The sequence below is a fragment of the Streptomyces sp. MCA2 genome, assembly GCF_023544705.1.
Classification (GTDB): Bacteria; Actinomycetota; Actinomycetes; order Streptomycetales; family Streptomycetaceae; genus Streptomyces; species Streptomyces decoyicus.
Window position 1 is genome coordinate 113633 of the sequence record NZ_JAMJFM010000004.1, and the last position, 55041, is coordinate 168673.

The 55041-nt window shown below is 71.4% G+C and carries 55 protein-coding genes (1 of these 55 running past the window's edge); 21 read left to right on the plus strand and 34 right to left on the minus strand.

Features of this window, described 5'->3' with window-relative positions; genetic code table 11:
* On the plus strand, positions 1-1100 hold the 3' portion of the coding sequence (locus M8I34_RS04895; protein ID WP_250048059.1) for a cytochrome P450. It extends 142 nt beyond the left edge of the window; 1100 of the gene's 1242 nt are visible here — the last part of the coding sequence; its start codon lies beyond the left edge, outside the window; it ends in the stop codon at positions 1098-1100.
* A 257-nt stretch (positions 1101-1357) separates the two neighbouring features.
* Positions 1358-1864, plus strand: coding sequence for a DUF664 domain-containing protein (locus tag M8I34_RS04900; RefSeq protein WP_250048060.1), 507 nt, complete (start codon positions 1358-1360; stop codon positions 1862-1864).
* 33 nt (positions 1865-1897) lie between these two features.
* Here the strand turns inward: M8I34_RS04900 and M8I34_RS04905 are convergent, their stop codons facing one another.
* Complete coding sequence (locus tag M8I34_RS04905) at positions 1898-2401, minus strand: metallophosphoesterase (protein ID WP_250048061.1); 504 nt, start codon at positions 2399-2401, stop codon at positions 1898-1900.
* A gap of 50 nt (positions 2402-2451) precedes the next feature.
* Entirely contained in the window at positions 2452-3279 is an 828-nt protein-coding gene (locus M8I34_RS04910; RefSeq protein ID WP_250048062.1) for an SDR family oxidoreductase, read from the minus strand.
* A 198-nt stretch (positions 3280-3477) separates the two neighbouring features.
* Between M8I34_RS04910 and M8I34_RS04915 the strand changes: the two genes are divergently transcribed.
* Positions 3478-3981, plus strand: coding sequence for a hypothetical protein (locus M8I34_RS04915; protein ID WP_250048063.1), 504 nt, complete (start codon positions 3478-3480; stop codon positions 3979-3981).
* 199 nt (positions 3982-4180) lie between these two features.
* Here M8I34_RS04915 and M8I34_RS04920 read toward each other — a convergent pair whose 3' ends face one another.
* The 4 genes from M8I34_RS04920 to M8I34_RS04935 all read right to left on the minus strand — a co-directional run bounded on the left by M8I34_RS04920 (position 4181) and on the right by M8I34_RS04935 (position 6628).
* Positions 4181-4318, minus strand: a complete 138-nt coding sequence (locus tag M8I34_RS04920) for a hypothetical protein (RefSeq protein WP_250048064.1) — start codon at positions 4316-4318, stop codon at positions 4181-4183.
* Positions 4319-4397: 79 nt separating this feature from the next.
* Positions 4398-4949 (minus strand): GNAT family N-acetyltransferase, encoded by a 552-nt coding sequence (locus M8I34_RS04925; RefSeq protein WP_250048065.1) that lies wholly within the window; start codon positions 4947-4949, stop codon positions 4398-4400.
* 43 nt (positions 4950-4992) lie between these two features.
* On the minus strand, positions 4993-6390 hold the full coding sequence (locus M8I34_RS04930; RefSeq protein WP_250048066.1) for an amidase: 1398 nt from the start codon (positions 6388-6390) through the stop codon (positions 4993-4995).
* Positions 6377-6628, minus strand: coding sequence for a hypothetical protein (locus tag M8I34_RS04935; RefSeq protein WP_250048067.1), 252 nt, complete (start codon positions 6626-6628; stop codon positions 6377-6379). Before M8I34_RS04935 ends, M8I34_RS04930 begins: the two co-directional genes overlap by 14 nt.
* 198 nt (positions 6629-6826) lie before the next feature.
* On the opposite strand from M8I34_RS04935, the gene M8I34_RS04940 reads away from it, so the two are divergent.
* A complete protein-coding gene (locus M8I34_RS04940; protein WP_250048068.1) occupies positions 6827-7039 on the plus strand; it encodes a DUF4287 domain-containing protein in 213 nt (70 codons plus the stop codon).
* Between the two features lie 68 nt (positions 7040-7107).
* Here the strand turns inward: M8I34_RS04940 and M8I34_RS04945 are convergent, their stop codons facing one another.
* On the minus strand, positions 7108-8025 hold the full coding sequence (locus M8I34_RS04945) for a LysR family transcriptional regulator (protein WP_250048069.1): 918 nt from the start codon (positions 8023-8025) through the stop codon (positions 7108-7110).
* 117 nt (positions 8026-8142) lie between these two features.
* Between M8I34_RS04945 and M8I34_RS04950 the strand changes: the two genes are divergently transcribed.
* Positions 8143-8559 (plus strand): tautomerase family protein, encoded by a 417-nt coding sequence (locus tag M8I34_RS04950; protein ID WP_250048070.1) that lies wholly within the window; start codon positions 8143-8145, stop codon positions 8557-8559.
* Positions 8560-8622: 63 nt separating this feature from the next.
* Here M8I34_RS04950 and M8I34_RS04955 read toward each other — a convergent pair whose 3' ends face one another.
* The 6 genes from M8I34_RS04955 to M8I34_RS04980 all read right to left on the minus strand — a co-directional run bounded on the left by M8I34_RS04955 (position 8623) and on the right by M8I34_RS04980 (position 14842).
* On the minus strand, positions 8623-9861 hold the full coding sequence (locus M8I34_RS04955) for an aromatic acid exporter family protein (RefSeq protein WP_250048071.1): 1239 nt from the start codon (positions 9859-9861) through the stop codon (positions 8623-8625).
* Positions 9862-10085: 224 nt separating this feature from the next.
* Positions 10086-10556, minus strand: a complete 471-nt coding sequence (locus M8I34_RS04960; protein ID WP_250048072.1) for an SRPBCC domain-containing protein — start codon at positions 10554-10556, stop codon at positions 10086-10088.
* Complete coding sequence (locus M8I34_RS04965) at positions 10553-10894, minus strand: helix-turn-helix transcriptional regulator (protein ID WP_250048073.1); 342 nt, start codon at positions 10892-10894, stop codon at positions 10553-10555. Before M8I34_RS04965 ends, M8I34_RS04960 begins: the two co-directional genes overlap by 4 nt.
* 4 nt (positions 10895-10898) lie before the next feature.
* Positions 10899-11273, minus strand: coding sequence for a VOC family protein (locus tag M8I34_RS04970; RefSeq protein WP_030982595.1), 375 nt, complete (start codon positions 11271-11273; stop codon positions 10899-10901).
* A gap of 212 nt (positions 11274-11485) precedes the next feature.
* Entirely contained in the window at positions 11486-13957 is a 2472-nt protein-coding gene (locus M8I34_RS04975; protein ID WP_250048074.1) for a hypothetical protein, read from the minus strand.
* A gap of 177 nt (positions 13958-14134) precedes the next feature.
* Positions 14135-14842, minus strand: coding sequence for a TIGR03086 family metal-binding protein (locus tag M8I34_RS04980; RefSeq protein WP_250048075.1), 708 nt, complete (start codon positions 14840-14842; stop codon positions 14135-14137).
* A 52-nt stretch (positions 14843-14894) separates the two neighbouring features.
* On the opposite strand from M8I34_RS04980, the gene M8I34_RS04985 reads away from it, so the two are divergent.
* On the plus strand, positions 14895-15434 hold the full coding sequence (locus M8I34_RS04985) for a MarR family winged helix-turn-helix transcriptional regulator (RefSeq protein WP_250048076.1): 540 nt from the start codon (positions 14895-14897) through the stop codon (positions 15432-15434).
* Between the two features lie 183 nt (positions 15435-15617).
* A complete protein-coding gene (locus M8I34_RS04990) occupies positions 15618-16013 on the plus strand; it encodes a thiol-disulfide oxidoreductase DCC family protein (protein ID WP_250048077.1) in 396 nt (131 codons plus the stop codon).
* A 115-nt stretch (positions 16014-16128) separates the two neighbouring features.
* On the opposite strand, the gene M8I34_RS04995 is transcribed toward M8I34_RS04990, so the two are convergent.
* Positions 16129-16860 carry a L,D-transpeptidase family protein gene (locus M8I34_RS04995; protein WP_250048078.1) on the minus strand — a complete coding sequence of 244 codons (732 nt, stop codon included), beginning with the start codon at positions 16858-16860 and terminating at the stop codon, positions 16129-16131.
* Positions 16861-17003: 143 nt separating this feature from the next.
* The gene (locus M8I34_RS05000; RefSeq protein WP_250048079.1) at positions 17004-17432 is read right to left on the minus strand and encodes a hypothetical protein; all 429 of its coding nucleotides are present in this window, start codon (positions 17430-17432) and stop codon (positions 17004-17006) included.
* Between the two features lie 344 nt (positions 17433-17776).
* Between M8I34_RS05000 and M8I34_RS05005 the strand changes: the two genes are divergently transcribed.
* Positions 17777-18256 carry an EF-hand domain-containing protein gene (locus tag M8I34_RS05005; protein WP_250048080.1) on the plus strand — a complete coding sequence of 160 codons (480 nt, stop codon included), beginning with the start codon at positions 17777-17779 and terminating at the stop codon, positions 18254-18256.
* Positions 18257-18823: 567 nt separating this feature from the next.
* Entirely contained in the window at positions 18824-19516 is a 693-nt protein-coding gene (locus M8I34_RS41205; RefSeq protein WP_284049949.1) for a transglycosylase family protein, read from the plus strand.
* 153 nt (positions 19517-19669) lie between these two features.
* Here the strand turns inward: M8I34_RS41205 and M8I34_RS41210 are convergent, their stop codons facing one another.
* Together M8I34_RS41210 and M8I34_RS05025 are read right to left on the minus strand one after the other, a co-directional pair.
* Positions 19670-20317, minus strand: a complete 648-nt coding sequence (locus tag M8I34_RS41210) for a hypothetical protein (protein WP_284049950.1) — start codon at positions 20315-20317, stop codon at positions 19670-19672.
* Between the two features lie 160 nt (positions 20318-20477).
* Positions 20478-20915 (minus strand): CBS domain-containing protein, encoded by a 438-nt coding sequence (locus M8I34_RS05025; RefSeq protein ID WP_030982579.1) that lies wholly within the window; start codon positions 20913-20915, stop codon positions 20478-20480.
* 284 nt (positions 20916-21199) lie between these two features.
* Here M8I34_RS05025 and M8I34_RS05030 point away from each other — a divergent pair, with 284 nt between their 5' ends.
* Entirely contained in the window at positions 21200-23230 is a 2031-nt protein-coding gene (locus M8I34_RS05030) for a M3 family metallopeptidase (RefSeq protein ID WP_250048163.1), read from the plus strand.
* Positions 23231-23314: 84 nt separating this feature from the next.
* Here the strand turns inward: M8I34_RS05030 and M8I34_RS05035 are convergent, their stop codons facing one another.
* Entirely contained in the window at positions 23315-23941 is a 627-nt protein-coding gene (locus M8I34_RS05035; protein WP_250048081.1) for a maleylpyruvate isomerase family mycothiol-dependent enzyme, read from the minus strand.
* A gap of 119 nt (positions 23942-24060) precedes the next feature.
* On the opposite strand from M8I34_RS05035, the gene M8I34_RS05040 reads away from it, so the two are divergent.
* Entirely contained in the window at positions 24061-25065 is a 1005-nt protein-coding gene (locus M8I34_RS05040) for a LysR family transcriptional regulator (RefSeq protein WP_250048082.1), read from the plus strand.
* Here the strand turns inward: M8I34_RS05040 and M8I34_RS05045 are convergent.
* From M8I34_RS05045 to M8I34_RS05055, 3 genes are all read right to left on the minus strand, one after another.
* Entirely contained in the window at positions 25044-26513 is a 1470-nt protein-coding gene (locus tag M8I34_RS05045; RefSeq protein ID WP_250048083.1) for an SDR family NAD(P)-dependent oxidoreductase, read from the minus strand. The genes M8I34_RS05040 and M8I34_RS05045 overlap by 22 nt on opposite strands.
* Before the next feature lie 228 nt (positions 26514-26741).
* Positions 26742-29363 carry an MFS transporter gene (locus M8I34_RS05050; RefSeq protein ID WP_250048084.1) on the minus strand — a complete coding sequence of 874 codons (2622 nt, stop codon included), beginning with the start codon at positions 29361-29363 and terminating at the stop codon, positions 26742-26744.
* The gene (locus tag M8I34_RS05055; RefSeq protein ID WP_250048085.1) at positions 29360-29911 is read right to left on the minus strand and encodes a MarR family winged helix-turn-helix transcriptional regulator; all 552 of its coding nucleotides are present in this window, start codon (positions 29909-29911) and stop codon (positions 29360-29362) included. Before M8I34_RS05055 ends, M8I34_RS05050 begins: the two co-directional genes overlap by 4 nt.
* A 236-nt stretch (positions 29912-30147) precedes the next feature.
* Between M8I34_RS05055 and M8I34_RS05060 the strand changes: the two genes are divergently transcribed.
* Positions 30148-30540 (plus strand): PPOX class F420-dependent oxidoreductase, encoded by a 393-nt coding sequence (locus M8I34_RS05060; protein ID WP_250048086.1) that lies wholly within the window; start codon positions 30148-30150, stop codon positions 30538-30540.
* 129 nt (positions 30541-30669) lie between these two features.
* Here M8I34_RS05060 and M8I34_RS05065 read toward each other — a convergent pair whose 3' ends face one another.
* The 4 genes from M8I34_RS05065 to M8I34_RS05080 form a co-directional block, all read right to left on the minus strand.
* A complete protein-coding gene (locus M8I34_RS05065; protein ID WP_250048087.1) occupies positions 30670-32046 on the minus strand; it encodes a nucleotidyl transferase AbiEii/AbiGii toxin family protein in 1377 nt (458 codons plus the stop codon).
* Complete coding sequence (locus M8I34_RS05070; RefSeq protein WP_250048088.1) at positions 32043-32762, minus strand: hypothetical protein; 720 nt, start codon at positions 32760-32762, stop codon at positions 32043-32045. The genes M8I34_RS05065 and M8I34_RS05070 overlap by 4 nt, the downstream gene beginning before the upstream one ends.
* A 79-nt stretch (positions 32763-32841) precedes the next feature.
* Entirely contained in the window at positions 32842-34203 is a 1362-nt protein-coding gene (locus M8I34_RS05075; protein ID WP_250048089.1) for an APC family permease, read from the minus strand.
* 52 nt (positions 34204-34255) lie between these two features.
* Positions 34256-35155 carry a carbon-nitrogen hydrolase family protein gene (locus M8I34_RS05080; RefSeq protein ID WP_250048090.1) on the minus strand — a complete coding sequence of 300 codons (900 nt, stop codon included), beginning with the start codon at positions 35153-35155 and terminating at the stop codon, positions 34256-34258.
* 141 nt (positions 35156-35296) lie between these two features.
* Between M8I34_RS05080 and M8I34_RS05085 the strand changes: the two genes are divergently transcribed.
* Positions 35297-36073 (plus strand): FadR/GntR family transcriptional regulator, encoded by a 777-nt coding sequence (locus M8I34_RS05085; protein ID WP_250048091.1) that lies wholly within the window; start codon positions 35297-35299, stop codon positions 36071-36073.
* 78 nt (positions 36074-36151) lie between these two features.
* Entirely contained in the window at positions 36152-37141 is a 990-nt protein-coding gene (locus M8I34_RS05090; RefSeq protein ID WP_250048092.1) for a D-cysteine desulfhydrase family protein, read from the plus strand.
* An 80-nt stretch (positions 37142-37221) separates the two neighbouring features.
* On the opposite strand, the gene M8I34_RS05095 is transcribed toward M8I34_RS05090, so the two are convergent.
* From M8I34_RS05095 to M8I34_RS05130, 8 genes are all read right to left on the minus strand, one after another.
* Positions 37222-37833, minus strand: a complete 612-nt coding sequence (locus M8I34_RS05095; RefSeq protein ID WP_250048093.1) for a TetR/AcrR family transcriptional regulator — start codon at positions 37831-37833, stop codon at positions 37222-37224.
* 103 nt (positions 37834-37936) lie between these two features.
* Positions 37937-38809, minus strand: coding sequence for a 3-hydroxybutyryl-CoA dehydrogenase (locus M8I34_RS05100; RefSeq protein ID WP_250048094.1), 873 nt, complete (start codon positions 38807-38809; stop codon positions 37937-37939).
* Between the two features lie 191 nt (positions 38810-39000).
* Positions 39001-40173, minus strand: a complete 1173-nt coding sequence (locus M8I34_RS05105) for an acyl-CoA dehydrogenase family protein (RefSeq protein WP_244417118.1) — start codon at positions 40171-40173, stop codon at positions 39001-39003.
* Between the two features lie 50 nt (positions 40174-40223).
* Positions 40224-41396 (minus strand): acyl-CoA dehydrogenase family protein, encoded by a 1173-nt coding sequence (locus M8I34_RS05110; RefSeq protein ID WP_244417119.1) that lies wholly within the window; start codon positions 41394-41396, stop codon positions 40224-40226.
* Between the two features lie 39 nt (positions 41397-41435).
* On the minus strand, positions 41436-43523 hold the full coding sequence (locus M8I34_RS05115; protein ID WP_250048095.1) for an acetate--CoA ligase family protein: 2088 nt from the start codon (positions 43521-43523) through the stop codon (positions 41436-41438).
* Between the two features lie 2 nt (positions 43524-43525).
* Positions 43526-43717 carry a ferredoxin gene (locus tag M8I34_RS05120; RefSeq protein ID WP_030982516.1) on the minus strand — a complete coding sequence of 64 codons (192 nt, stop codon included), beginning with the start codon at positions 43715-43717 and terminating at the stop codon, positions 43526-43528.
* 13 nt (positions 43718-43730) lie between these two features.
* A complete protein-coding gene (locus tag M8I34_RS05125; protein WP_250048096.1) occupies positions 43731-45011 on the minus strand; it encodes an NADH-ubiquinone oxidoreductase-F iron-sulfur binding region domain-containing protein in 1281 nt (426 codons plus the stop codon).
* Entirely contained in the window at positions 45008-45418 is a 411-nt protein-coding gene (locus M8I34_RS05130) for a hypothetical protein (protein WP_250048097.1), read from the minus strand. Before M8I34_RS05130 ends, M8I34_RS05125 begins: the two co-directional genes overlap by 4 nt.
* Before the next feature lie 343 nt (positions 45419-45761).
* Here M8I34_RS05130 and M8I34_RS05135 point away from each other — a divergent pair, with 343 nt between their 5' ends.
* The 7 genes from M8I34_RS05135 (at position 45762) to M8I34_RS05165 (ending at position 53894) form a co-directional block, all read left to right on the plus strand.
* Positions 45762-46913, plus strand: coding sequence for an aromatic ring-hydroxylating dioxygenase subunit alpha (locus M8I34_RS05135; protein ID WP_250048098.1), 1152 nt, complete (start codon positions 45762-45764; stop codon positions 46911-46913).
* A 148-nt stretch (positions 46914-47061) separates the two neighbouring features.
* On the plus strand, positions 47062-48195 hold the full coding sequence (locus M8I34_RS05140; RefSeq protein ID WP_250048099.1) for a spermidine/putrescine ABC transporter substrate-binding protein: 1134 nt from the start codon (positions 47062-47064) through the stop codon (positions 48193-48195).
* A 1-nt stretch (position 48196) separates the two neighbouring features.
* Positions 48197-49099 carry an ABC transporter permease gene (locus M8I34_RS05145; protein WP_250048100.1) on the plus strand — a complete coding sequence of 301 codons (903 nt, stop codon included), beginning with the start codon at positions 48197-48199 and terminating at the stop codon, positions 49097-49099.
* Complete coding sequence (locus tag M8I34_RS05150; RefSeq protein WP_244417127.1) at positions 49096-49938, plus strand: ABC transporter permease; 843 nt, start codon at positions 49096-49098, stop codon at positions 49936-49938. The genes M8I34_RS05145 and M8I34_RS05150 overlap by 4 nt, the downstream gene beginning before the upstream one ends.
* Before the next feature lie 5 nt (positions 49939-49943).
* Entirely contained in the window at positions 49944-51053 is a 1110-nt protein-coding gene (locus tag M8I34_RS05155) for an ABC transporter ATP-binding protein (RefSeq protein WP_250048101.1), read from the plus strand.
* Positions 51054-51154: 101 nt separating this feature from the next.
* On the plus strand, positions 51155-52468 hold the full coding sequence (locus tag M8I34_RS05160; protein ID WP_250048102.1) for an NAD(P)/FAD-dependent oxidoreductase: 1314 nt from the start codon (positions 51155-51157) through the stop codon (positions 52466-52468).
* The gene (locus M8I34_RS05165) at positions 52461-53894 is read left to right on the plus strand and encodes an aminobutyraldehyde dehydrogenase (RefSeq protein ID WP_250048103.1); all 1434 of its coding nucleotides are present in this window, start codon (positions 52461-52463) and stop codon (positions 53892-53894) included. Before M8I34_RS05160 ends, M8I34_RS05165 begins: the two co-directional genes overlap by 8 nt.
* Positions 53895-53951: 57 nt before the next feature.
* Here the strand turns inward: M8I34_RS05165 and M8I34_RS05170 are convergent, their stop codons facing one another.
* Entirely contained in the window at positions 53952-54869 is a 918-nt protein-coding gene (locus M8I34_RS05170; RefSeq protein WP_250048104.1) for a DMT family transporter, read from the minus strand.
* Between the last annotated feature and the right edge of the window lie 172 nt (positions 54870-55041).

Sequence of the window (55041 nt, forward strand, 5' to 3'; positions counted from 1 at the left end):
TCAGCCGGTACGAGGACTGCGCCGCGGTACTGCGCGACGGACGGTTCGGGCATGCCGAGGCCGACGATCCGCGGTTCACCGGCGAGCGGGCCCGCCCGGCTTCCAAGGTTCTGGTCGACGACAACGGCCGGCCCGTACGCGGCTTCCTGAGCCTCAACCCGCCCGACCACACCCGGATGCGGGGCCTGGTCTCCCAGGCCTTCACCCGCCGCCGGGTGGACCGCCTCGCGCCGCGCATCGAAGAGCTCGCCGCCGAGCTGTTCACCGGCCTGGAGTCCGCCGAGGGTCCGGTGGACCTGATCGAGGACCTGGCCAGCCCCCTGCCGGTGGCGGTCATCAGCGAACTGCTCGGCGTCCCCACGGCCGATCGCCACCGGATGCTGAAGTGGTCGCACGCGGTCGCCCGCGCCCTGGTCCCCGACTTCCTGCTGCCTCCCGGCGCCGCCGAGGAGGAAGCCCAGGCATGGCGCGAGTTCACCGACTACCTACGGGAACTCGCCGCCGAACGTCGCCGCGTACCCGGCGACGACCTGCTCTCCGCGCTGGTCGCCGTGCACGACGACGGTGACGCGCTGAGCGAGAACGAGCTGCTGGCCACCTGCACCCTGCTGCTGATCGCCGGCCATGAGACCACCGTCAACCTGATCGGCAACGGCACCCTCGCCCTGCTGCGCCACCCCGACCAGCTCGCCCGTCTGCGCAGCGAGCCGGACCTGATCGAGCCCGGGGTCGAGGAGCTGCTGCGCTATGACTCCCCGGTCCAGCTCATCGCCCGCTTCGCCCTCCAGGACGCCGAGGTCGCCGATGTGCCGGTGGCACGCGGCACGACACTCCTGCTCCTGGCCGGTGCCGCGAACCGTGACCCCGCCGCATTCGACCACCCCGACCGGCTCGACCTCGGCCGCACCCCGCTGCGGCACCTGTCCTTCGGCCACGGCATCCACTTCTGTCTGGGCGCCCCGCTCGCCCGCCTCGAAACCCAGATCGTCCTGCGCATGCTGCTGCGGCGCGCCCCGGACGTCCAGCTCGCCGGCGAGCCCCGCTGGAAGGACCACATCACCCTCCGCGGCCTGAGCCGGCTCCCCCTCTCCCTCGGCTGACGCACCGGCCACCGGCCTGGCGGTCCCGTGCGCACCGGCCGCGGCGCCGCGCACTTCCGCGTGCGGCGATCCGGAAAATCCCGCCTCTCGGCCTGCCCCTCGCTGATTCCTGCGCTCGGCTTGCGACGATGGGCGAATTGCCGGAACTGACGCCCTCCGGGTGCCTGACCGCCCCGGAGCGCGACACCTCGGTCCACCGGTACCGGTATCCGCGGAACGTCCGCGCGAAGACCTCCGTCGCCGCAAAGGAGCCCTGTATGAACGCCAGCACGGATCTGCTTGTCGACGCCTTCGGACGTATCCAGGAGGTCGTCGAGGACGTGGTCACCGGGCTCGACCCCGATGAGCTCAGTACCCGCCCCGACGACGCCAATTCGATCGCCTGGCTGGTCTGGCACCTCACCAGGATCCAGGACGATCATCTCGCCGGGGTGGCAGGCACCGAGCAGATCTGGACCTCGGACGGCTGGTACGACCGCTTCGGGCTCCCCTTCGCCGCCGACGACACGGGCTACGGCCACTCCGGCAAGGACGTGGCGGCCGTACAGGACCTGAGCGCACAGCTGTTGAACGACTATCACGGCGCCGTCCACGACAACACCGTGCAGTACCTCGCCGGGGTCGACGACAAGGACATGAAGCGCGTCATCGACCGCGCCTGGACACCGCCCGTCACCCTGGGGGTCCGCCTCGTCAGCGTGATCGCCGACGATCTCCAGCACGCCGGACAGGCGGCTTACGTCCGCGGCCTGCTCGGTCTGTGAGAGCCGCCGGGTCTTTTGGCGGTCCTCGTCGCCTCACCGTCTGCGGGGCAGGCGGTGCAGCTCCACCGCGGTGAGCCGGCCCGCCGTCAGCTCCGCCGTCATGTACGTGCAGTACGGCTGCCGGCGGCGGTCGGTCGGCGAACCCGGGTTCAGCAGGCGCAGCCGGTCGTCCGCCGTGGAGTCCCAGGGGATGTGGCTGTGCCCGAACACCAGCACATCGAGCTCGGGGAAGCGTGCGGCGCAGCGGCGCTCCCGCCCCTGCGCAGGGCCGGTCTCGTGCACCACCCCGAGCCGCACCCCCGCCAGTTCCGCATACGCCACCTCGGGCAGCCGGGCACGCAGCTCCGGACCGTCGTTGTTGCCGTACACCCCGATCAGCCGCCGGGAGCGGGCCTGCAACAGGTCCAGCGTGGCGGTGTCGACCCAGTCGCCGGCATGCACGACGACATCGGCGCGCGGCACTTCGTCGAGCAGCTGCACCGGCAGCGCCTTGGCGCGCTTGGGCACATGGGTGTCGGAGATGAGCAGGAGTCGCACGGAGCCCTCCCTCGGCTGTGCTCGCGGACACGGGGGCGGGGGCGGGGCGGTCAGCGTTCCTGGGCGGTCGGCCGCACGGCGATCTCGTTGATCGCCACATGCGCCGGCTGCGTGACCATGAAGACAATGGAGCGGGCCACGTCCTCGACCGCCAGCCAGGCTTCCGGCGGCATCCCATGGGCCGATGCGGCCTGGCTGGGGGCCCGTGTCAGCTCCGTCGAGGTCATGCCCGGTTCGACGAGCCCGACCCGTACCTGACGTCCGGTCACCTCCTGGCGCAGCGCTTCACTGAAGGAGCACACCGCGTGCTTGGTGGCGGAGTAGACACTGTTGTCCTTGCGCGGCACCCGGCCCGCGACCGAGCTGACATTCACCAGGTCGGCCACGCCCCGCGGCCCCTCGTGCGCCGCGCGCAGCAGATGCGGGAGCGCGGCATGCGACATCCGCAGCAACGCCCTGAGGTTGAGGTCGATCATCCGGTCCCAGTTCTCGGGGTCGCTGTCCTCCACCGAGCCCCGCACCCCGAGACCCGCGTTGTTCACCAGCACGTCCAGCCGCCCGCAGCGGTTCACCGTCTCCTCGACCACCCGACGTGCCTGCGTCACGTCACCGAGATCGGCGGGCAGCGCGAAGGCCGAGCCTCCCTGCTCGCCGATCGCCTCGGTGAGCCGCTCCAGCCGCTCGGTACGGCGGGCGACCAATGCGAGGGAGCAGCCTTCCCGGGCCAGCGCCAGCGCGGTGGCCTCGCCGATGCCGCTGGAGGCGCCGGTCACCAGCGCCACACTGCCCGACAGCACCTTCCGGTCGGCGGCGCCGCCTGCCACCGCCCCGCTCTGACGCCCCGTCACGGCATCTCCGGCCTCTGAGCTGCTGACCATCGTCTTCCCGCTCCTCATGCTCGATCCCGTCGGCTCACCGCAGCCGCATCTCCCGGTCCGGACACCCGTACCCCGACGGGCACCCGCTCTCCCTCCCGCTCTGCCATCTGCTGACACCCGACCCCACGGACGCGGTCCGCACACCCGGACAGCGGGTATTACCCACGGGAACCCCCCTTTTGCTCCCGGGAGCTGCTCATGAAGCACACCCCTCCCCTGCCCGGCGACATCGGACTCACCCAAATATCCGGCGCTACCGGCCAGTTGATCCGCTTCGGACAGTGGATCAACGGCGACGGCTTCGCCGACTACGAGCACGCCTTCCTGGTCCTGCCCGACGACCGGCTGCTGGAGGCCGAACCGGGCGGGGCCCGCATCATGCCCCTCACCACCTACACCGACTCGGACGTGGTCTACGTCTGCCCGGACCGGCTCACCGAGCAGCAGCGCACCGACATCTGCGCGGCCGCCACCCGCTACGTCGGGGTGCCCTACAGCTTCCTCGACTACCTGGCGATCGCCACCCACCGGTTCCACCTGCCCGTTCCGGGACTGCGCCGCTATGTCGCCAGCACCCGGCACATGATCTGCTCCCAACTCGTCGACCAGTGCTATCTGGACGCCGGTGTGCACCTGTTCGCCGACGGCCGCTGGCCCGGCTATGTGACGCCGATGGCCCTGCATCACCTACTGGCCCACTGACCCTGCCGCCCGGCACGGCCGGGTACGGGTCCGGGGTCCGGTACGGGTATGGGGCCCGGTACGGAATTCGGGTACGGGATCCGATGCCGAATCCGGGTACGGTTCGCTCGCCCGGCGGGGCTCGTTGAGAAACGGGCCCCGCCGGGCGAGCCACCGGGTACGGCCGGACATCCCTCTCCCTCTCCCCACCCCCGCCCCCTCACCCCTCCGGGTCCGGCATCCGCATCGGCACCGGCACCAGCACCAGCACCAGCACCAGCACCAGCACCAGCACCAGCACCAGCTGACAACCCCCGTCCGCTCCCGTCCGATTCCCCAGCCGCCGTCCCCCGCGCAACCGTTGCCCTGCTCAGCCGCCGTCCCAGCTCAATCGCTACCTCCTGCCAACCGCCGCCCCCTCTCAACCACCGCCACCCTCAGCCACCTTCCTCTCTCAACTCCCACCTGATCTCGCCTTCCTGTTCCTGGCTCGTGGGCGTGAGCCCGGCAGCGGCGGCGACGGCAGCGGATGCCGCATGATCCGGGTGGATGTGAGCGACGAGAGTCCGCACCTGCTGCCGGCGGAGCCAGGCGACAAGCCCCCGGGCCGCCTCGGTGGCGATGCCGCGCCGCTGCCAGTGCGTCCCCACCACCCAGGCGATCTCAGCGGCCTTTCCGTTCCCCACGGTGGTGACCGTCGCCTGCACCGTGCCGACCAGGCAATCCTGATCGCGGAGCTGGATCACCCAGTTGCACCAGGTGACGGCGGGGTCGGGCGATCCGGCGACCAGTCGTTCATGGCGGGTGCGCAGTGCCTCCGGGGTCGCCGGGGCTCCGCCGATGAAGGTGTGCAGATCCGGATCGGACAGCGCCGCGGCCAGTTCCTCGGCATGCTCGACCAGCAGTGGCAGAAGGGTCAGCCGGCCGGTACGGATGACCTCGGCTTCCACGGCGAGCGGCAGGCGGGTGCTCCGGGGACGGCGCACCACCGCCCCGGATCCCTCGTGGTGGCGATCGTCGTGACGATTCACTTCAGGCCGCCACGGGGGCCGGCGCGCCGCGATGGTTCCGGGCCGCTTCGTAGGCATGGCCGGCACGCAGCACAACCGCTTCCCCCATGGGGGGACCCATCAACTGCATTCCGATGGGCAGGCCCGCGTGGTCACGGCCGACCGGCAGCGTCAGCGCCGGCACTCCGGTGATGTTCGCGGGTGCGGAGAGGCGCACGTAGGCATCGGAGACGCTCTCCTTCGTACCGTCCGGCCACTCGACCACCTCTTGTCCGGTCTTGGCGGCCGTCATCGGCACCGTGGGCGCAGCGATCACATCGACCCGGTCGAGCATCTCCGCCCATGCCTGGCGCATGAGAGTGCGGGCCCGCTGCGCCCGCAGATAGTCACCGGCGGAAACCAGCTCGCCGGCCTCCAGGAGGACCCGGACGTCCGGCGCGTACAGCTCGGGCACCGACCGCAGCGTCTGCTCGTGGTAGGCGGTCGCCTCCGGGACCATCAGACCCCAATGGGTGGCCTGGACGTACTGGGCCATCGGAATCTCGACGTCGACGAGGTCGGCCCCGAGGTCCGACATCTGGGCGAGGGCACTGCGCACGGCGGCTTCGACCTCGGGACTGACGCGGTCGAAGTAGTAGTTGACCGGTACGCCGATCCGCAGGCCCTTCAAGTCCCCGTCGCGAGGGAGGGGATAGTCACGCGGGGCCGTGGGGAGCGAGGCCGGGTCCGCGGGGTCGTGGCCGGTGAGCGCGGAGAGCACGAGCGCCGCGTCCTGCACCGTGCGCGTGAGGGGGCCGACGTGGTCCAGGGACCAGGACAGCGGGATGACGCCGTGCCGGGAGATGAGGCCGTACGTCGGCTTGAGCCCGACGACTCCGTTCAGTGCCGCGGGTACCCGGATGGAACCTCCGGTGTCCGTGCCCAGAGCGAAGGTCGCCGCGCCGGCGGCCACCGCGACCGCGGAACCACCGCTCGACCCGCCCGCGACGCGGCCGGGGTCCCAGGCATTGCGCGTCTGAGGCGTCGTCAGCCCGTAGGCGAATTCGTGCGTCTGCGTCTTGCCCAGGAGGACCGCCCCGGCCTCGAACAGCCGCGTGGCGACGGTACTGTCCGCCTGCGCCACATGCCCCGCCCTGACCCGGGAACTTGCCGTGGTCGGCATGCCGGCGACATCGATGAGGTCCTTCAGGCCGAAAGGGATGCCGTGCAGCGGGCCGCGGTACCGGCCGGCCGCGATGTCGCGTTCCGCTCGCGCGGCCGAGCCACGCGCCGCCTCGCTGGCCACGGTGACATACGCCCCGAGATCTTCTTTGACGGCGTCGATGCGTTCGAGCAGGGAAGAAGTCAGCTCCACCGGGGACAGCTCCCCCTCCCCCAGCGCTGCGGCTGCCTGAGTGAGCGTCAGCTCAAAGGGACGCATCCGCCACCTCCCGTTCGACGACGTGAGCGGCACGAACCGGATGAGCGGCTTGAGCGGCTTGAGCGGCTTGAGCGGCGGGGAGCGTCTCCCCGAAGTCGAGGTCGCGCAAGGTGCTGATGACGGCGTGGATGTGGTTCGCGGTGGCGGCCACGTCGGCGTGACGTTCGCCCGCCAGCGGGAGCCCGGCGCGGAGCGCGCAACGGGCGGCCTCCGCGGCAGTGAGTTCGACGGCGCTCATGGATGCCCTCCGTGTAGGTGCGCGTGACTGCCGAGCCGTGACCCAGCCACCACGCGACAAACGCTAAATATTTGCCTTAGAGCAGAATAGCTCCTCGCTTCACCTAACGCAAACAAATAGCTTTTACTCGTAGCGGGAGGGGAGCCCCATGCAGCCAGGCCGCGCCGCGTTGTCAGTGGCGGGTGCCAGACTGCGGCCATGACTGACACCGTGAAGGGACCGGCCAGCTACTTTCCGTCGATCGAGACGAAGTACGGCCGGCCGATAGCCGAGTGGAAGCACCTCATCCACACCTCACCCCTGACCAAGCACATGGAACTGGTCAGCTGGCTCAAGTCCGAACACGGCCTGGGGCACGGCCACGCCAACGCCCTTGTGGCCCACACCCTCGCGGAGGCCAACGGCAAGTAGACCGCGCCGCCTGGGACTTGGCCCCCGTGGCCAGGAACTGTCCGCCCCCTTGGGGCTCATGGCAGGCGCTACGGCAATGCCGGCGCCGGTCCTTCCACCGCGAAGGGCGACCCGGAATCGGTTCGGGCCAGATAGTGGGCGGCCGACTCTGCCAAGGTGCGGATCGCCGGGTGCCAGGGCCGGGCATCCGGCCCGGTCAGTACGAGGCGGCGCGAGGTCTGGGGCTCCAGCGGCAGCAGGATCAGGTCGGGCGGGATCAACGAGCGGGAGACCTCGGACAGGACGGTCACGCCGATACCGGCCTGCACCATGCTGATCAGGGTCGCCAGGTCCCGCACCCGGTGAGTGGGGGTGAAGCGCAGCCCGGCCAGATGGTGGATCGTACGGATGCGGGCCTCGCAGCCGTTGGGTGAGATCAGGAACTGGTCGTCCTCCAGGTCGCGGATGTCGACCAGCGGCTCAGCCGCCAGGGGGTGGTCCCGTGGCAGCAAGGCCCGGTAGCCGTCCATGGCGAGCTGGATGCCGGGGCCGGGCGGAGGGTCGATCAGTACGGCGGCATCTGCCGTCCCGTTCTCCAGCCAGGCCGAGACTTCGCCGCTGTCGCCCTCGAAGACCCGCACGGTGATCCGCGGCTGGTCCTCGCACCAGTGCCGGAGCAGGCCGGGAATCAGTCCCTGACAGACCGTTGGCGTGGAGGCCAGCCGCACGGTACCGGTCATGGTCTCGGTGGCATCGGCCGCGATCTGCTCCACGGACCGGACCGCCGACAGCGCGATACGGGCGTGCGGCAGAACCTGCTCGCCGAGCACGGTGGTCCGCACGGGGGTGGCCCGGACCAACAGCGGGGCGGTCAACTCACGTTCCAGGGAGGCGACGGCATGCGACACCGCCGACTGGCTCATGCCCAGCTCGGCGGCGGCCGCACTGAAGCCGCCCGCGTCGACGACGGCGAGGAAGGCCCTCAGCTGAGGAAGATTCACGGTCATGCGGCCGCCTCATATACCTATGACATATATGCGTTGGATCTATGGTGCCAGCTCGGCGACGCTTGCTCCGTCCGCCGGCTCCGGCGGAGACACCTTCAGCTCGTACCGAGGAGAGCCATGCCGTATTTCCGGGTCACCGTCACCGACCCCGACCTCTCTGCCGACGTCCAGCGCGCCCTTGCCGAGGGGCTGACCCGGCTGGCGGTCTCGGTCCTGCACAAGTCCAGTGCGAGGACCATCGTCCACCTCAACCTGGTTCCGGCCGGCAGCTACTACGTCGACGGCAGGCCCCTGACCAGCGTCCGCGACGCACATGTGGAGGCCAGTATCACCATGGGCACGAACAGCGCCGCGGAGAAGGCGGCCTTCATCGCCCAGGCCGGTGAGCTGCTGTCGGGCCTCCTCGGCCCGCTTCCCCGGTCCGGCGTCGCGCTGCACGAACTCCACCCCGAGAGCTACGGCTACAACGGAGTGACCCAATTCGACTTCTACCGCCGGGCCGGGGACGTGCCGGCCGCCCCCACCGCCCGCTGAGCCGCCCGCGGCCGACCGAGCTGCACTGGGCCGGTGCCGGTGAGGGTGCCGGTGTGATGCCGCCTAGTGCGCAACGTCCGTGGTGCGGCGCCCCGGCCGCCCCAGGCGCAACCGGCCCCGCAGCTTGTCCACCAACCGGAACTTCTCCCGCTGTTCGCGGGACTGACGGTTCAGCTCCTCCACGAGCCGCTCGGAGCGTTTCGCCACGTCCAGCTCGTCGAGGATCCGGTCGATCTCGGCCAGCAGCGCGCCGTGCAGCTGCCATTGGCGCGGATGGTCCCGCACGGTGTCGAGGAGCAGGTGCGCGACGGTCTCGCGGCTCTCGCGGCTGGCGGCGAGCTCCTCGACGAGCCGGTCCTCGGCTTCCTCCGCATTGGCGCTGACCTGCGTGGTGATCAGAACCGCGAAGCTCTCGATCGCGCGGGCCATATGGCCGAACAGCTCTCGCAGGGCGGTGGCGATGGCCGGAGGGAAGAGCGACTCGTCGGTCCGCGCCTTGGCGAGGTCGGTCAGTGTGCGGCACGCCGTACGGAGCACCACCGCGGAGATCTCCAGGGTGTCCAGCCCGGTGCGCAGGACGACACGGGAGAGCAGGCCCTCCTTGACGCGGGGGTTGAGCCGAAGGCTGTCCTCCGCCTGCCGGAGCGCCTCGTCCACCTGCACGATGTCGTGATCCAGCCGCCGCGCCTCGTGCAGCCGGGCCGCGGCCTCCGCGACGGACGTATGACCCGTCACCTGGTCGCCCAGACTCAGCAGCAACCGGCTCATCCGGGCGGCCAGGCCCTCGATGGCCTCACTGGCAGGCTGCACCCACAGGGGTGGCACGAACAGCATGTTGAAGAGCAGCCCGACGACCGCCCCGATCAGCGTCTCCAGCACCCGGTCCCAGGCCGTCGCGGCCACCCGCGTCGTCGTCACCCCGAGCACCAGCATCGCGCTGATCGCCACCTCGGGCACGAACTCACCGGCCCGCACAAAACGCCCGATCACCAGCGACGCGAGGATGATCAGCCCCAGGCTCCACCAGGTCAGGCCCACCAGGGAGCTGAAGCCGATGGCGATGACCACCCCCACCACGACGGCGTTCACCCTGCGCACACTGGTGGTGAGGGTGGTGTACAGGGTGACCTGGACGACGAGCAGAGCGGTCAGCGGTGCGGTCAGGGGCGCCGGTTCGCTGCTCAGCAGCAGGGCGACGACATAGGAGATCACGGCGGCCACGGTCGAGCGGAACGTCTGGGCGACGATGGGCTCGCTGTGCCAACGGACGAGATCCAGCAAGGGGTCGGTGACTTCGCGCACCCTCTATCCCTTTCCCCTCCTCCCCTCCTTTCGCGCCAGAGGCGCATCGGTCGCCGCGATGGCCCGCACATCTCACCCGACCGTGATCGCGGTCCGCCCGTGCGGCGCGTGCCGGAGAAGCACCCGCCGTATTCGAGAACCGATGCCACCTCACCGTTCGCGGCGGCGGAGACCCTTGCGCCTTCGGGGTCGCGGGGGGTGCGCACCCGAGACACCCCGGGCAGCTACAGCCGCTCCACCACACCCCGGAGCGCGTCCATGACGTGCGAGCGCCAGCCACTCCCCATGATCTTGCGGGCCATCGTCTGTGCCGGGTCGTCCGGGTCGAATCCCTCGTGCACGAGGAAGAGGCGGGTGCCGCGCCCTTCCGGTGCGAGGGTCCAGGTAATCGTCCAGTCGGCGGGATCGGCGGCGACCTCGTCCGTCCACCGGACGCTGAGCATCCGCCCGGTTTCGTAGGCGAGCACCTCGGCCGCCACGGTGCCGGAGAAGCCGGTGTTGGGGCGTGGGAGCGTGGTCATCGTGTAGCGATGGCCGACCTCCAGGCGGAAGTCCGCCGGCATCAGCCACTGGGCGATCAGGTCGGGCTCGGTGAGCGCACGCCAGACCTTGGCCGGCGGATGGGCGAGGAACTGATCGACCCGGACGGTGGTGAGATCTTCCGGATCTCCTGGGTTTTCGACAGCCGAAGTCATCTCTCATCGTCCGGCATGCGGTCGAGAAGTTCCCCCAGGCCCTTGAGCCTGTCGCGCCAGAACCGCTCGTACGGATGGAGCCAGTCCTGCACCTCGGCGAGGGGCGCGGCCTCGAGCCGGTAGATCCGCTGGCGCCCCACTCTCTCCTCCGAGACGAGACCGGCCTCCCGCAGCACCCTCAGGTGCTCCGAGAGGCTGGGGCGGCGCATGTCGAAGTGGTCGGCGAGGGACTGGACGGGCTGCGGGCCGCGCTCGCGCAGCAGCCGCAGCACTTCGCGGCGGGTACCGTTGGCGAGCGCGGCGAACACGCGGTCCTCGTCGGCACCCGTCGTGACCATGGCCTCAGAGCCCTTCCTTCTCCGTGAGCAGCATCAGACCGTTACCGTCGAGGTCACGGAATCCGGCCATCCGCCCCCAGGGAACGTCGTCCGGCCCGTTCACCTCGATCCCGGCCGCGGCCAGGTTCGCGCAGTCGGCGTCGACATCGGCCGTGACCAACATGATCCCCTGCGTGGAGCCGGGCAGGAAATCACCCATCCCGGGGCCGGAGAGCGTGAAGACGGTCTGGGCCCCCTTGGGCGCGACCTGGAGCCAGCGCATGGACCCGACCTGGCGGTCCACCCGGACCTCAAAGCCGAGGACCTCGGTGTAGAACGCCAGGGCCCGGTCCTGGTCGGAGACCGGGAGGGTGAGGAAGGAGGCGTGAGTGATGTTCATGGCACTCACGATAGGTAGGCATCTCCCTACCTGTCAAACGTAGGGAGATCCCTACGTGTGCGTCGGCCTACCGCAGGACGCGGTGTCCGACACGGGACTTGGGCGCGACCGCTCGGCAAGGATGTCCACGGTGGCCGGATCGGCCGGCGAGTTGCCGGGCCGGGCGGAGCGTGGCCGGGCCGGGCAGATCGTTGTGGACGAGCGGTTGATCGTCACCGCGCCATCTCCCCTGCTGCCGCGACGAGTTCGGGAAGAGTTCCGGCAAAGGCCGGCAGCAGCTGGAGGCCGGCGGACCACGCCTCGACGTCCGTGCCCAGATGCTCCCCGGTCAGGGCCGCGGCCCGGTCGCGCACGGACTGCCGGGCCGCGGCATCGGTCCGGTCGTCGGCGTACCGCCGCAGACAGGCGAGAGCGGCACGAGCGGGGGCGGCCCGGTTCACGAGGTCTTCGAGGGTCAGACGGCCGCTCCGCAGAGCGTCACGTATCCAGTCCGCCCCCGACTCGGGAGTGGTCGCCAGGGCGGCCAGCAGCAGTTCGCGGGGGCAGTCCGGGTGCTTCACCAGCTCGTTCACCAGCGGGGCAGGGAGGCCGTCGGCATGGTGGGCCGCCATGAGCCCCTCCCACGGCCGCTGGTACCCCTCGGCGAGGAGCCGGCGCAATCGCGTAGCAGGATCCGTGGTCGCGGTGAGGAACTCGGTGAGCCCGGCCGGGGACTCCTTCTCAGCGAGCCGGGCGCGCAACCGCTCCAGACCGTCCGGGGCGTCGAGGGCCCGCTCGGTCCACCGCTTCAGCCGGGCCGGAAGGCGGTCCATGGCCAGGATCTCCCGTACGGCATCCGGGCCGCCGCGCTCCCATACGGCGATCAGCAGCCGGGTCCGGCAGGCCGGCACATGGAGCCGCAGCCGGCCGACGACCGTACGGGCCACACCGAGGTCGCCGGATACCAGACCCGCGAGGAACCAGTCGCGGTAGTCGTTGACCGTGATGTCCTCCAGCACCGCGAGCAGTTCCTCGGGCACCGGGCGGATGCCGCCGCCCCGCAGCCGTCCGGCGAGCAGCCGCTCCCGTTCAAGCCGGTCGAGGGGGGCGTGGTGGAACAGCTGGGCGTCCACCGTCGGTTCGTCGAGATCCAGGAGGTAGTCCACCTGCTCCTTCGAGAGGTGGTGGGAGGCGGCCATCGCGGCCTGGGCCGGGAGCCCATGGACGGCCACCACCGCGTCGCGGACCGCCGGGGAGGGCTCGCCGAACACCAGCAGATGCTGCACGGCCCGTGCGTCGAGGTGCGGGACGACGGCCTTCTGGACCTCTTCCGTGGCACACCGGAACATGGCGAGGAATGCCGCCCGGGAGTTCCGGGGGTGGCCGACCGGGAACTTCGCCTCCTGGGGCCACGGCCAGCTGGTGCAGCGCTTCCTGCGGGAGTTCGGTGAGGTGACGTCCACGATCAGCTCGGCGACGCTGCCACGGGCGCGCCCCATCCGGGCGTAGCACGTCAGCCAGTTGACGGGATCCTTGCCCAGCCAGGCGATCAGCCCGGCGGCGGCCTTGCGGGTCGGTGCGTGGTCGTACGGCAGCGAGTCGAGCACGTCCACCGCCGGCCCCACTTCGGCCAGTACCCGGTCCACGGAATACCGGCCGCTGCCTATGCCGCGCTCCAGGACAGGCGGGAGGTACATCTCCCTCGTCTGCGCCTCGGGCCCGACGAGCGCCTCGAAGGGCAGCGCGGCGGCGTCCAGCGCGGTCCCGGCGGGGTAGTTGCGCAAGCTCTCCCTCATCAGGTCCGCGGGACAGCCCTCCCACCGGGCGAGCCGGCCCAGCGGGGTGTCGTACCGGAAGCCCGACCCCTGGGAGTTCTCCGGGCCGAAGGAGAGGCGCTGGTGTTCACGGCGGATCAGGTCCCAGGCGAGACCGTCGGGCTTCGCCACGGGGACGTCCCGGATGTCACCGTAACGGACCGCCAGCAGCGCGCGGAGATGCTCCGGGTCTTCCCACTCCCCGGCGGGCCGGTGCTCCCTCAGGAACGATTCCGGATCGGGGGCATCGACGGCCTGCCGCAGGAGATCCGGCAGCCATGGATGCCCGGTGTCCAGGTCCGGCAGGTCATCGAGCAGGCCGAGGAACACGGCGAACGGTTCGGTGCTGCCCCAGATCTCCAGGAGGCCGAGGCAGGTGTCCACGACGACCGGCGGCGGGAGGTGCACCGCGAACACAGCGAGGGACAAGGCGTTCACCCCGGGGAACCCACTGGTCAGGATGGCCACGAGAAGAGGGCCTGAGAGCTCCTCGTAAAAGAGGGGGAAGAGGCCGTCGTCCTCGTACCAGCGCGGGTCCGCGAGGTCGGCGGCGTACAGAAGCGTCGCCAGGAGGCCGGGGATCTCCTCCATGGCGTGCTCCTGGTACCCCGCGTCATTGCGGTACTTCGCATGCCACAACGCGCGGCCGACCACCGGATCGCCGGTCTCCGCCGCCGCCATGAGCCATTCCTTGGGATCTATGGCCAGCGCCGCCCGCATCTGCACGGGGTCCGCACCCAACAGCTCCTCCACCCTCTCCTCCGGAAGCCCGAAGCGGTCGGAGAGAACACCCAGCAGCTGTGGCACCATCCGCTCGGCGAGCGCGTCGGCGGTGTCCGGATCGGCGAGGCTCAGCGCGAAACGGAGCGCGGAGCGGGAGCTGGCGGTCACAGGGGGCGGTTCCCTTCGGGGGGCGGTTGGCAGGCAGCGGTCCGTACGGCATCAGTCCGTACGCAATCGATCGTGACACGGACCACTGACAATGCCCTGGCAGCACCAAACCGCCCCCTGGGTACGGAAGTTCAGCAGGGAAGTTCAGCAGGCCGTCCGCCCGTCCGCGCCCGGACCTCAGGAAGTGGTGTCGCCGCCCGCCGCGCCGCGCTCCGGGCCGGGGTGGTGGTCACGGACGAGGGGGGTGCGCCAGTCCGGCGAACGGCCGAGAGCCGCCAGGATCTGCTCCAGGGTGCCCGTGTCGTCGGCCACGGACAGCCCCGGGCGGAAAGCACTGCCCGGGGCCAGCCGGGAGTCGCCGTCCGGGACCGCGCGGGCTATCGGCAGTGCGGCCCGGAGGAGTTCGGAGCCGGGTGCGTACGCGAGGTCCAGGGTGCGGGCGACATCCCAGCTGTGCACCACGTAGTCGATGAGGTGGAAGCCGATCGCGCGGGCGGCGGTGAACGTCCGCGCGCGGGTGATTTCGGGGAGGGCGAACGCACGGTCGGGGCTCTCCACGGTCGCGAAGGCCGCGATGGCGTGTTCCGCCGCGTCACGGTATTGCGCGACGGGATCCGGGCCGAGCGGTCCGACCGACCAGTGCGACAGATCCTGCCCGTGCCCGAGCGCCGCCGCCGCGAACCCGTGGTGCTGGGCCGTCATATGGGCGAGCAGATCGGCCAGTGTCCACGCCGCGCAGGGGGTTGGCCTGCGGAGGTCGGCGGGCGTCATCCGACGTATCAGGGTCACGCTGTCCCGGACCGCCCGGGCGTTGAGGCGCCGGAAGCGTGCGAAGTCCGCGGGCGGTGTGGGCGCGTCCTCGCGATGCGTATTATTCGTATGCATGCGCTTACGATCAGCGCGAGCACATGAATTGTCAACGGGTATTTTCATGACCATGGCCGAGAACGCAGCCGAGAACGCAGCCGACAGCGGCACCGCACCCGGGGGGCGGCCGCCCCGTCCCGATCTGGCGGCGATGATCGTGCCCCTCGGCCGTGCGCTCATGGCCGCCGAGCAGCCGATCCTCGACGCGCACGGCCTGACGATGTGGGCGTACTCGGTGCTGCTGTACCTCGACGAGACACCGATCCGCACGCAAGCGGCGCTGGCCGAGGCCATCCGGGCGGACAAGACCCGCATCATCGCCGTGCTCGACGACCTGGAGACACGGGAGCTGATCCGCCGTCAGCCGGATCCCGGGGACCGACGGGTACGCCTGCTGTCGCTCACCGCGGCGGGACGGCGGCTGCGGGATGCGGTGCAGACTGCGATCCAGCAGGGCGAGGAGCGGCTGCTCACCCAGCTGCCGGCCGCCGACCGCGCCGGCTTCCTCAAGGGGCTCCAGGCGTTGTCCGCGCTGCCGGAACTGAAGCCTGGACGGGGCTCGCCGCCGGCCTCGTCCGGACCCGACGCCACCCGAAGGCGCAGAACCTAGCGGCCCGCCGGACCTGGTAGCGGGCCTCCGGAAGATCCCTTCACGGGCGGCTGCCGAGCACCGGCCCCGCCGCCGGTTACCGCGTCATGGCCCGCAGCGGACGTCCGCCCCTCTCCGGTCCCGCGGTGCCGCTGCATCTATCATGGTGATCGCCAGGGCACCCGCGCGAGAGGTGACGGAACCATGCAGAGGCAACCCGTACTTGTCTATGACGGCGACTGCGCCTTCTGCACGTCCTCGGTGCGGTTCGCGGAGCGGCGTCTGCGGCCGCGCTGTGACGCAACGCCCTGGCAGTTCACCGATCTCGCCGGGCTCGGCATCGCTCAACAGCGCGCCGAGCACGAAGTGTTGTGGGTGACGCCGGGCGGCGCCGTGCACGGTGGCGCCCAGGCTGTCGCCAAGCTCCTGATGAGCGCACGGGGCGGATGGCCGGTGGTGGGCGCGCTGCTCACGCTCCCGCCCGTGCGGTGGCTCGCCCACGGTGCGTACAGAGTCATCGCCCACAACCGCCAGCGGATGCCGGGCGGTACGGCTGCCTGTGCGATGCCCTCCGCCCCGAGCACGCAGAAGCGGGCGTAGCGGGTTCCGGCCGGACGGGGCTGGCCGGCGTGACGACGGCAGGGCGCCCGGTGGCATTCCCGCCATCGGGCGCTCGGTCTCCCCGCACCGGCGCCCGGCCCACCCGGTCCGGGGCTCAGGTACCGGACTTACGGCCGTAGACGTAGACGTCGTCACCGTTCTTGAGCAGGGACCAGTACTTCTTGGCGTCGTTGCTGCGCATATTGACGCAGCCGTGCGAGCCGGGGGCCGACCAGACGCTGCCGCTGATGGAGTGGAACGCCTGACCGCCGTCGAAGAACTGGCTGTACGGCATGGCCACGTGGTAGATCGTCGAGACATGGTGCAGGTTGCGCCAGTAGATCTTCTTGGCGCCGGTGCGGGTCTCGTAGCCGTCGCGGCCGCTGCGGATCGGAACCGGCCCGAACACCAGCTTCGATCCGTCCTGGATCCAGCTGAGCTGGCGGGTCAGGTCGACACAGGCGATCCGGCCCTTGCCGGTGGGGCACTTACGGGCCTTGTTGGGGTTGCTCCCGGCCGCCTTCTGCTGCGCCACGACGCTCATCACGCCCCATGTGACGGGGCCGGCGTAGCCGATGTTCGGGGTGATGCCGTGGCTGGTCTGGAACGCACGGATCGCCCGGCAGTCGGCCGCCGACTGCCGGCCGTCCACCGGAAGCCCGAGGAACTTCTCGGCCTGCTTCTGGTAGGGGCCGCGGCTCGCGGTGCACGAGGACGCGGTGGCGGCCTGGGCCGTGGAGCCGAAGGCCACCGTCAGCGGGATGGTCAGTGCCGTGAGGGCGAGCGCCGCGCCCGCCCGGCGACCGGCGCCGGACCGGCGTATCCCCGGGTTCAGTTGTCTTTTCATGCCCCGTAGGACTGTTTGCCCGACCCGTCGGTTGCAGGCGTGACCGACCCGAAATATCTGATACGTCGCCACGGGCCGGCCGGGCGTGCCGCCCCGGCGGACGGACGGACATCCGGTCCGGTCCGCCGGGGCGACGGCCGCGCTTACAGCACCACGACGGTCTCCTGGCGCGCGTAGCTGAATCCGTCGTTGTCGAAGTAGAAGACAGCCACCTTCACCTTCTCGCCCTTGTCGAAGTGGGAACCGAGGGCCGTGCGCAGGGTGATCTGGGCCGCGTGACTGTTGTAGTCACAGGTGAGCTTGTCCGTCTTGATGGTGCCGGCGGCGACCGGCTCCTCGGGACCGGGCTGATTGATCTTCATGGCGTTGGCGACCAGCTGATGGTTCATGCCGGGGTCGCAGGAGTAGGTGACCTTCACCTGTAGGTCGGGCGCGTGCATCGCGACCTTGTTGATGGTCAGGAGGTTGGCCTTGGCGACCGCGGACGGCGCGGCGGCCAGTGCACCCGCGCCGACCAGGACGGTGACGGCTGCGGTACCGGCGAGGCGATGCCGGAGACGGGACGACTTCATCGAGGTTTCCTTCCCCCCTGCGCCGTCACCCTGGTCCGGTTCGGCGGAGGAATATCCGCCTGTGGGGGTGACTGCGACAGTTGTTCACTTTGGAGCGTGATCCTACGTGATCTCCCTCACGAAATCGCACGTCTTTTCGCCATAATGGCCCGCCTGAACTCGACCCCACCCCACCTGGACCCGCCCCACCTCCGTCCGGGGTGGGACCCCGGACACGCCACCCTCCGATGACGCTCCGCCATCGCACAGCGACTTACTGTGCTCATGGCGGGTGGTCGCGGCACCCCGCGAACGGCCGCCTCCCCGGGCTCCGCCGGGAGCCACACCTCCGGAAGGGACGACGCATGATCAACGATGCCCTGCGCGCCGAGTACGAGCACCGCTTCTCCCTGTACGACACCGATGGCGACGGCTACCTGACCGCGCAGGACTTCACCGAGCGGGCGCGCGTGCTGACGGAGGCGGTGGGCGAACCGGAGGAGTCCGCCAAGGCACAGGCCTTGCGTGCGGGGATGCGCAACACCTTCGACGAGCTGGCCGCCCTGGCGGAGGTGGACGGTGCGGGGCGCCTGGACCGGGAGCAGTTCGTCGCAGCGTTCGCGCGGGCCGGCGAGTCGGGCGCCCTCGGCAGGGTCGTGGGGCCGTCGGTCGCCGCGACCATCGCCCTGGCCGATGCCGATGGGGACGGTGTGGTCAGTCTGGCGGACTTCGCGACGGTGCACCGCGCGGCAGGGTACTCGGACGCCCAGGCCAAGGCGGCTTTCGCGGCACTGGACCAGGACGGCGACGGGCGGCTGATGGTGGACGCATGGCAGGCAACGTGAGCGTGTAGGCGTCAGCGGGCTCCGCTCCCCGGCCCGACGGCGGGACGAGGCGGCCTCCGCGCCCCTCCCCCGGCGCGGAGGCCGCCGTCAGCCGGGTGGGATCTGCCGCTACGACCAGCGGTACCCGTGCGAAACGCGCCGTTGCACCAAGGCAGAACGGGCCGTCGCACTGCCAAAGGCCCGTGCGCGGTGCATGCGGACCTGCGCAGCGCGTGCATCGAGTGCGCCGGGTGCGCTCGGCGGACACCCCCGGGCCGGGCACATGATCGGCGGACTCGGGGGTGTGATGCGCCCGCGGGGCGAGGGGTGCGCCCCTGCCCGTCTGAACAGGTGCGGATGCACCAAGCACGGCCGCGCTCCGACGGCAAGGGGGCAGGCCGGGCAGCGGCGGCGCTACCGCGCGCTCTGCCGAGGCGAACTCACGGCATGGTTGTCTCTTCCCCGTCAAATTCATGACGCCGCACGGAAATCGCGGTTCGAGCACCATTCGAACGCGAACACCGCAAACGCGTCAGGTTTCTTGAATGACCGCCAGGAAACTGCGCGGCGAGCGACGGGAGTAGACGCATGGAAATTCCGCAGGTTTCGGAATCGCCTGCCCGGAGTGAATTCCGGGGCTATGGTGTCCGGGGCATCACGGCAGCAGCAGTCCTGCTCGCGGCCGGCACGCTGAACCTGGCGTCCGGGCAGCCCGCCGAGGCCCGGGGAGGCGGGACCTGGGAGCGCCTGGCCGGGTGCGAGAGCGGAGGGAACTGGCGTATCGACACCGGGAACGGATTCTCCGGCGGGCTCCAGCTCGCCCACTCCACCTGGCACTCCTTCGGCGGCGGTGCCTACGCGTCACGGGCGGCGCGGGCGAGCCGGTCCCAGCAGATCCAGGTGGCGGAACGGGTACTGGCACGTCAGGGCTGGGGTGCCTGGCCGGCCTGCTCGGCCTCGCTGGGACTCAACTCGGCCACCGCGCACCGCACTCCGCGGACCACCGCCCCGCGCTCCGCGCCGCAGCGGCAGGCGGACCCGTCGGCCCGGTCGCGGGCCCGCCATCCGCAGTCCCATGAGAAGCGATACAAAGTGGGACGCCATCGGAGTACCAACGGCTCGGTCGTCGTCAACGCCGGCGACACGGTCAGCGGCATCGCCTACGCGCACGGCCTCGGCTGGCGGGAATTCTACCGGCTGAACCGACAGGTGATCGGGTCGAATCCGCACCTGATTTTCCCCGGCCTGCGACTGGCCGTGCCTCGTTCCGGCGGTCACTGAACGCGTAACGGAATAGCGGGAATTCTCTGTTCCACCCCGGGGGAATTCCGCTGATACTCCGCCCTTTCACGCTGCGGTGGCCCGTCGGTGGGGACGGGCCACCGCGGGACGTGGCGGCGGGGCCGTACACAGGACGGCCGGTGCACCGCGGACCTACGGTGTGGTGGTCGTCTCGCCGACCCGCGTCATGCAGAGGTTCACTGTCTCGTAATGGCCGTTGAGTTGCCGGTAGCGGGATTCTCCGGGCTTGCATTCGGACTGCGCCTCGGTCTTGACGACCTTGTACTTCGCAGCCGGCTTCGCGCAGTCGATCAGCTCGAGGTCCGGCTCGTCGTCCGTACCGCCGGTCTGCTCCAGACAGTCGCCGACCTTGGCGAGGCCGACGCTGCGCGGGTCGACCTTGGGGCGCTTGTGGGCCTCGGCGTTGTACTCGTCCTGGTGCAGCACCACCCATGCGGCAACCCCACCGAAGATCAGAAGGACGACGAGGGCGCGGACGAAGCCGGGTATGCGCACCTGCCGTGGCGGCCGGCCGCCGGGGCCCCCGGGCACGGGGCCGCCGCCGGACGGCATCGGGCCCCCGGGGTAGCCGCCCTGCTGCGGCATTCCGGGCCCGCCGTACGGGGCCTGCGCCGGCTGGCCGTAAGGAGGCCGGCCCGGCTGCCCGTAGGGCGCCTGAAGCTGCTGCCCATACGGAGCCTGCGGCGGCTGCCCGTACGGCGCCTGGGGCGGCTGGCCGTAAGGGGGGTGACCGCCCTGCGGCGCGTTGTAGCCACCCTGCGGCGGGGAGGGCATGGACACAGAAAAATCCCTTCGTCCTGGCGAATCCGAGGAGGTGCCCAGCGCTGTGGGCGAAAAGTTGATCACCGCAGGTTAACGGGTGGGGCCACCGCCCGCCGCGGTGGCCCATCGGTCGAAGGGTCGTCCTCGGTGCCTGCCTGCCGTCGCCCGGACAGACACCTCAGCCGGCGGTCGCGTACACCCGGCTGACGAATTCCGCGATCTGTGCGTCGCTGAGGTTCTTGGCGAGGTTGGCCTCGGTGATCATGCCCACCAGACGGTGGCCGCCTTTGACGTCGATCACCGGCAGGCGCTTGATGTGCTGCTCCTCCATGGTCCGCAGGACCTCGGAGGCGTCCGCGTCCGCATCGATCCAGTGGACCTTCCCGCCCATGGAACCGGCCTGCACCGTCATCGGGTCGACCCCTTCGGCACAGCAGGTGATGACGATATCGCGATCGGTGATCATGCCCATGAGCCGGTTGTTGTCACCGCAGATGGGCAGGCACCCGACATCCAGATCCCGCATCATCTTCGCCGCATCCATCAACGACTCATGTGCACCCACACAATGCGCTCCGCCGGACATGATGTCTCGGGCTCGCAGCTTGCTGGCCATGGTTCCTCCTGCCACAGGAGTATTTATTGCTTGCCTCGTTTCGATGACACCACGAATGGCCGCACGATGCTCACCGGAAACGGCCCGCAAGGCCGCGCCGTGGCGGGGTCGGGATCACTCATCATGCGGCGGGTGCGCGGGACGGGAGGGCGGAGTGAGGTCACGCCCTCGTGCCCCGGCCCGCCGCCGCACATCCCGGGCGGCAACTGCCCCCGCACACCGGTGTGATGGGGCGACTGCGGGACCCGACGGCGCCCCCGGGCGTAGTGTCGGCCCTTGTGACTGTGACGACGTCCAACCCTTTCTTCGAGCCGAGTGATCTGCCCTACGAGCTGCCGCCTTTCGCGCGGATCCGGAACGATCACTTTCCCGCTGCCTTCGCCCGTGGAATGGCCGACCAGCTGACAGAGGTGGCGGCGATCGGCGCCTGCGCCGAGCCGGCGACCTTCGAGAACACGGTGGAGGCGCTGGAACGCAGCGGCGCGGTTCTCGGCCGGGTGCGCCGGGTGTTCTTCAACAAGGCCGCGACGGACACCGACGAGGAGATCCAGGCGCTCGAGGTCGAGATCGCTCCGCTGCTGGCCGCCCATGACGATGCGCTGTTGCTCGACTCCGCCCTGTTCGCCCGGCTGGACACGCTCTTCGAGCGGCGCGGGCAACTCGGCCTGGACACGGAGCAGTTGCAGCTGCTGGAGCGCCACCACACCCAACGGGTCCGGGCCGGTGCGCGGCTCGGCCCGCAGGAGCAGCGGCGCCTGCGCGAGCTGAATGCCGAGATCGCCGCCCTGAGCACCGAGTTCGGGCAGAACCTTCGGACGGCCACCGCGGCCGCGGCGCTCGTACTGGAGCGTGCCGAGGAGCTGGCCGGCCTGCCCGAGGACCAGATCGCGGCCGCTGCCGCGAACGCCCGGGCGCTGGGGCACGAAGGCAAGTTCGTGCTCAGCCTGAAGAACTTCTCCTGCCAGACCGAGCTCGCCGCGCTCGACGACCCCGCGCTGCGCGAGCGGCTGCTCGCCGCCTCCCTCGGGCGCGGCATCGACAGCAACGGGCCGGTCGCCGTCGGCCTGGCCACCCTGCGTGCCGAGCGCGCCGCCCTGCTCGGCTACCCGAGCCATGCCGCCTGGGAGGTCGCGGACCGGACGGCCGGCACCACGGACGCGGTCGAGGAGCTGCTCGGCCGGCTGGTCGCCCCCGCCGTCGCCAACGCCGAGCGGGAGGGTGCGGCCCTGGCCGAGGCGGCCGGGGTGGCCGAGATCCGCGCGGCGGACTGGCAGTACTACTCCGAGCGGGTGCGCAAGGAGCGGTTCGACCTCGACGCGGCGGCGCTGCGGCCCTATCTGGAGCTGGAGACCGTGCTGCACGACGGTGTCTTCCACGCCGCCGGGCTGGTCTACGGGATCACCTTCACCCGGCGCCCCGACCTGGTGTCGTACCACCCGGACGCCCGCATCTACGAGGTGCACGACGCCGACGGCAGCCCGCTCGGCCTGTACATCGGTGACTTCCACGCCCGCGAGTCCAAGCGGGGCGGGGCCTGGATGGACGCACTGGTGCCGCAGTCCCGTCTGCTCGGCCACCAGCCGGTGGTGGTCAACAACCTGAATGTCGCCAAGCCTCCGGCGGGCGAGCCGGTGCTGCTGACCTGGAGCGAGGTCCACACCCTGTTCCACGAGTTCGGGCATGCGCTGCACGGCCTGTTCTCCGCGGTGCGCTATCCGCTGCTGTCCGGCACCCGAGTGCCGCGCGATTTCGTCGAGTTCCCCTCCCAGGTCAACGAGATGTGGGCGGACTGGCCGGAGGTGCTGGCCCACTACGCCCGGCACCACGTCACCGGTGAGCCGATGCCGCCGGAACTGCCGGCCAGGCTGCGCGAGGCGGAGAACTTCGGGGCGGGCTTCCGGATGGTGGAGCACCAGGCCGCCGCGGTGCTGGACTGGGCCTGGCACACCCTCTCCGCCGACGGCGACGCACCGGGGGCCGACGAGGCCGAGGCGTTCGAGGCGGCCGCGCTGGAGCGCTACGGCCTCGCGTCGGCCGCGATCCCGCCGCGCTATCGCACCGGGTACTTCGCCCATATCTTCAGCGGCGGCTATGCGGCCGGGTACTACGGCTACCGCTGGGCCGAGGTGCTGGACGCCGACACCGTGCGCTGGTTCCGCGAGAACGGGAAGACGATCCGCGAGAGCGGGGAGATCTTCCGCCGGGAACTCCTCAGCAAGGGCGGCAGCGTCGACCCGCTCGGGGCGTTTCGCGCGGTGATCGGGCGGGACCCGGAGCTCGCGCCGCTGCTGGCACGCCACGGGCTGGACGGCTGATCCTCGCGGGCGGCGCCGGGCCCGAGAGCGCAGGGCCGGCGCCGCTCCGGGCCGGCTGAACCCCGGTGGTCGTGCCGTCGGGGTTCAGCCGGTGACGAACCGGTGGTGCCGTTCACCGTGCAGGTGGCCGGGCGGGAGCTTGCGGCCGAACGCGACCAGCAGCAGATCCTGGGCCGCGCCGGACAGCGGCGTTCCGGTGCCGAAGGACCAGTCGAGGTCGTCGGCCCGGAGCTCGGTACCGCTCAGGTCGGCTCCGAAGAACGCGGCGGACTTGCGGGTGACCTTCTCCAGGAGGATGCGCACCCGGTCCTCGGGAACCCGCCGGTCGAGGCCGAGGGCGACGGTGATGTCCAGGCCGTGGACCACGTCGTGCCCCAGCGCCGACGTGATGCCACCGACCGGCGGCTTCCAGGGGTGGTGCGCATTGTCGCGGAGGTGGCCGGCGAGCTCACCGGTCGAGGCGGCGGCCGCGTCCCTGCGGGCACACCGGTCGGCCATCCGGTGAATATTTCCCCTCGCTCTGAAGAGTTCGGCGGCCATCTTGGGGAGCGAGTAACGGAACCCCATCGACATATGGGCCGCGACATCCCGCACCCGCCACCCCGCGCACAGTGTCGGCGCCTCCCACTGCTCGGCCGTCAGGCCGTCCAACAGGTCCGCCAGTTCCCGGCGTTCGGCCGCGATCGCCGCTTCGACAGTCCTCTGCGTCATCCGAGTCCCCCTCCCCCAGGCAGGGGAGCCGGCTCTCGAACTTCCCCTGACTGCAAGGATCTTGCTCCCTTTGCCATAAGTCCAAGAGCTGGCTGTTCTCCTCTTTAGAATCAGGAGTTATGGAGCTTCGGCAGTTGCAGTACTTCGTCGCCGTGGTGGAGGAGGCCAACTTCACCCGTGCCGCCGCCCGGCTGCATCTGGCGCAGCCGGGGGTCAGCGCTCAGATCCGGCAGCTGGAGCGGGAGTTGGGGCAGCCACTCCTGGACCGCTCCGGCCGTTCGGTGACCATGACGGAGGTGGGCGAGGCCGTCCTCACGTATGCGCGGGCCGCGCTCGCCGCCGTCGAGGAGATACGGCAGACCGTGGACGAGTTCAGCGGGCTGCTCCGCGGTCGCGTCCGGGTCGGCCTGGTCTCGGGGGCCAGCACCCGCAGATTCGATCTGGCTTCCCTGCTGGCCGATTTCCACGATGCGCACCCGCAGGTCGAGATCTCCCTCTCCGAAGACACCTCGGAGCGGATGCTCGCCGCACTGCACGGCGGTGACCTCGACATCGCCGTGCTCGGCCTCGCGGACGAGGAACCGCCGCCGGGCGTCTCCTGCCAGGTCGTGGTCGACGAGCCCCTGGTCGCCGCCGTCGCGCCGGGCGACCCCCTGCTGGCGGCGCACGCGGACCGTACGAGCGTCCCGCTGGCCGCCCTGCGCGAGCGCCCGTTGATCAGCCTGCCGCGCGGTACGGGGCTGCGCGGGGTGCTCGAACGTGCCTGCGCGGAAGCGGGAATCCGGCCCCGTATCGCCTTCGAGGCGGCCGCCCCTCATGTGCTGGCGCGGCTCGCGGCCCGGGGCCTCGGCGTGGCCGTCATCCCGGCGCTGCCGGCGGCCGAGGCGTCAGCGGCCGGTCTGCGGATGCTGGAGATCACCGCGCCGCGGCCACGCGGCCGGGTCGCCCTGACCTGGCGGACGGAGGGACCCGCCGGCCCCGCCGCCAGAGCCCTCCTGGGAAGGCTGCGTACCAGTCTTCCCGTACCGGGAACCGGCGAGGAACCACCGGTCGGACCGCATACCGGGCACCCTCGCCGGCCCGCGGCGAGGGGCGGTCCTGATCACCAGGCCGCGGGGGCGTAGTCCTTCAGGAAGCAGCCGTACAGATCCTCGCCCAGCTCGCCGCGGACGATCGGGTCGTACACCCGGGCCGCGCCGTCGACCAGGTCGAGGGGAGCGTGGAAGCCCTCTTCGGCCAGGCGCATCTTGTCGGGGTGCGGGCGCTCGTCGGTGATCCAGCCGGTGTCCACGGCCGTCATGAGGATGCCGTCGCTCTCCAGCATCTCCCGGGCGCTGGTGCGGGTGAGCATGTTCAGCGCCGCCTTGGCCATGTTGGTGTGCGGATGGCCCGCGCCCTTGTAGCCGCGGCTGAACTGGCCTTCCATCGCCGAGACGTTGACCACGTACTTACGGCGCGCGGCGGCCGCGGCCATCGCCGGGCGCAGCCTGCTCACCAGCAGGAAGGGTGCGGTCATATTGCACAGCTGGACTTCCAGGAGCTCGACCGGGTCGACCTCGTCCACCTTCTGGATCCAGGTGTTGGTCGCGTGCAGATCCGGCACCAGGCCGCCGGCGTCGATCGCGGTACCCGCCTCGATCCGGGCGGGCGAGGTGGAGCCGGTGGTCAGGGCGAGGGCGGTGATGTCCTCGGCGCTCAGCGTGCTGTGTGTGGCGGATGCGGCGGTGAGGGCGGCTGGGGCGGCGGGAGCACCGCTGCCGAAGTGGCCGAGGACGAGGGAGGCGGGCAGTTCCCCGGCGGGCAGCGGGGCGGACTCGGCGGCGATCAGCTGTCCGTACGCCTCGGGCGACCGGCGGACGGTCTGGGCGGCGTTGTTGATCAGGATGTCCAGGGGGCCCTCGGCGCTCACCGCGTCGGCGAGGCCGATGACCTGGGCCGGGTCACGGAGATCGATGCCGACGATCTTCAGCCGGTGCAGCCACTCCGCGCTGTCCGGCATCGCCTTGAAGCGGCGGACGGCGTCGCTCGGGAAGCGGGTGGTGATGGTGGTGTGGGCGCCGTCGCGCAGCAGGCGCAGGGCGATGTACATGCCGATCTTCGCCCGGCCGCCGGTGAGCAGCGCGCGCCTGCCGGTGAGGTCCGTGCGGGCGTCGCGGCGGAACCGGTTCTCCTTGGCGCAGGGCGGGCAGAGCTGGTGGTAGAACGCGTCGACCTCGACGTAGCGGGACTTGCAGGTGTAGCAGGACCTGGGCCGCTTCAGGATGCCGGCGATCTCCGTGGTCACGGAGCTGGTGAGGGCCAGTCCCTGTGTCTCGTCGTCGATCCGGTCGGGCGCGCCGGTGGCCGTGGCCGCGGTCACGGCCCTGTCGTTGGCGGTCTTGGCCGCCCGGCGTTCCTGGCGGCGGCGCTGCTTCACCGAGCGGTAGATACCGGCGGTGGCGCGCCGTATGGCGATCGCGTCCGGGTGGTCGACGGGCAGCGCGTCGAGCTCCTCCAGCACGCTCAGGCAGACCGCCATCCGCTCCGAGTCGATACCCGTGCCATCGGCCCGGCCTGTTTCGGTCACCGTCATTGCCGCTGCCGCTTCCCTGGGATCGTGTGTTCTATTCAAGCTTCGGCGGAACTTTACGTAGGCCGGGGCGGCAGCGCCAAACCCGGTGGGGAGCGCCCGGCCCGGGAGCGGGGCGCCCGGGGGTGCTCCGACGCCCCCTGCGCACGGCCCCGCGTCCTGGCCGGTCACGGGTGAGGGGCCCGCCGTTCCTTCCCCGCCGGGCCCCTCACCCGCATCGTTCGCCGTGCGTCAGCTCGCCGGGTCGTGGCCGAGTTCGATGTCGAACTCGCTCTGTCCGGCAGCGCCCACATGCAGCGGGGCGGCGACCGGCGGATAGCCGGCGGCGAGCAGGGTGTACTCCCCGCTGTCGAGGTCGGTGAAGACGTACTCACCGTCCTGACCGCTGGTGGCGGTGGCGACCACATTGCCCGCCGGGTCCAGCAGGGTCACCCGGGCGTCGTCCACCGGTCCGCCGCGTACCGTCCGGACGGTGCCACGGACCTGGGCACCGAGCGTCAGCCGCACCTCGTACCAGTTGCGGCTGCCGGTGGTGACCTCCACCTGGAGGGCGGACGGGCGGTGGTGCTCGGCGCTGACGGCCAGGGTGTAGCTGCCCGGGGTCAGTTCCCCGAACGCGAAGCCGCCGTCCTGGCCGGCCACGCCCGAGGCGACGACCTCGCCGCGTACGTCCGTGGCCACGACGAGTGCGCCGGCCACCGGCTCGTCGCCCTTCTCCTCACGGACCTCGCCGGAGAGACCCGCCGCGCCGCTCAGGGTCAGGTCGAACGACACGGGCTCGCCGCCCACCACCACGGTCACGGCCTGCGGCCTGCGGGCCCCCGCGGAGCCGATCAGCACATAGGTGCCGGCACCCGTCGTGGGCAGCGCATAGCCACCGTCGGCCCCGGACGACGTACGGCCGAGCTGCCGGCCGCCGACGCTGATGAGGGTGACCGCGGCCTGCGCCACCGGCCTGCCGTCGCCGTCCCGCACCGTCCCGTGGATCACCGGACCGGTCGCACCGGTTCCGCGGTCCGCGGAGCCCGCGGGGGTCGCGGCGAGGACCGGGACCGCGTCGGCGACCGGGACATCGGCCGGCTCGGCCGCCGTGCGCGGGTCCGCGCCCTCCGCATCAGCTCCGTGCGCCGCACCGTCGGCGGCGGCTGCCGCGTCCTTGGCGGACTCCGCCTCGGCGTCGGCCTGCGCACGGGCCTGTAGACCGGAGATCTGCCGCAGCGGCACCTCCTTGATGAACCACATCAGCAGGAAGGCCACGGCCACGACGATCGCGCCCATGAGGAACACGGTGTGCATCGAGTCGGCGAAGCCGCGCTTGAACGGCTCGGCCAGCCGCGGATCGAGGTGCTGGATGAACGACGAATCGCTGAGCACACCCGAGGAGTTGCCGTTGCCGGGGTGCTTGAGCATGTCCAGCACGGGCTTGTTGGCGGGGTCGTGCAGCACCGCGGGGTCGCGCAGCGCGGCCTGGAAACGCTCGGTGGAGGCGGCGTCCTTGAACGCCGAGGAGATCTTGTCACCGACCGTGCTGAACAGCACCGACAGGAAGATCGCGGTACCCGCGGTGGCACCCATCTGACGGAAGAACGTGGACGAGGCGGTCGCCACACCCATGTCCCGCGGGGGCACCGCGTTCTGTACGGCCAGCACCAGGGTCTGCATACAGCCGCCCAGGCCGAGGCCGAAGACCAGCATGTACGCCATGGTCTCCCACAGCGGCGTGTCCCACTGGACCCTGAAGTGGAAGAGCAGCATCGCCACGATCATCAGCGCGGTGCCGATGATCGGGAAGATCTTGTAGCGGCCGGTCTTGGAGGTGATCTGGCCCGACGCGATGGAGGCGATGAACATGCCCGCCATCAACGGCAGCATTTCCAGACCCGACTTGGTGGGGCTGGCGCCCTTCACGATCTGGAGGTACTGCGGGATCATCAGCATCCCGCCGAACATGCCCATACCGATCAGCACGGACAGCAGACTGGTCTTGCTGAAGGTGCCGTTGCGGAACAGCCGCATCGGGATCAGCGCGTCATCGCCGATCCACCGCTCGACGAAGATCCAGGCGATGATGCCGACGACACCGATGGCATAACAGGCGATCGACCGGGACGAGTCCCAGCCCCACTCCCTGCCCTGCTCCGCGACGAGCAGCAGCGGAACGACGCCGAGGGAGATGGTGAACGCTCCCCACCAGTCGATGCGGTGATCGCGCCGGGTGTGCGGGATGTTGAGCACCTTCGCGACCACGAACAGCGCGACGATGCCGATCGGCACGTTGACCAGGAAGACCCAACGCCAGCCGGTGATGCCCAGCAGCTGGTCCTGTCCGGCGAGCGCCCCGCCGATCAGCGGCCCGGCCACGCTGGAGGTGGCGAAGGTGCCCAGCATGTAGCCCTGGTAGCGGGCGCGTTCCCGCGGCGGGACGATGTCACCGATGATCGCCAGTGCCAGCGACATCAGACCACCGGCACCCAGGCCCTGAATCGCCCGGAACGCGGCGAGTTCGGTCATCGAGGTGGAGAACGTGCACAGCACCGAACCCGCGACGAAGATGGTGATCGCGGCCAGGTAGTACGGCTTGCGGCCGTACAGGTCGGACAGCTTGCCGTACAGCGGCGTGGCGATCGTCGAGGTGATCAGGTAGGCGGTGGTCGCCCAGGCCTGCTGGCTGAGGCCGTGCAGATCGTCGGCGATGGTCCGGATGGAGGTGCTGACGATGGTCTGGTCGAGCGCGGCGAGGAACATCCCCAGCATCAATCCGCTGAGGATGGTGAGGATCTGACGGTGGCTCAGGATTCCTGGTTCGGGTATCGCCTCGGCTCCCGCGGCGGGCGGGGAGGTGGCTGTGCTCATGTACGTATGTCTCCCTGCTCCACGGCGTCTCCCTGGTCTCCCCCGGTCGTCAGCCGTGTGTGTTGTCGTTCTGCCATGTCCTCGTTGAGACGGCCCAGCAGCCGGATCAGGTCGGCCCGGTCCTGGGGCGACCACGGTTCGAGGAGCCCGGCCAGTTCGGCGTCGCGCTGGGCGCGGTAGTGCGCAAAAGCGGCACGCCCCGCATCGGTCGCCGCCAGCAAGGACCCGCGGCGGTCTTCCGGGTCGGGGCGACGGGTCACCAGACCTCGCTCGACCAGCGAACGCACCTGACGGCTGACGGTCGACAGGTCGAGGAACGCGTCGGCGGCCAGATCGGTCGCCCGCTGGTCCCCGCCGACCACCAGCCTGGCCAGCAGCACCCGGTCGGCGGCGCCGCCGTCGGTCTTGGCCCGCTGCTTCCATGCCGCGATCAGCCGGGAGAAGCGGACGATCTCCGTCCCCAGCCCGGCGGCAGCCTCATCCAGCCTCGACGAGGCGGTGACCTGCGAGGCAGCCCGGTCGCAGTCATGGACCGTGCCCTTACTCATCGTCGTGATCCTTCGCGGTGATGTCGTCGTTCCGCTGAATACATTGCTTGTATCCAGCAAGCATAGCGGCTGGAATCAACTGATCCACACCGGCTCACGGGAGAGGGGATGGGCGTGCGGGGGCAACGGACCGCCCCGTATATGCTCCGCCACGCCCCGCGCGAGCGGGGCGCGTCCCACCAGCGGCGGGAGGTGACCGAACCGCCCCCGCCCCTCCGACCGGCCGGGAGAACGTTGTGCACCTTCCCTCTGAACTTCTCGCGCTGCTGCGCAGGCCGAGCACCTGCTTTCTGGCCACCTCGATGCCCGACGGTTCCCCTCAGGTGACCCAGACCTGGGTCGACACCGACGGCGCCCATGTGCTGATCAACAGCGTCCGGGGCCATGTGAAGACCCGGAACATCGGGCGCGACCCGCGGGTGGCCGTCGCCGTCTCCGACCCTGACCACCCCTCGCGCTACTTCCAGGTGCGCGGCCGGGTCGTCGAGACCACGACCGAGGGCGCGGTCGAGCACGTCGAGCAGCTCGCCCAGAAGTACCTCGGCGGGCCCTACCCCTGGTACGGGGGCCGCGACGAGGAACGCGTGCTCTTCGTCATCGAGCCGGAGAGCATCAGCAGCATGGGATAGGGCGCGTCGCGCGGAGCAGCCGGGGCCGCGGTGTCGCGGTCTCGTGATGTCGCGGTGCCGCGGTGCCGCGGTGCCGCGGTGCCGCAGCAATGCTCCGGTTTCCACGGGCCCCCGGCGGCGGGCGCCCGCTCAGCCCTCCGTGCCGGTCTCGCCCCCGCTCAGCTCCCGCACCGCCTCGTCCGGGTCGGCGAGCAGCCAGGTCCACCGGGCGACCGCCGGATGGTCCCTGCGGAACTCCGCCACCACGGCGGCCGCGTCCCACAGCGTGCACCCGTCGCGGCCGGACAGCTCCCGGGTGATGACGACCGTGTTCTCGAACCTCATCCGCCGCTCCAGCAGCAGGTCCTGCACCGCGTCCATACCGCGCTCGGCGAGAACCCCCGCGCATTCCGCGGTCAGCGACGCGAACCAGGCGGCCCGCTGCCGGTATTCGGCGGTGACGCCGCTGCCGTCGTCGCCGGCGAAGGTGGGCTCCAGAGCCGTCACGAGACGAGGGACGTACCGGTGCTCACCGTACGGATCCGCCGCCACGGTTCCGGTCCGCGGCGGGTACTCCTTGCGGAACTCGGACCAGTCGTGTTCGATCCCGGCGATGGTCCGCAGCAGCACCGGATGGAGGTCGTAGTTGCCGTCGTCCGCACCCCGGAACACCTCGCGCAGCAGGGCGAACGGCAACGCGGTGCTCTCCGCGAGCAGGACGGCGTCGTAGAGGTCCTTGCCCTCGGGATGCATGTCGCTCACCAGCCAGAGCACCTTCCAGGCGAGCGACAGCCCACGGCTCGCCGCATGGACCACCACCGGCGCGGCGCCCTGCGGCCCGCAGATCTCGGCGGGCTCCGCGGGCGCGGGGAGGTGCTCGGTGAAGACGAAGTCGAGCTGCACGCTGCCCGCCGGGACGCCGTCGGCTTCGGCCGTCCACGGGATGACCAGCCGCCGGCCCGGCACCCGGTCGTACGACCAGATCTCGTCGCCGACGGCGGCGCGCGCGTCGAGGCGTACCGGGCCGCCGCGGCGGGACAGCGCCTCGGCCGCGGCGGCGAGGCCGTCGAGCATCCGGTCCGTACGGTCGTCCTCCAGCTGCCAGGTCTCCGGTACCACGACGAAGTCGAGGTCGCCCGGCTCGCGTGCCGCGTCCCCGAACCACTCCTTCAGCAGCATGCTGCCGCGGAGCACGAGATGGCCGGCCCACGGTGACTGCGCGAGCGCGGTCAGTACGTGATGCAGGGCATGCCGCCGCGCCTCGTACCACCGCTCACCGACCGCCGTGTCCGCGAAGGCGGGCTCACCCAGCCGCATGCCGAAGACGTGGTGGGTCGCCGCGGGGTCGAAGACCGGGCGCTGCACCACCCCGTCATCCGGTACGGGAAGCAGGGTGGTGGGCAGATCCCTCTCGGCCCGCGTCGCCTCGTCGGGCCTGGCCCGCGGCACGACCTCGGTGTCCGCCCACGGTCCGTACCGGAACGCCTGCCACTGCGCCGCCGCACCCGTCTCGTCGGTCCCTGTCATGAGCCGATCCCCTCCCCCGCCCTCGCGTACTCCCCGTCCAGCCAGCCGGCGTCGAGCGCCAGATTCCCGTCGTGCACCACGAACTCCCGCTCGACGGAGGTGAGTTGGTGGCCCGCGGCGCGCAGTTGCGCGGACAGGGCGTCCAGCCGCTGTCCCGCGGTCGTCAGGCCCACCCTCCGGCACCGTTGCGTCACAAACCGCTCCGCCCTGCCGTCGGACCGCACCCGGCGTGCGTTCCGCGAGAGGTGCGCACCGTGCCCGACGACGAGGGCGAGCAGGGGGCCGAGGGGAGCGGAGCGCGCCAGCACCAGCTTGAGGTGATGCTCGAAGTAGTAGCCGGGGCCGAGCCCTGCGGCCTCGTCGTCCGTGCCGGGTACGCCCACGGTCCACGGAGTCGCCTCGATCTTCGTCCGCACCACGTCGAACCCCGCCGCGCGCAGCCCGTCCGCCTGTGCGACGGCTTCGGCCCGTACCTTCTCGTACGTCCCGGACCCGTGCAGCGTCAGCATCGGCTGCGAGGGCACGTCCCCCCGTTCCAGAAGGATGTGTACGTACGTGAGGCGATGGGCCGCCGCGTAGGCGGCCAGTGCCCCGGCCGCCGCGCGGTCCGCGTCGTCCCGGACGGTGAGATGCACCTCGAACTCCCCGGCAAAAGCAGGGCTCTCGGCCACTTGTGTCCCGTACAGGGGCGCCGCTGCCCCGCCGCTCGCACTCATCCCGAGATGATCACACAGCTTCCGGCAGCAGTGCCCCTGAGGTGGTCCGAAGTGATCCGAAGTGGACTGCCGGGCCGCCTCAGGCGGCTGCGTCGGCGGTACGGGAGTCCTCGGAGAGGTCCATCTTCGGCGGCGGCCTGCGGAAGCCCTTCGTGAGATAGGTGAGGTAGCCGACGCCCACGGCCAGCCAGATCAGGCCCAGGAGCTGGGCCTTGGAGTCGAGATGGGCCAGCAGCCAGATGTCGACGGCGGCGCCGATCACCGGGGCGATCACATAGGGCAGCACGCGCGGACGGTCGCCCGCCCGGCGGCTGCGGAGGTAGGTGGCGAGGACGCTGAGATTGACGAAGGTGAAGGCGGTGAAGGCGCCGAAGTTGATGAAGGACGTGGAGGTGGCCACGTTCATGCGCAGGGCGATCAGGCCGACGGCGCCGGTGAGCAGGATGTTGAAGACGGGGGTGCGCAGGCGCGGATGGATCCACCCGAAGGTCCTGCGCGGGAGGACCGAGTCGCGTCCCATGGCGAGCAGCAGCCGGGAGGTGCTGGCCTGGGCGGAGATGCCGGAGGCGAACTGGGCGACGACCAGACCCGCGAGGAAGACCGAAGCGAAGACGTCCCCGCCGATGACCCGGGCGATCTCGAAGGCCGCGGAGTCGGCATCGCTGAAGACGCTGCCCGGGTGGACCAGCTGGGTCGCGTAGGCCACCGCGATGAAGATGCCGCCGCCGATGAGTGCGACGAGGAGGATGGCGCGGGGCATGGTCCGCTTCGGCTCGATGGTCTCCTCGGTGAGTGTGGTGACCGCGTCGAAGCCGAGGAAGGAGTAGGCCGCGATGGCGGCGCCCGCCGAGATGCCGGCCAGGGTGGTGGCGTGGTTGGCGAAGGGCGTGGTGTCGGCGAGTGCGCCCGCCCCGCCGAGCTGGACGACGTGCCGCAGGGACAGCAGCACGAAGAACGCGATCACCAGGAACTGGAAGACCATCAGCAGGTCGTTGACGCGTTCGGCGGTCTTGATGCCCCGGACGTTCAGCGCCGTGGTCAGCACGATGAAGCCGAGGATCCACACCCAGAACGGGACGCCGGGGAACTCCGCCTGGAGGTAGGCGCCGCCGATGAGCCAGATGACCATGGGCAGGAAGAAGTAGTCGAGCAGCGTCGCCCAGCCGACGAGGAAGCCGACGCGTCCGTCGATGGCTTCCCTGACATAGGTGTACGCCGACCCGGCGACCGGGTAGGCGGCCGCCATTTTCCCGTAGCTGTGCGCGGTGAACAGCATGGCGCACAGGGCGAGGAGATAGGCCGTGGGAACGGCACCGCCGGTGGTGTCGGCCACGACACCGAAGGTCCCCAGGACGATCAGCGGGGTCATGTACGCGAGCCCGAACAGGACGACGGACTTGAGGGTGAGGGTGCGGGCGAGCGTGTGCTCGGAGGGGTCCATGGGTGGCTCCGGGGGATGTGCCGCGATACGGGGTGAGAGGCGGGTCGGGCGGTCAGCTGCCCGTGCCGGGAGGGAACGGGGCGGGGCCGGCGGGCCGCCAGCGGCGTGGGTCGATGCGTCCGTCGTAGAGCGGGAGTTCCAGCGGCGCGTCGGTGTCGTTGAACTGGTCCCACATACGGTTCAGCCCGGCCGTGCCGAACTCCCGTACCCGGGTGACGTCGTCGAGGTCCAGCACATCGGTGAGGACGGCGGGCCCCTGGTCGGGGGCCTCGGTGCGGACCCGGCCTTCGGGGTCGACGACGAGACTGCGGCCGGTGCCGACGGGTCCCGCGGTGTTGACGCTGAGCACGAACACCTGGTTGACGATGGCGTTGGCGCGGGCGAGCACCAGTTCCTGGGCGCGGTCGGCGGTGGTGGTCATGACGGGGTTGATGATCGCCTCGGCGCCCATCCAGGCGAGGTGGCGGGCCACTTCGGGGAACCAGGCGTCGTAGCAGATCGAGAAGCCGACCCGGCCGGTCCCCGGCAGGTCGAGGACGACGAAGCGGTCCCCGGGGTCGTAGGGCTCGTGCGGCCGCCACGGGAAGATTTTGCGGTACGAGGCGGCGGGACGGCCCTCGGGGGAGAAGGCCAGCGCCGTGTTGAACAGTTCGCCGCCCGGTCCCCGCTCGCAGACGCTGCCGGGTACGAGCCAGATGCCCAGATCGCCGGCGAGCTCGGCGAGCTGTCGCGCGCGGGGGCCGTCCAGTGGTTCGGCCGCCGCCCACAGCTCGGCCTCGGACCCGTCGGCGGCACCGGTCACCCCGCACAGATGCAGCTCGGGATAGACGACGAGCCGGGTGTGCGGGAAGCGTGCGATCAGCTCCCCGACCTCCGCGGCGAAGCCGGACAAGGGTGCCGTGGCCGGGCGGGGCGGTGCCTGGACGAGGGCTACGGGCAGGGGTCGGGACACGGGCCTCACCTGCGTTCTCAGTGGCCGGACGGCGGTGTGGCCGGCGGGCCGCGGGGGCGGACTTCAGGACCCGCATGAAATTAGAGCAAGATGAGCTCTTATTCAAGAGATCTCATAATGAGATGTTTGTTAGAGTGAGTCATGCCCGGACACCTTCCCGACGCCACGGACCCCGAGGCCGCGGTGCGGGGCCTCAATGCCCCGCCACTGGGTGGCATTCAACGGCTCTCCGCCCTGGACACGGTGCGCGCCCGTATCGCCCTCGCCGTCGAGCTCGGCCTGCTGGCCCCCGGTGAACGCCTCCCCCCGACCGACGAGATCGCCGCGGCACTGGGCGTCGGGGACATCACCGTCCGCCGCGCGCTCGCCTCGCTGCACGCCGACGGTGTGCTGGAACGCCGGCGCGGCCGGACCGGCGGCACCCTCGTCGCCGAGCGGCCCGCGAAGGGAACGGTCACCGAGGCCGCGGCCTACCGCGCGGCAGCGGCCGAGGTCCACCGGCTGATCGACCACCGGCTCGTCCTCGAATGCGGGATCGCCCATCTGGCGGCCCTCCAGGCAGGCGATGCCGCCCTCGACGTCCTCGACCGGCTGGTCGGCGAGATGGACGCGGCCGGGAGCTGGACCGAGTTCCGCAGCCACGACGAACGGTTCCACCTCGCGGTGGCGGACGCCACGGGCGTCGCCTTCGCCGCCGCACCATACGGAGCGGTGCTCCAGGACCTCTACCGCTACTACCTGCCGTATCCGCTCGACACCCTCCAGCGGTCCAACTGCGAACACCGCGCCCTGGTCGACGCCCTGCGCCGCGGTGATCCGGTGGGCGCGACCGAGGTCGCCCGGCGGCATGTCGACCAGCTGCACCGGACGATGTTCGTGGGCCTGATGGACGACGCCGGGGCGGAGGCCGCCGGCTGAAGGGAGCCCGCCGGCGGGCACGGCATGACACGCTGGCCGACGGACGACATGGGCAGGGCGAACGGAAGGACGTGGACGATGAGTTCGGGCAGTGGCGCCCCGGCACGGGCAGTGCTCGGGACATGGCCGACCCCGCTGGAGCCGGCGCCGCGGTTGGCACGCGCGCTGGGCCTCGGGCCGGAGGACCTCTGGATCAAGCGCGATGACCTCACCGGTCTGGGCGGCGGCGGGAACAAGGTGCGCAAGCTGGAGTGGCTCTGTGGCGCGGCCGTCGCCGAGGGCGCCACGACCCTGGTGACGACCGGGGCCGCACAGAGCAATCACGCCCGGCTGACCGCGGCGGCCGGTGCCCGGCTCGGGCTCGATGTGGTGCTCGTACTGGCCGGCTCCGCCGACTCGTCGGCCTCCGGAAACCTCGCCCTCGACGGCCTCTTCGGGGCCACCGTCGTCTGGGCCGGGGAAGTGCGGGGCGCGGAACTCGCCGCCGTGGCGGAGCGGGTGGCCGCACAGCTCCGGCACCGGGGCGCGGTACCGGCCCTGATCCCCTTCGGTGGTTCCAGCCCGCTCGGTGCGTACGGCTATGCCGAGTGCGGGCGCGAACTGCTCGGCCAGGCACCGGACCTGGACACCGTCGTGGTCGCGCTGGGGTCCGGCGGCACGATGGCCGGCCTGGTGGACGTGCTCGGGCCCGCGCGGGTGCTGGGGGTCCACTGCGGCGCGGTGGACGATCCGGCGGGCACGGTCACCGGGCTGGTCGCCGGGCTGTCCGGCGCGGTCCTCGCTCCGGAGGCACTGCGCCTACGGCTCGACCAAGTCGGCGCCGGATACAGCACGTTGACGGACGCGTCGATGGACGCGCTGACCCTGGCGGGCCGTACGGAGGGCATCGTTCTCGACCCCGTCTACACCGGGCGCGCGCTGGCCGGTCTGCGGGCGGCGGTCCAGGACGGCACCATCACCCCCGGACAGCGCACCGTGTTCCTGCACTCCGGCGGGCTGCCCGGTCTGTTCGGCCATGCGGCGGCCGTCGCGCGGTCGCAGGACGCGCTCACGGACTTCACGCCGTAGCGACGGCCCCGGAACCCCGCCCGCTGCCGCACGGTGGCGGTGCGGGCATCCGCCCGGCCGCGCGCCGCCGGCCTGCGCCCTCAGATCTCGGGGAACGCCTCGGGAACGCCGAGCGTCCCGGCGACGGCCCGCCAGATGGCCGCCTGGGCGGCGGGGAGGTCGACCCGGGGGTCGCCCAGCATCAGCCGGATACCGAACCCGTCGCTCAGGGCGAGCAGCAGCGTGCTGGTCGCCTCGACATCGCAGTCGGTGAACTCGCCCGACTCGATGCCCCGCCGGATCGCCTGGCTGATCCAGGTGTGCAGCTGGTCGTACAGGTCGACGGCGAGATGCTGGGCGGTCTCGTCACGCAGCGCCCGCACCCACAGTTCCTGCCACAGCCGCCAGTCCTGCCGCAGCTCCGGGTCCGTGGGCAGCATGTTGTGCAGAATGCGGGCCAGGACCACCGAGGCGGGCACCGTGTCGGCGTCCCGTTCGAGTTCCGTGCCGGTCTGCGCGAAGGAGTGCGTCATCGCCTCGGCGAAGAGCCGCTCGCGGTTCTCGAAGTGGTAGTGGAGCAGGGCGGTGGACACTCCGGCGTGCTCCGCGACCATCCGCATACGGATCTTTTCGAAGCCGACCTCGGCGATCACTTCGCACGCGGCGGACAGGATCCGTTCCCGCGTTTCGAGAGTGCGTTCAGCCTTGGCCACGTGAGTGCTCCCCGGATCGGTGTCGGTGTCCTCGGCGGGCTCGGCCGCCCGTCCCGTCCATCTTCCCGCATCGCCGCCCGCGGCCGTCCGCCGCCGGCCGCGGTCATCGATAGCTGTGGAAGCCCCGGCCCGACTTACGGCCGAGCAGGCCCGCTTCGACCATCCGGGCCAGCAGCGGCGGCGGGGCGTAGCGCGTCTCACGGAACTCCTCGTACAGCGACTCGGCGATGGCCTGTGTCGTGTCCAGACCGATCAGATCGGCCAGCGCGAGCGGCCCGAGCGGGTGGGCGCAGCCCAGCCGCATCCCCCGGTCGATATCGGCCGCCGACGCCGCGCCGGACTCGGCCATCCGTACCGCGTCCAGCAGATAGGGGACGAGCAGGGCGTTGACGATGAACCCGGCGCGGTCCGCGGCGTGCACGACCTCCTTGCCCAGCACGCCGGCGGCGAAGGAGTGTGCCCTGCGGGTGGTGTCCTCGCCGGTCAGCAGGGACGGCACCAGCTCGACGAGCGGCAGCACCGGAACGGGGTTGAAGAAGTGCAGGCCGATGACCTGCTGGGGGCGTGCGGTGGCGGCGGCAAGACGGATGACGGGAAGGGACGAGGTGTTGGTCGCCAGGATCGCGTCCGGCCGCCGGACCACCTGGTCCAGCCGCGCGAAGACGGCCAGCTTGGCGGACTCGTCCTCGGCGACGGCTTCGACGACCAGGTCCCGGTCGGCCAGCGCGGCCAGGTCCGCGGTGACCGTGATCCGGGCGAGCGCGGCGCCCCGGTCCGGGGCGGAGAGCTTCCCGGCTGCCGTGGCGCGTTCCAGGGAGGCCGTGATCCGGCGGAGTCCGGCGTCCGCCGCGCGGGGGTCCGTCTCGACGACGCTCACGTCCCGGCCCGCTCGGGCGCACACCTCGGCGATTCCGGAGCCCATCAGGCCGCAGCCCACGATCCCGATCCGTTCGACGGTGTCGGTGCTCTCGGACATGGGTCCTCCTTGGTCCGGGGTGGGGCTGCCGGTCGGTGTACGGGGAGGGCGGACAGCTCCGGCCGTCCGTCCGTGACTCCTGGTGGTACGCGGTGGTCCGGGGGCCGGGTGGGGTGCCCGGGTGGGGTGCGGCTGGGGGCGTGTCCGGTGTGCACTCCCCCGTCGCACCCCGCCCGGCGCCCCGGGAGAGGTCAGCCTGCGGAGGGCATCTGGAGCACGCCCGTGCCCCGCTTGACCAGTTCACCGGCGATGATCAGGCGCTGGATCTCGGAGGTGCCCTCCCAGATGCGGTCCACCCGCAGCTCGCGGTAGAGCCGCTCGACGGGATAGGAGCGGTCATAGCCACGGCCGCCGAAGATCTGCACACAGCGGTCGATCACCCGGCCCGCCGCCTCGCTCGCCGCGAGCTTGGCGATGGCCGCCTTGGCGTGCAGGGTCTTGCGGTCGACGGTGCCCTCGTCCACCTCCCAGGCGACCTGGTGCGCGTAGGCCCGGTTGACCGCGATATCGACCGCGCAGTCCGCCAGCATCCCCTGCACCAGCTGGAAGTCGGCTATCGGCGACCCGAACTGCCTGCGCTCCACCGCCCAGTCCCGCGCCAGCCGAAGCGCCCGCTCGGCGGCGCCCGTCGTACGGGCCGCGATCATCAGCCGTTCCTCCGTGAACCAGGACCGGGTGATGTCGTAGCCCTTGCCGACGCCCCCGAGAACGGCGTCCTCGGGAACGTGCACCTCGGTGAAGGTGAACTCGGGGTGCTCGTAGACGAAGGTGTGCATGAAGCGCGGCACCCGCGTCATCTCGATGCCCGGGGTGTCCTTGTCGACGAGGAAGAGCGTCGGCTCCCGGTCCGGACCCGCCGCGGCGAGGACGATCATGAAGTCGGCGTGGTCGCCGACGGTCACGAACCACTTCTCGCCGTTCAGTACCCAGCCGTCGGCCGTCCGCGTCGCGGTGGTCGCCAGGTTCTGCGGGTCGGAGCCGGCCCCGGGTTCGGTCACCGCGTAGCAGTCACGGCGCTCGCCGCGGATGACCGGTTCGAGGTAGCGCGCACGCTGTGCGGGGGTGCAGAAGCGCAGGGCGTTGGCGGGGCGCCACACGGTGTCCCACAGCGCTCCGGTGAGCTGCCCCAACTCCTCCTGGACGATGGCCTGTTCCAGGATGGTCAGGCCGGCGCCGCCCCACTCCCGGGGCATGTTGACGGCCTGGAGGCCGGAGGCGAGGACGGCGTCGCGGATGGCCGCGTGGTCCTGCGCCGTCAGGCCGTTGTTCTCCTCGCAGTCGGTTTCGTAGGCGGTGAGCGTCTCGGTGAGCTCGCGCGCGGTGCGCTTGAGGTCCGCCTGGCGGGGGGTGAGACGGAAGTCCATGTCAGTCCTCGAAGGTCGTGGTGGGCCGGGGTCCGGTGGCGGGCGGCGGGTCAGGGCAGGGGCAGGTCGAGGGCGCGGGTACCGCGCTTGATGAGCTCGTTGGCAATGATCAGGCGCTGGATCTCGGAGGTGCCCTCCCAGATCCGGTCCACCCGCAGCTCGCGGTAGAGCCGCTCGACGGGATAGGAGCGGTCATAGCCACGGCCGCCGAAGATCTGCACACAGCGGTCGATGACCCGGCCCGCCGCCTCGCTCGCCGCGAGTTTGGCCGTCGAGGCCTTGGCGTGCAGCGCCTTGGGGTCGGCGCCCGGCTGGTCGGCCTCCCAGGCGACCTGGTGGGTGTAGGCCCGGTTGACCGCGATATCGACCGCGCAGTCCGCCAGCATCCCCTGCACCAGCTGGAAGTCCGCGATCGGCGACCCGAACTGCCTGCGCTCCACCGCCCAGTCCCGGGCCAGTTGCAGGGCCCGCTCGGCGGCGCCCGTGGTGCGGGCCGCGATCATCAGCCGTTCGTCGGTGAACCATTCCTTGGTGAGTTCGTATCCGTTGCCGACGCCGCCGAGGACATCGTCGTCGGGCACGAAGACATCGGTGAAGGTGAACTCGGGGTGCCCGTTCACGGCGGAGTGCATGAACCGCGGCACCCGGGTCATCCGTACGCCCGGTGCCTGCTTGTCGACGAAGAAGAGGGTGGCGGCCCGCTCGGGACCGGCGTCGGCCTGCACCAGCAGGAAGTCGGCGATGTCGCCGCAGGTCACGAACCATTTCTCGCCGTTCAGCAGCCAGCCGCCCTCGGTACGGGTGGCGGTGCTGGTGCCCGAGGAGGGGTCCGATCCCGCGCCGGGTTCGGTCACCGCGAAGGCGTCGAAGCGCTCGCCCCGGATGACGGGGAGGAGGTACTTCTCCCGCTGGGCCTCGGTGCCGTACGCCAGCACGTTGGCCGGCCGCCAGGGGATGTCCCACAGACAGTTGGTGACCTTGCCGAACTCCTCCTCGACGATGACCTGGTCGAGCAGCGACAGCCCCGGGCCGCCCCACTTCTCGGGCATGTTGATGGCGTAGACCCCGGCGTCGATCGCGGCCCGGGTCAGTTCGCGGACGGTGTCGGAAGGCAGCGGGCCGCCGGCCTCCTCGGCCTGGTCCTCGTACCGGAACAGCAGCTCGGTGTAGGCGGCGGCGCGGGCCTTGAGATCGGCCTGTCGGGGGGTGTAGCGGAAGTCCATGGTGTCCTCCGGGACGGCGGGCGGGGCAGGGGCGGGGCGTCAGGCCAGTACGGCGCGGGCATCGAGGGCGAGGGCGCCGTCCGGGCGGACGAGCAGCGGATTGACCTCGATCTCCGTGATCTCGGGGTGGGCGGCGGCGAGCGTGGTGAGGCGCTCGATGACGGCTGCCGCGGCGGCGAGGTCGACCGCGGGCCGCCCGCGGACGCCCTTGAGGAGCGTGGCGGTCCGCAGCCCGGTCAGCAGTTGTTCGGCGCGGGCCGCCGGGACGGGTGCCAGGGCGAAGGCGACATCGTGCAGCGCCTCGGTGAGCACCCCGCCCAGGCCGACCATGGCGACCGGGCCGAACCGGGGGTCGCGGTTCACCCCCACGATCAGTTCGACGCCGTCGGTCAGGTCGGCCATCGCCTCGACCGAGTAGGAGGCGGCACCGAGCCGGGCGTGCATCTCGCGGAAGGCGGTGACGAGTGCGGCGCGGTCCGGCAGCCCGAGGGCGACGCCGCCGGCGTCGGACTTGTGCAGGAGGTGGAGGGCCTTGAGGACGTAGGGGCCCTCGAACGCGTCGGCGGCGGCGAGCAGTTGGGCCTCGTTGGTGATCTCACGGGCCTCGGGGAAGGGCACTCCGGCGCCGCTCAGCAGGGTGCGGACGCCGTGGTAGCCGGGGTCGCGCAGCGGCGCCGCGGCCGGTGGCAGCGGACGGACACCGGGCGGTCCTGCGGTCTCGGCCGTGGTCATGGCCGCCAGCGCGCGGGCCGCGTCCTCGGTGGAGGCGAAGACCGGTATGCCGGCCTCGACCAGCGTCCGGCAGCTGGGGGCGTCCGGGAACATCGACTGCACCACCAGGGGTTTGGCGGTCCTCGTCGCATGGTCGGCCATCTGGTGTGCGGTCTCCAGCTCGCCCGCCGCGAGCGCGCTCCCGCCGCCCGCGGTGCCGCTCTCGGCCGCCGGTCCGCCCAGGCCGCCGGTCGCCGCCGAATAACCGCCGAAGTACCCGGTCAGCACCACGGAGTCGACCTCGTCCAGGGCGAGCAGAGCGCCGACGGTGTCGCCGTAGGAGTGCGGGTTCTGCTCGCCCATCCCGGCCAGGTCGACGGGGTTGCGCACCGCGGACTGTTCCCACAGCAGCGTTCGGAGCTGTTGCTGTGCGGCGGTGCCGAGTTCGGGTACGGCCAGCCCGGCGGCCTCGGCGGCGTCGGCCGCGATGGCACCGTGGCCGCCGCCGTCCGTGCAGACCGCGGTGCGGTGTCCGGTGGCGCGCCGCCCCCCGTTCAGCGCGGCGAGGACGACGGTCATCTCGTGGGGTGTGGCGACCAGTTCGACACCCGCGTCCCGGCAGGCGGCGGCCACGACATCGGCGGAGGTGGTCAGGGCGCCGGTGTGCGACTGGGCGCTGCGGGCGGAGGCGGTGCCCCGCCCGGCGGTGAGCAGGACCACCGGTTTGCCGGCCGCGGCGGCCGCCTCGGCGAAGGCCCGGCCGTCGCCGAAGTCCTCCGCGTAGACGGCGATGGCCCGGGTGGCGTCGTGCCGGGCGGCGTCCTCGATGAGGTCGACGAGGGTGACATCGGCCTGGTTGCCCAGCGAGACGAAGCGGGAGAATCCCAACCCGTGCGGGGCGCAGCGGAGTTGGAGTTCGAGCGCGAGGTTGCCGCTCTGGCTCAGCAGGGCGATGCCGCCGGGTGCGAAGCGGTCCGAGGCGAGATAGAGCTCGGTGGTGTTGTCGGCGATGCCGAGGCAGTTGGGGCCGACGAGGACGGCACCGGCGGCGCGTACCCGGTCGGCGATCGCCTGTTGGCGGGCCAGTCCGAGGGGGCCGGTCTCGGCGAAGCCGGCGGTGATGCCGACGATGGCGCGTGCGCCGCAGGCGAGCGCGTCGTCGACGGCGGCCTCGAAACCGGGGCCCGGCACGGAGATCACCACGAGTTCGACCGGTTCGCCGATCCCGGCGAGCGAGGTGGCCGTGGTGCGCCCGAGGACCGTGCCGCCCCGGCGGTTGACGAGGTGGACGGGGCGACGGTCGGGTGCCCGCAGCGCCTGGGCGGCGACCGCATGGCCGTACTTCGCCGGATCGTCACTGGCACCGACCACCGCGACCGACTTCGGGTCGAACAGGGCCGACAGATCACGTCCCATGGTCACCTCTCCAGCCGGAGCGCGGAGTTGGGGCAGGCCTCGGCGGCGGCCCGGGCGGCATCCTCGGTGGCGCCGGGGGCGGGGTCGGCGACGACGGCGGCGTACCCGAAGTCGTCGAGGTCGATGAGGTCCGGTGCGGGTTCCTGGCACAGGCCGTAGCCCTGGCAGCGGGTGGCGTCGAGACGGAGTTTCACAGTGGTCGTCCTTTCAGCGGGTGCAGGGGGCGGAGCGCGGGCGGGGCACGGTACGGCCGGCGACGTACGGGACGGCCACGGTGAGCCGGTTGGCGTCGGCGGGCGCGGAACAGGCGTGGCAGGGGCCGTCGAGGTGGGAGCGGACCAGGTGGGGAAAGGCGCGCAGCAGGCTGCCGGCCGTGCCTGCTGCGGCGTCGAGCAGACCGCAGGCGCCGCGGCCGGGCAGTGAGGTGGACCAGCGGTGCAGCCGGGTGAGGAGCCCGGGGTCGGCCGTACCGGTCGTCAGCGCACCGACGGCGTCGCGGATCGAGCCGGTGCCCGCGATACAGATGCCGCACTGCCGTGCGCTCTCGGCGGCGAGATGGGCGAGGGCGGCGGAGGCGAGGGACACCGGGCACTCGTCGGGGCCGAGGAAGCGGATCGCCCCGCAGCCCAGGGCCGTGCCGGCGGCCTTGAGTGCGTCGGGTTCCAGTGCGAGGTCGAGGTGACCGGGGCCGATCAGCCCGCCGAAGAGGCCGCCCATGAGGGCGCCGGCCGGCTCGGGGACACCCTGGGCCCGAGCCAGGGTCCGCAGGGTGCAGCCGTAGGAGACCTCGGCGAGCAACGGTTCGGCGCCTCCGCCCGCGAGCGTCACCAGGGTGGTGCGTGCCGTGCGGCGCCGGCGGTCCGGCTGTGCGGCGATGAGCGCGATACGGGCCAGCGTCTCCACGTTGGCGACGAAGGTCGGTGCGCCGCCGACACCCTGTTCGTAGGGGCGGGGCGGTTTGGCGGTGGGGAGGGCGGGGCCGCCGTTGATCCGGCGGACCACGGCGGTCTCCTCCCCGGCGACATAGGTGTGCGGGGTCTCGACGACGTCGCACGGCAGCCGAGCTGTCCGTTCGGCGAGCGCACGGCGGATCCGTTCGCCCGCCGCGGTGTCGGAGACGTAGACATAGCCGCGCTCGGCGCCGGTGATCTCCGCGGCCCGGGCCAGCCCGTCCAGGACCAGATGCGGGCGGGCCCGCAGCAGCCAGCGGTCCTTGACGGAGCCGGGTTCGCCTTCCTCTCCGTTCGCGACGACGACGGGGCGGGGGCCGGCGTCACGGACGGCGCGGAGTTTCGCGGCGGTGGGGTAGCCGGCGCCGCCGCGTCCGCGCAGGCCGGCGGCGGCGATCCGGTCGAGGAGCTCGGCCGCTCCGGTTGCCGTGCGGTAGCCGCCGTTGACCGCGTACGCCCTGGCGTCCTCGGTCACGCCTGGCGTCGCGCCGAGCACCGAGGGGGTCCCCTGCGGTATGAGCGAGTCGGTCCCGGTCATCCTCGGTCTCCGTCCGGTGGGGTGGCGCGCAGGGTGCGCACCGCGCTTTCCAGGGCTCTGCGGTCCGCGGCCGTCCGGTCGTAGCCCGGTCCGGGGAGGCCGATCAGCATGCGGTGGTGGTCGAGCACGACCTCTGCCGCGCGGAGTGCGGCCCGCCGGTCGCCGGGGCGGTCACTGCCGGCGACGGTTGTCACCAGACCGGTCACCTCGGCGAGGTAGCGGAGCCAGCCGCGCTGGGTGCCGTGCAGGATCAGCCGCTCGACGCGGCGCCTCTCGGCCTCGGCCGCTCTTGCAGGCGGGTCCGCCGGCTGTCGCGCCGCGGTGCGCAGGGCGGCGACGGTGGCGGGGAGTTCCCGTTCCGGTTCGGGGGTGAGCCCGAGCCAGATCAGATGCCGACGACCGCTCATGCGTGCCTCCGGGGGGTGGGGTGCCGGCGTGGGTCAGGGCAGCGGGGTGTGGGGCGGTGCCGTGGCTCGGTGCCGGGGTGAGGTGCCGTTGCGGGGTGCGGCCGGTGGATCGGGGCGCGGGGCGCCCGCTCGCTTCCGGGATCCGTGCGGCGGAGCGCCGGAGCAGCGATACCACTAAGCTAACTAATCAATTAGTCAGGAAACAAGTCTTGACTTCGTTGAAACCCGCCAGCAATCTGACTGACCAATTAGTCAGCACGGATCCGGTGCGCCGTTCAGGGACTTTCCACCGCGCCCTGCCGCCCCGGCCCCGGCGCCCCGTGCGGCATGGAGGAGCGACCCGATGCACCCCGAAGCCACCACGGCACCGACGGAACAGGATGCCCCCGGGCAGGCACTGCCCGCCCGCTACTACACCGACCCGGCCACGATCGCCGCCGAGACGCGGCACATCTTCGCCAAGTCCTGGCAGCTCGTGTGCCATGAGTCCGATCTCCCCGGCCCCGGCGCACGGCTCGCCGCCACCGTCGCCGACCGCGAGGTACTGGTCGTCCGTACCGAGGACGGCGCCCTGGCCGGGCATCTCAATGTGTGCCGGCACCGCGGCACCCGCCTGGTCTCCGCCCCCGAACCGTCCGGCAAGGCCATCCGCTGCCCGTACCACGGCTGGACGTACAAGCTCGACGGGCGGCTGGTCGGCGCGCCCGAGGCACGGCAGATCCCCTGCCTGGACAAGCCCGCCCTCGGCCTCTTCCCGGTCCGGGTCGAGTCGTTCCTGGGGTTCGTCTTCGCCAACCTCGATCCGGATGCCGTACCGCTGGCGGAGCAGTGCGCCGGGCTGGCCGAGGCGGTCGGCCATTACGCGGGCGCCGAACTGGTGCCGGTGGGCCGCAGCCGCATCCACGATCTGGCCGGCGCGGAAGTACAGGAGGCCAACTGGAAGGTCGCCGTCGACAACTACCTGGAGGGCTACCACGTCCCGGTCGCCCACCCCGGGCTGATGCGCCTGCTCGACTACCAGGGCTACACCAGCGAGATCGACAAGAACTACGTCCTCTTCGCCTCCCCGCTGCGCGACAAACCGTCCTCGAACTGGACGGAGCGGCTCTACCAGCGCCTCGCCTCCCCGATGCCGGGTCTGAAGGAGGCCGACCGGCGGATCTGGCGGTACGCGGTGATCTACCCCAACACACTCATCGACTTCTACCCCGACCATGTGCTTGCCTGGACCGCCATACCGACGGCGGTCGACCGCGTGGCCGTCCCCGGCGCTTTCTACACACGCCGCGGGACCAGCGCACGGACCCGGCTCGCGCGCCGGCTCAACATCCACATCGGCTGGATCACCAATGACGAAGACGTCGAATTGGTGTCCCGGGTACAGAAAGGCCTCGGCACCCCGGGCTTCGAGCCGGGCCCGCTGTCCCGCCGGGAAGCCGCGGTCGGCTGGTTCGCCGACCGGGTACGCACCGACCTCGGTGGCACCATGCGCTGACACCCACCAGTGAGACAGCGCCATGAGCCGTCCCCCTCGGCGCGCGACGCCCCGCGCCACGGCTGACAGGTCCCGCACGGAGGACAGGGCTTCCGTGCAGCCGTGACCGCTCCCTGAAGCAGCGCTCATCCCCTACGGAGAGGACCCCATGTCCCCCGAGGAACCTCCATCTCCGTCCCGGCGCGCGTTTCTGCGCTCGGGCGTCGCCGCGGCGTTCGGTCTCGGCCTGGCCGGATGCGGCTTTCTGCCGGAGGAACGCAACGCCTTCGGAGACCCGGACCAGCCGATCGACGTCAAGCCGGACGGCGATCTGGTGTATTTCAACTGGGCGGACTTCGTCGCCCCGGCCGTCTTCGACGGATTCGAGAAGGAGTACGGCGTCAAGGTCATCCAGTCCAACTTCGACTCGATGGAGGGCATGGCCGCCAAGCTCAACGCCGGGAACCGCTACGACATCATCTTCCCCACCGCGAAATGGGCCCAGCGGCTGGCCGACGGCCGCCGGCTGCGCCGTATCGACCACTCCCGGCTGTCGCACGCCGACGCGGTGTTCGGCCGGTACCGCTACTTCGCCGACCCCTGGTACGACCGCCACTCCGCGCATACCGTCCCGTTCACCATGTACAAGACGGGCATCGGCTGGCGGAAGGACCGGATAGGCGACGACCTGACCGGATCCTGGGGCGACCTGTGGAACGCCCGGGCCAAGGGACAGGTCTTCGTCCTCGACGACCGCGACGAGGTCCTCGGCATGGCCGCGCTCAAACTCGGCCTGGACATCGACACCGCCGACGCACACGACCTCGCCCGGATCACCGCCACCCTCCAGAGCCTCCGCCCCCGGCTGCGCGGCTTCTCCAGCGACAGCTACAACAACCTGCTCAACGGCAACGCGGTGATGACCCAGGCCTGGAGCGGGGACATGGCCGCCATGCTCGGCCAGGCCAAGGACCCGTCCGTCCTCGGCTTCGAAGTGGCCCGGGAGGGCGCGCCGATCAACTCGGACTGCTACGCGATCCCCGCCAACGCCCGCCATCCCGGTACGGCGATGCTCTTCATCGACTACATGCTCAGACCCGAGAACGTGCGCAAGAACATCCGGTACATCGGCTACCCCATGCCGGTCGGCGGCAGCGAGGACGTCTACGCCTCGATCGTGAAGCCGTTCCCGCAGTGCCTGGTCGCCCCCGACGACCTCAAGGCCGATCTCTTCTTCCGCAACGCGTCCTCGAAGGGCGAGCAGGCCCGCGATACCGCCTGGACCCACGTGAAAGCCGGCTGACATGGCACAACGCACCCCCTCCGGGGCACTCCGGGACCGGCGCGGGCGCTCCGCGTCCGGCACCCGGCTGTGGACCTGGCTCATGCTCCCCGGCACCCTGTGGATGACCGGGTTCCTCATCGCCTCCCTGATCCTCGTGGCCACCCTGGCCCTGGGCACCACCGACCCCCTCGGCAACCCGCGCTTCGGGTTCAACTTCGACAACATCGCGGCAATGGCCGACCCGGCCTACCGCATCGTGCTGCTGCGCTCGCTGGGTTTCTCGCTGATCGCCTGCGCCGTCTGTCTGGTCGTGGCCTATCCGGTCGCCTACACCATCGCCCTGCACGGCGGGCGGTTCAAGAATCTGCTGATCGCCGCGATCGTCGTCCCGTTCTTCGCCAACTACCTGGTGCGGATGTACGGCTGGTCGGTGGTGCTGTCCGACGGCGGTCCGGTGCTGAAGGCGCTGCGCGCGGTCGGACTCGCCGACGGGCACACCAAGATCCTCCAGAGCGGGGTCGGCGTCATCGCCGGGCTCGTCTACGGCTTCATCGTCTTCATGATCATCCCGCTGTACGCGGCGCTGGAGCGGATGGATCTCTCGCTGATCGAGGCGGGACGCGATCTGTACGGAGGGCCGTTGCGGACCTTCTTCTTCGTCACCCTCCCGGCGACCCGGCAGGGCGCGGCCGCGGGCGCCGTCCTGGTCTTCCTGCCCGCCATGGGCGACTTCGTGAGCGCCCAACTGATGGGAGGGCCGGACCAGATCATGATCGGCAACCTGATCCAGGACAAGTTCTTCCAGGGCCAGAACTGGCCGCTCGGCTCCGCCCTCACCATGCTGATGATGGCGGTGCTCTTCATCGGGATGCTCGGCTATCTGCGGCGCACCCGCAAGGACGAGGCGGAGGCCGCCCGATGACGCTCCGCCCCCCGCGCCGGCACCGCCGCGGCACCGACCGCAGGCCCCGGCTCGCCCTCACGGTCACCACCCTCTTCTTCCTCCTCCTCTACCTCCCCATCGGGGTGGTCGTCCTCTTCTCCTTCAACGGCCAGAAGTCCCTCACCGTCTTCAAGGGCTTCAGCCTCCGCTGGTACTCCGCCTTCTTCCACGACAACGTGCTGCTCGAATCGCTCGGCATGAGCCTGCGGGTCTCCCTGGTGGCCATGGCGGGGTCGGTGATCCTGGGAGTGGCGCTGGCCCTGGGGCTGGTGCGCTGCCGTACCCGGCTCGGCTCGCTGGCCGGCCTGATCATGCTGGTCCCGCTGATCACCCCGGAGATCGTCACCGGTGTCGCCGCGATGCTGCTCTTCAAGGGCATGGACATCACCCTCTCCTCCGGCACCGTGATGCTCGCGGAGATCACCTTCTCCATCTCCTATGTGACGGTGATCCTGCGCTCGCGGATCGCCGCCCTCAACGCGGAGGTCGAGGAGGCCGCGATGGACCTGGGCGCCACCCGCTGGCAGGCCCTGCGGCTGGTCACCCTGCCCGCGCTGCTGCCCAGCATCCTGGCCTCCGCGGTGCTCGTCTTCGCCCTGGTCTTCGACGACTTCGTGCTGGCCTACTTCACCACCGGCGTGGACCCGCAGCCGCTCTCCGTACGCATCTACTCGGCGATCCGGTTCGGCGTACAGCCCACCATCAATGCGGTCGGCACGCTGATGCTCGCCGGTTCCATCGGCCTCATCGGGCTCGCCCTGGCCATCCCGCGTCTGTTCGGCCGCCGCGGTGGCCTCGACCTGCTCTCCGGGAAGTGACACCCATGACCTCCTCCGACGCCCCCTTTGCCGACGCGGCCCCGGCCGACGGCCCGCCCGCCGTCCGGCTCGACCACATCAGCAAGAACTACGGCGGTTCCTACGCGGTGCAGGACCTCTCCCTGGACATCGCTCCCGGCGAGTTCTTCTCCCTCCTCGGCCCGTCCGGCTGCGGCAAGACCACCTCCCTGCGGATGATCGGCGGCTTCACCGACCCCACCGCGGGCACCATCCTGCTCAGCGGTGAGGACGTGACTGCGCTCCCGCCGGACAAGCGCAACGTCAATACGGTCTTCCAGAGCTACGCCCTCTTCGACCATCTCTCGGTGGCCGACAACGTGGCCTTCGGCCTCAAGCGCAAGGGCGTGGCCCGCGCCGAGATCCGTGAACGGGTCGGCGCCATGCTCGACCGGGTGCAGCTCGGCGGTCTCGGCGCCCGCAAGCCCGGCACGCTCTCCGGCGGGCAGCGCCAGCGGGTCGCCCTGGCCCGCGCCCTGGTCAACCGGCCCCAGGTGCTGCTGCTCGACGAGCCGCTGGCCGCGCTCGACCTCAAGCTCCGGCGGCGGATGCAGGTCGAACTCAAGCAGATCCAGCGCGAGATCGGCATCACCTTCGTCTTCGTCACCCATGACCAGGACGAGGCGCTGACCATGTCGGACCGGGTGGCCGTGATGAACGAGGGCCATGTGGAACAGTGCGGGACGCCGGAGGACGTCTACGAACGCCCCGCGAGCCGGTTCGTGGCGTCCTTCATGGGGACGTCCAATCTCGTCCCCGGCACCTACCGCGACGGGCAGGTCGTCCTCGACTGCGGCCCCGCGCTGCCGGTCGGTGCGCGCAGCGGTGTCGCCGACGGCAGCAGCGTCAGTCTGTCGATACGGCCCGAGAAGATCTGGCTCTCCGATTTCGAACCGGGGATGGCGCTGGTGAACGGCGTGGTACGGGAAACCGTGTACTCCGGCCCCACCACCACCTATCTGATCGAACTCGCCCCCGGCGTCACCGTGTCCGTACTGGAGCAGAACACCGACCGCTCGCGCATGGAGGACCGCTGGAGCGGCGGCGAGAGCGTGGAGATCGGCTGGAAGCCCGAGCACTGTCTGGTTCTGGATTAGGGCCTGTCGTTTGGATCAGGCCGGGCTCGCGGGGTCTGGCCCCGTCCCGCCGACAGTCCGCACACCCCAGCCGCTCACCGACAGCAAAGGAACGCTTCCCCATGAACCACGATGTCATCGTGCTCGGCGCCGGACTCGCCGGTCTCGCCGCGGCACGGGACCTGAGCGCGGCCGGCGCCGACGTCCTCGTCCTCGAAGCCCGCGACCGGGTCGGCGGACGCGTCGAGCAGGCCGTGCTGCCCGACGGCCGGCTGGTCCAGCTCGGCGGAGAGGTGGTCGGCCGGGCCCACACCGCCTACCTCGCCCTGGCCGCCGAGCTGGGTCTGACCCTCATTCCCAGCTATGTCGCCGAGCCCGGCCGAATGGCGCGGGCCACCGCGGAAGGGGTCTCGGCCGGCGACCCGCCGCACTGGTTCGGCCCCGGCGACGAGGCCTGCCACCGGAAGGTCACCGACGCATTCGTCACGCTGGCACGGACCGTGGACCCGCTGGACCCGTGGTCCCATCCGCACGCGGAGACCCTCGACCGGCTGTCGGTCGGTGCCTGGCTGCGCGGCGAGGGGGCGAGCCCGGCCGTCGTGCGGCTGTGGGAGATCGGCCAACTGGCCCTGGCCAGCGGTTCCTACGAACGCACCTCCCTGCTCGCCGCACTGCGCAAACACGCCGCGGTCCCCGGTGACGACCCCTACGCCTATGAGGACTGGGAGGGCCTGCGGGTGGCCGAGGGATCGGCGACCGTGGCACTGCGCATGGCGACGGAACTCGGCCGGCGCATCCGGCTCGAAGCGGCCGTCGAGGAGGTGACGGTGCGGCCGGGCGGCTGCCGGGTGCGCCTGTCCTGCGGGGAGACCCTGACCGCGGATGCCGTGGTCAGCGCCCTGCCGGTCGGTCCGCTGCGCTCGGTCGCCCTGACCGGTGTCTCCGAGGCCCGGGTCGCCTCGCTGCACCGCCAGCGGCAGGCCGTCGCGGCCAAGTTCGCCGCGGCCTACGACAAGCCCTTCTGGCGCAGCCTGGACCTCAACGGACTCTCCGAATGCGAAGGCGTGCTGGGCAGCACCTGGCCGCAGAGCGAGGGCATCCTCTCCGCGCTGATCCCGCCCGAGCGCTACGGCGTCCTGCTGGGCATGCCCGCCGCCGTCCGCGACCATGAGCTGCTCTCGGACGTGGCCCGGCTCTACGGTGCCGAGGCCTTCCAGCCGTTCACGTCGTATCTGCGGATGTGGGGCACCGATCCCTGGACCCAGGGCTACGTCACGCAGTGGAATCCGGGCGATGTGATGGCGGTCGGTCCGCTGCACGGCTCCCACGAACCGCCCTTCTACGTCTGCGGATCCGACCAGTGGGTGGCCGGCTATATGGAGGGCGCGGTGCGCACCGGCCGCGCTGCGGCGCGGGAGGTGCTCCGTCATGGCTGAGGCAGACCCGGCCGCCCCGGTCCGTAATCACCTCGCGGGGGCCGACCGCCCGGCGGCCTCCGGCGCGACGATGGACCTGGTCGACCCCGCCACCGGCGAGGTGCACGGCAGTGCCCCGCGCTCCGGCCCGTCCGATACGGACGCGGCGTGCACCGCGGCGGAGGCCGCCTTCGCCTGCTGGTCGCTGACCACTCCCGCGCAGCGGCAGCGGGCGCTGCTGCGGATCGCCGACGCGATCGAGGAGCACGCCGACGCCCTGGTGGCCGCCGAGGTCGGGGACACCGGCAAGCCACCGGAGCAGTTCCGGACGGAGGAACTGCCCGCGGTCATCGACACCTTCCGCTACTTCGCGGGGGCGGCGCGCAATCTGCCGGGGGCGGCCGCCGCCGAGTACACCGAGGGCCGTACCTCGGTGCTGCGGCGCGAACCGGTCGGGGTCTGTGCCCAGATCACCCCCTGGAACTACCCGCTGATGATGGCCGCGTGGAAGGTCGCCCCGGCGCTCGCGGCAGGCAACACGACCGTCCTGAAGCCCGCCGACACCACCCCGTCGTCCACCGCTCTGCTCGCCGGGATCGCCGCGGAGCACCTGCCGCCCGGGGTCCTCAATGTGGTCTGCGGTGACCGTGACACCGGCCGGTCGCTGACGGCGCACCCCGTGCCCCGTCTCCTCGCCGTCACCGGCAGCGTCCGGGCCGGGCGGGAGATCGCCGCGGCCGCCGCGGCGGATCTCAAACGGGTGCATCTGGAGCTGGGCGGGAACGCCCCGGTCCTCATCCATGAGGACGTGGAGGTGGAGGCCACCGCGGCCGAGCTCGCGGCCGTGGCCTACTACAACGCCGGCCAGGACTGCACCGCTCCCACCCGGTTCCTGGTGCACCACCGACGGTACGAGGCCTTTGTGGCCGCGTTCGCGGCAGCCGCCCACGAGCTGCGCACCGGGCCGCCCGACGAACCGGGCGCCGACTACGGCCCGCTCAACAGCGCGGCCCAACTGGAGTCGGTGCAAGGCGTGCTGAGCCGTCTCCCGCGCCATGCCGAGGTGGTGACGGGAGGCACGGCGGTGGGGCGGCCGGGATGGTTCCACTCCCCCACCGTCGTTGCCGGGGTGCGCCAGAGCGACGAGATCGTGCAGGAGGAGATCTTCGGCCCGGTCGTCACGATGCAGCCCTTCACGGACGAGACCGAGGCTCTCCGGCTGGCGAACGGGGTCCGGTTCGGTCTGGCGGCGAGCGTGTGGACCGCCGACCACGCGCGGGCCATGCGGGCCACCCGGGCCCTGCACACCGGCATCGTGTGGGTGAACACCCACGGCACAACGGTGTCGGAGATGCCGCACGGCGGGGTCAAGCACTCCGGCTACGGCAGCGATCTGTCCCTGGCGGGGCTGTTGGACTACACCCAGGTCAAGCACGTCATGCTGTGAGGCGGTAGCCGCCGGCCCCGGCCCTGTCCGGGGGAGCCGCGGGACGTCGCACGGCGCTCACGTATCCGCCGGTCCGGGCTCCGTACCGGTCTCGCGGGCGGCCGCGGGCGCCTTGTCCTGAGCGCCGGTCAGATCCCGGGCCAGCGCGACACGGGAGAGCAGCACGGCGCCCCACAGGACCAGGGCGATGCCCAGGCATTCGGGGATCAGCCACCAGCCGGTCCGGACCCGTTCGTCGTAGAGGGTGACGCCGAGCGACAGGCTCACCAGCGCGTCTCCGAGGGTGAGGACCGGCTGCGAGGCGGTCAGCGGGCCCGACTGCATGGCGTTCTCCAACAGGAAGAGGGCCGCCACCCCGACGGCGGCGAAGCCGTAGGTCTGCCACGCCGTGAAGAACGCGGCGGGGCCGCCGGTCTGCCAGGCGTGGGTGGCGTCCTTCATCAACGCCGCGGTGAGCGCGTAGGCGACCGCCGTCGCCCCGGCGAAGCAGGCAGCCCGTACACCGCCCTCCCCATGGCGGAGTGCGGCCGCGACCGCCGTGGCGATCACCGCGGCGCAGACCACGAGCGCGGGTACCCAGCTGCTGAACGCGGCATGGTCGGTGCCGATGGTGGGCGCGGCGGCCGCGAGGGCGCAGCCGAGTCCGACGACGAGCAGCACCACGCCCGTCCATCCGCCGCGGGAGATGTGTCCGCCGAGAATGACCCGTCCGATGAGCAGGGCCAGGGGCAGTTCCAGGACGAAGAGGGGCTGCACCACCGACAGCGCGCCCTGCGACAGGGCCAGCGCCTGGAAGCAGGCCGCGGCGATGACCGCGAGCATCCCGCCGAGCCAGACGGCACGGTGCAGCAGATCGACGAGCAGACCGAGGCGCAGCCCGGTGGACAGCGGGACCGTGCGGGCCGCGCGTCGCTGGAGCACCGTGGCCAGCGCATTGCTGGCGGCCGCGAGCAACGCGAACACTACGGCGGCCACGCGCCCACCTCCTCGTCGGCCGCCCGGGCCCGGCTGCGGGCCCGCACCGCCGGTGGCCGCGCCGGGCGGTGCGGGTCGGGGCGGGGGCGGCGTTGTACTGGGCTTCGACGCTATCCGGAGGTCGGCGCGGACCGCCCGGCGACACGTTCGCCGGACGGCCGCATTCGCTGGG

Coding starts and splice junctions, on each gene's coding strand:
- M8I34_RS04900 (WP_250048060.1), top strand. CDS start 1,358: ATGAACGCCAGCACGGATCTGCTTGTCGACGCCTTCGGACGTATCCAG.
- M8I34_RS04910 (WP_250048062.1), bottom strand. CDS start 3,279: ATGGTCAGCAGCTCAGAGGCCGGAGATGCCGTGACGGGGCGTCAGAGC.
- M8I34_RS04915 (WP_250048063.1), top strand. CDS start 3,478: ATGAAGCACACCCCTCCCCTGCCCGGCGACATCGGACTCACCCAAATA.
- M8I34_RS04930 (WP_250048066.1), bottom strand. CDS start 6,390: ATGCGTCCCTTTGAGCTGACGCTCACTCAGGCAGCCGCAGCGCTGGGG.
- M8I34_RS04935 (WP_250048067.1), bottom strand. CDS start 6,628: ATGAGCGCCGTCGAACTCACTGCCGCGGAGGCCGCCCGTTGCGCGCTC.
- M8I34_RS04940 (WP_250048068.1), top strand. CDS start 6,827: ATGACTGACACCGTGAAGGGACCGGCCAGCTACTTTCCGTCGATCGAG.
- M8I34_RS04945 (WP_250048069.1), bottom strand. CDS start 8,025: ATGACCGTGAATCTTCCTCAGCTGAGGGCCTTCCTCGCCGTCGTCGAC.
- M8I34_RS04950 (WP_250048070.1), top strand. CDS start 8,143: ATGCCGTATTTCCGGGTCACCGTCACCGACCCCGACCTCTCTGCCGAC.
- M8I34_RS04960 (WP_250048072.1), bottom strand. CDS start 10,556: ATGACTTCGGCTGTCGAAAACCCAGGAGATCCGGAAGATCTCACCACC.
- M8I34_RS04965 (WP_250048073.1), bottom strand. CDS start 10,894: ATGGTCACGACGGGTGCCGACGAGGACCGCGTGTTCGCCGCGCTCGCC.
- M8I34_RS04970 (WP_030982595.1), bottom strand. CDS start 11,273: ATGAACATCACTCACGCCTCCTTCCTCACCCTCCCGGTCTCCGACCAG.
- M8I34_RS04980 (WP_250048075.1), bottom strand. CDS start 14,842: ATGCATACGAATAATACGCATCGCGAGGACGCGCCCACACCGCCCGCG.
- M8I34_RS04985 (WP_250048076.1), top strand. CDS start 14,895: ATGGCCGAGAACGCAGCCGAGAACGCAGCCGACAGCGGCACCGCACCC.
- M8I34_RS04990 (WP_250048077.1), top strand. CDS start 15,618: ATGCAGAGGCAACCCGTACTTGTCTATGACGGCGACTGCGCCTTCTGC.
- M8I34_RS04995 (WP_250048078.1), bottom strand. CDS start 16,860: ATGAAAAGACAACTGAACCCGGGGATACGCCGGTCCGGCGCCGGTCGC.
- M8I34_RS05000 (WP_250048079.1), bottom strand. CDS start 17,432: ATGAAGTCGTCCCGTCTCCGGCATCGCCTCGCCGGTACCGCAGCCGTC.
- M8I34_RS05005 (WP_250048080.1), top strand. CDS start 17,777: ATGATCAACGATGCCCTGCGCGCCGAGTACGAGCACCGCTTCTCCCTG.
- M8I34_RS41205 (WP_284049949.1), top strand. CDS start 18,824: ATGGAAATTCCGCAGGTTTCGGAATCGCCTGCCCGGAGTGAATTCCGG.
- M8I34_RS05025 (WP_030982579.1), bottom strand. CDS start 20,915: ATGGCCAGCAAGCTGCGAGCCCGAGACATCATGTCCGGCGGAGCGCAT.
- M8I34_RS05035 (WP_250048081.1), bottom strand. CDS start 23,941: ATGACGCAGAGGACTGTCGAAGCGGCGATCGCGGCCGAACGCCGGGAA.
- M8I34_RS05040 (WP_250048082.1), top strand. CDS start 24,061: ATGGAGCTTCGGCAGTTGCAGTACTTCGTCGCCGTGGTGGAGGAGGCC.
- M8I34_RS05045 (WP_250048083.1), bottom strand. CDS start 26,513: ATGACGGTGACCGAAACAGGCCGGGCCGATGGCACGGGTATCGACTCG.
- M8I34_RS05050 (WP_250048084.1), bottom strand. CDS start 29,363: ATGAGCACAGCCACCTCCCCGCCCGCCGCGGGAGCCGAGGCGATACCC.
- M8I34_RS05055 (WP_250048085.1), bottom strand. CDS start 29,911: ATGAGTAAGGGCACGGTCCATGACTGCGACCGGGCTGCCTCGCAGGTC.
- M8I34_RS05065 (WP_250048087.1), bottom strand. CDS start 32,046: ATGACAGGGACCGACGAGACGGGTGCGGCGGCGCAGTGGCAGGCGTTC.
- M8I34_RS05070 (WP_250048088.1), bottom strand. CDS start 32,762: ATGAGTGCGAGCGGCGGGGCAGCGGCGCCCCTGTACGGGACACAAGTG.
- M8I34_RS05075 (WP_250048089.1), bottom strand. CDS start 34,203: ATGGACCCCTCCGAGCACACGCTCGCCCGCACCCTCACCCTCAAGTCC.
- M8I34_RS05085 (WP_250048091.1), top strand. CDS start 35,297: ATGCCCGGACACCTTCCCGACGCCACGGACCCCGAGGCCGCGGTGCGG.
- M8I34_RS05090 (WP_250048092.1), top strand. CDS start 36,152: ATGAGTTCGGGCAGTGGCGCCCCGGCACGGGCAGTGCTCGGGACATGG.
- M8I34_RS05100 (WP_250048094.1), bottom strand. CDS start 38,809: ATGTCCGAGAGCACCGACACCGTCGAACGGATCGGGATCGTGGGCTGC.
- M8I34_RS05105 (WP_244417118.1), bottom strand. CDS start 40,173: ATGGACTTCCGTCTCACCCCCCGCCAGGCGGACCTCAAGCGCACCGCG.
- M8I34_RS05110 (WP_244417119.1), bottom strand. CDS start 41,396: ATGGACTTCCGCTACACCCCCCGACAGGCCGATCTCAAGGCCCGCGCC.
- M8I34_RS05115 (WP_250048095.1), bottom strand. CDS start 43,523: ATGGGACGTGATCTGTCGGCCCTGTTCGACCCGAAGTCGGTCGCGGTG.
- M8I34_RS05125 (WP_250048096.1), bottom strand. CDS start 45,011: ATGACCGGGACCGACTCGCTCATACCGCAGGGGACCCCCTCGGTGCTC.
- M8I34_RS05130 (WP_250048097.1), bottom strand. CDS start 45,418: ATGAGCGGTCGTCGGCATCTGATCTGGCTCGGGCTCACCCCCGAACCG.
- M8I34_RS05135 (WP_250048098.1), top strand. CDS start 45,762: ATGCACCCCGAAGCCACCACGGCACCGACGGAACAGGATGCCCCCGGG.
- M8I34_RS05140 (WP_250048099.1), top strand. CDS start 47,062: ATGTCCCCCGAGGAACCTCCATCTCCGTCCCGGCGCGCGTTTCTGCGC.
- M8I34_RS05145 (WP_250048100.1), top strand. CDS start 48,197: ATGGCACAACGCACCCCCTCCGGGGCACTCCGGGACCGGCGCGGGCGC.
- M8I34_RS05150 (WP_244417127.1), top strand. CDS start 49,096: ATGACGCTCCGCCCCCCGCGCCGGCACCGCCGCGGCACCGACCGCAGG.
- M8I34_RS05155 (WP_250048101.1), top strand. CDS start 49,944: ATGACCTCCTCCGACGCCCCCTTTGCCGACGCGGCCCCGGCCGACGGC.
- M8I34_RS05160 (WP_250048102.1), top strand. CDS start 51,155: ATGAACCACGATGTCATCGTGCTCGGCGCCGGACTCGCCGGTCTCGCC.
- M8I34_RS05165 (WP_250048103.1), top strand. CDS start 52,461: ATGGCTGAGGCAGACCCGGCCGCCCCGGTCCGTAATCACCTCGCGGGG.